This is a genomic window from Ferrovibrio sp. (genome assembly GCF_025869515.1).
Lineage (GTDB): Bacteria > Pseudomonadota > Alphaproteobacteria > Ferrovibrionales > Ferrovibrionaceae > Ferrovibrio.
In genome coordinates this window covers 1-55,726 of record NZ_JAOZVR010000012.1, presented here as the reverse complement: position 1 = coordinate 55,726, position 55,726 = coordinate 1, and the positions used below count along the sequence as shown (strand labels likewise).

The 55,726-nt window shown below is 63.6% G+C and carries 55 protein-coding genes; 30 read left to right on the top strand and 25 right to left on the bottom strand.

Translation table 11 applies throughout. From position 1 onward, the window contains the following. Positions 1 to 137 precede the first annotated feature (137 nt). From OJJ21_RS02280 to OJJ21_RS02270, 3 genes are read left to right on the top strand one after another with little or no spacing between them, the layout of a single operon-like run. The gene (locus OJJ21_RS02280; protein WP_297682760.1) at positions 138 to 719 is read left to right on the top strand and encodes a YqaA family protein; all 582 of its coding nucleotides are present in this window, start codon (positions 138 to 140) and stop codon (positions 717 to 719) included. Positions 720 to 728: 9 nt separating this feature from the next. Further along, entirely contained in the window at positions 729 to 1,220 is a 492-nt protein-coding gene (locus OJJ21_RS02275) for a disulfide bond formation protein B (RefSeq protein ID WP_297682759.1), read from the top strand. Further along, a complete protein-coding gene (locus tag OJJ21_RS02270; protein WP_366092227.1) occupies positions 1,217 to 1,777 on the top strand; it encodes a demethoxyubiquinone hydroxylase family protein in 561 nt (186 codons plus the stop codon). Before OJJ21_RS02275 ends, OJJ21_RS02270 begins: the two co-directional genes overlap by 4 nt. Before the next feature lie 14 nt (positions 1,778 to 1,791). On the opposite strand, the gene OJJ21_RS02265 is transcribed toward OJJ21_RS02270, so the two are convergent. From OJJ21_RS02265 to OJJ21_RS02255, 3 genes are all read right to left on the bottom strand, one after another. Next, positions 1,792 to 2,337, bottom strand: a complete 546-nt coding sequence (locus OJJ21_RS02265; protein WP_297682758.1) for an HNH endonuclease — start codon at positions 2,335 to 2,337, stop codon at positions 1,792 to 1,794. 115 nt (positions 2,338 to 2,452) lie between these two features. Next, positions 2,453 to 3,160 (bottom strand): dienelactone hydrolase family protein, encoded by a 708-nt coding sequence (locus tag OJJ21_RS02260; protein WP_297682757.1) that lies wholly within the window; start codon positions 3,158 to 3,160, stop codon positions 2,453 to 2,455. Continuing rightward, positions 3,157 to 3,867: a DNA-3-methyladenine glycosylase gene (locus OJJ21_RS02255; protein WP_297682756.1), complete on the bottom strand. Its 711-nt coding sequence runs from the start codon at positions 3,865 to 3,867 to the stop codon at positions 3,157 to 3,159. The genes OJJ21_RS02260 and OJJ21_RS02255 overlap by 4 nt, the downstream gene beginning before the upstream one ends. A gap of 23 nt (positions 3,868 to 3,890) precedes the next feature. Here OJJ21_RS02255 and gluQRS point away from each other — a divergent pair, with 23 nt between their 5' ends. After that, positions 3,891 to 4,772, top strand: coding sequence for a tRNA glutamyl-Q(34) synthetase GluQRS (gluQRS, locus tag OJJ21_RS02250; RefSeq protein WP_297682755.1), 882 nt, complete (start codon positions 3,891 to 3,893; stop codon positions 4,770 to 4,772). A 218-nt stretch (positions 4,773 to 4,990) separates the two neighbouring features. Here gluQRS and OJJ21_RS02245 read toward each other — a convergent pair whose 3' ends face one another. Beyond that, the gene (locus OJJ21_RS02245; RefSeq protein WP_297682754.1) at positions 4,991 to 5,461 is read right to left on the bottom strand and encodes an acyloxyacyl hydrolase; all 471 of its coding nucleotides are present in this window, start codon (positions 5,459 to 5,461) and stop codon (positions 4,991 to 4,993) included. A 229-nt stretch (positions 5,462 to 5,690) separates the two neighbouring features. On the opposite strand from OJJ21_RS02245, the gene OJJ21_RS02240 reads away from it, so the two are divergent. From OJJ21_RS02240 to OJJ21_RS02225, 4 genes are all read left to right on the top strand, one after another. After that, the gene (locus OJJ21_RS02240; protein WP_297682753.1) at positions 5,691 to 6,389 is read left to right on the top strand and encodes a TIGR02117 family protein; all 699 of its coding nucleotides are present in this window, start codon (positions 5,691 to 5,693) and stop codon (positions 6,387 to 6,389) included. A gap of 139 nt (positions 6,390 to 6,528) precedes the next feature. Then, positions 6,529 to 7,533 (top strand): type I glyceraldehyde-3-phosphate dehydrogenase, encoded by a 1,005-nt coding sequence (gene gap, locus OJJ21_RS02235; RefSeq protein ID WP_297682752.1) that lies wholly within the window; start codon positions 6,529 to 6,531, stop codon positions 7,531 to 7,533. A gap of 22 nt (positions 7,534 to 7,555) precedes the next feature. Beyond that, on the top strand, positions 7,556 to 8,770 hold the full coding sequence (locus OJJ21_RS02230; RefSeq protein ID WP_297682751.1) for a phosphoglycerate kinase: 1,215 nt from the start codon (positions 7,556 to 7,558) through the stop codon (positions 8,768 to 8,770). Positions 8,771 to 8,861: 91 nt separating this feature from the next. Then, entirely contained in the window at positions 8,862 to 9,893 is a 1,032-nt protein-coding gene (locus OJJ21_RS02225; RefSeq protein WP_297682750.1) for a class I fructose-bisphosphate aldolase, read from the top strand. Between the two features lie 72 nt (positions 9,894 to 9,965). On the opposite strand, the gene OJJ21_RS02220 is transcribed toward OJJ21_RS02225, so the two are convergent. From OJJ21_RS02220 to OJJ21_RS02205, 4 genes are all read right to left on the bottom strand, one after another. Further along, complete coding sequence (locus OJJ21_RS02220; RefSeq protein WP_297682749.1) at positions 9,966 to 10,445, bottom strand: Hsp20 family protein; 480 nt, start codon at positions 10,443 to 10,445, stop codon at positions 9,966 to 9,968. 201 nt (positions 10,446 to 10,646) lie between these two features. Next, the gene (locus OJJ21_RS02215) at positions 10,647 to 10,913 is read right to left on the bottom strand and encodes a hypothetical protein (RefSeq protein WP_297682748.1); all 267 of its coding nucleotides are present in this window, start codon (positions 10,911 to 10,913) and stop codon (positions 10,647 to 10,649) included. 206 nt (positions 10,914 to 11,119) lie between these two features. Then, complete coding sequence (gene rpmE, locus OJJ21_RS02210) at positions 11,120 to 11,347, bottom strand: 50S ribosomal protein L31 (protein WP_297682747.1); 228 nt, start codon at positions 11,345 to 11,347, stop codon at positions 11,120 to 11,122. A gap of 129 nt (positions 11,348 to 11,476) precedes the next feature. Continuing rightward, a complete protein-coding gene (locus OJJ21_RS02205; RefSeq protein WP_297682746.1) occupies positions 11,477 to 12,886 on the bottom strand; it encodes a serine protease in 1,410 nt (469 codons plus the stop codon). Between the two features lie 210 nt (positions 12,887 to 13,096). On the opposite strand from OJJ21_RS02205, the gene OJJ21_RS02200 reads away from it, so the two are divergent. Both OJJ21_RS02200 and OJJ21_RS02195 read left to right on the top strand, forming a co-directional pair. Next, positions 13,097 to 14,908, top strand: coding sequence for an ABC transporter transmembrane domain-containing protein (locus OJJ21_RS02200; RefSeq protein ID WP_297682745.1), 1,812 nt, complete (start codon positions 13,097 to 13,099; stop codon positions 14,906 to 14,908). Then, complete coding sequence (locus OJJ21_RS02195) at positions 14,895 to 16,043, top strand: hypothetical protein (RefSeq protein WP_297682744.1); 1,149 nt, start codon at positions 14,895 to 14,897, stop codon at positions 16,041 to 16,043. The genes OJJ21_RS02200 and OJJ21_RS02195 overlap by 14 nt, the downstream gene beginning before the upstream one ends. Positions 16,044 to 16,045: 2 nt before the next feature. On the opposite strand, the gene OJJ21_RS02190 is transcribed toward OJJ21_RS02195, so the two are convergent. From OJJ21_RS02190 to OJJ21_RS02155, 8 genes are all read right to left on the bottom strand, one after another. Then, positions 16,046 to 16,522, bottom strand: a complete 477-nt coding sequence (locus OJJ21_RS02190) for a DUF3574 domain-containing protein (protein WP_297682743.1) — start codon at positions 16,520 to 16,522, stop codon at positions 16,046 to 16,048. Between the two features lie 30 nt (positions 16,523 to 16,552). Next, complete coding sequence (locus OJJ21_RS02185) at positions 16,553 to 17,623, bottom strand: peptidoglycan -binding protein (RefSeq protein WP_297682742.1); 1,071 nt, start codon at positions 17,621 to 17,623, stop codon at positions 16,553 to 16,555. A 6-nt stretch (positions 17,624 to 17,629) separates the two neighbouring features. Beyond that, positions 17,630 to 18,775 (bottom strand): flagellar motor protein MotA, encoded by a 1,146-nt coding sequence (locus OJJ21_RS02180; RefSeq protein WP_297682741.1) that lies wholly within the window; start codon positions 18,773 to 18,775, stop codon positions 17,630 to 17,632. A 240-nt stretch (positions 18,776 to 19,015) separates the two neighbouring features. After that, entirely contained in the window at positions 19,016 to 20,059 is a 1,044-nt protein-coding gene (locus OJJ21_RS02175; protein ID WP_297682740.1) for an OmpA family protein, read from the bottom strand. A 136-nt stretch (positions 20,060 to 20,195) separates the two neighbouring features. Next, on the bottom strand, positions 20,196 to 20,984 hold the full coding sequence (locus OJJ21_RS02170) for an inositol monophosphatase family protein (RefSeq protein ID WP_297682739.1): 789 nt from the start codon (positions 20,982 to 20,984) through the stop codon (positions 20,196 to 20,198). Between the two features lie 54 nt (positions 20,985 to 21,038). Next, positions 21,039 to 21,704 (bottom strand): thiamine phosphate synthase, encoded by a 666-nt coding sequence (thiE, locus tag OJJ21_RS02165; RefSeq protein ID WP_297682738.1) that lies wholly within the window; start codon positions 21,702 to 21,704, stop codon positions 21,039 to 21,041. Between the two features lie 3 nt (positions 21,705 to 21,707). After that, the gene (locus OJJ21_RS02160) at positions 21,708 to 22,502 is read right to left on the bottom strand and encodes an alpha/beta hydrolase (protein WP_297682737.1); all 795 of its coding nucleotides are present in this window, start codon (positions 22,500 to 22,502) and stop codon (positions 21,708 to 21,710) included. 19 nt (positions 22,503 to 22,521) lie between these two features. Then, positions 22,522 to 23,835 carry an O-acetylhomoserine aminocarboxypropyltransferase gene (locus OJJ21_RS02155; RefSeq protein ID WP_297682736.1) on the bottom strand — a complete coding sequence of 438 codons (1,314 nt, stop codon included), beginning with the start codon at positions 23,833 to 23,835 and terminating at the stop codon, positions 22,522 to 22,524. Positions 23,836 to 24,159: 324 nt separating this feature from the next. On the opposite strand from OJJ21_RS02155, the gene OJJ21_RS02150 reads away from it, so the two are divergent. Beyond that, complete coding sequence (locus OJJ21_RS02150) at positions 24,160 to 24,792, top strand: TetR/AcrR family transcriptional regulator (protein WP_297682735.1); 633 nt, start codon at positions 24,160 to 24,162, stop codon at positions 24,790 to 24,792. Positions 24,793 to 24,832: 40 nt separating this feature from the next. Next, entirely contained in the window at positions 24,833 to 25,318 is a 486-nt protein-coding gene (locus OJJ21_RS02145; RefSeq protein ID WP_297682734.1) for a hypothetical protein, read from the top strand. Here OJJ21_RS02145 and OJJ21_RS02140 read toward each other — a convergent pair. Continuing rightward, positions 25,308 to 25,484 carry a DUF1192 domain-containing protein gene (locus tag OJJ21_RS02140; protein WP_297682733.1) on the bottom strand — a complete coding sequence of 59 codons (177 nt, stop codon included), beginning with the start codon at positions 25,482 to 25,484 and terminating at the stop codon, positions 25,308 to 25,310. The two genes, OJJ21_RS02145 and OJJ21_RS02140, sit on opposite strands and share 11 nt — an antisense overlap. 128 nt (positions 25,485 to 25,612) lie before the next feature. Here OJJ21_RS02140 and OJJ21_RS02135 point away from each other — a divergent pair, with 128 nt between their 5' ends. The 7 genes from OJJ21_RS02135 (at position 25,613) to OJJ21_RS02105 (ending at position 32,079) form a co-directional block, all read left to right on the top strand. Continuing rightward, the gene (locus OJJ21_RS02135; protein WP_297682732.1) at positions 25,613 to 26,608 is read left to right on the top strand and encodes an NAD(P)H-quinone oxidoreductase; all 996 of its coding nucleotides are present in this window, start codon (positions 25,613 to 25,615) and stop codon (positions 26,606 to 26,608) included. 127 nt (positions 26,609 to 26,735) lie between these two features. Further along, positions 26,736 to 27,362 carry a cell cycle transcriptional regulator TrcR gene (locus tag OJJ21_RS02130; protein ID WP_297682731.1) on the top strand — a complete coding sequence of 209 codons (627 nt, stop codon included), beginning with the start codon at positions 26,736 to 26,738 and terminating at the stop codon, positions 27,360 to 27,362. A 317-nt stretch (positions 27,363 to 27,679) separates the two neighbouring features. Next, positions 27,680 to 28,654 (top strand): ABC transporter permease, encoded by a 975-nt coding sequence (locus OJJ21_RS02125; protein WP_297682730.1) that lies wholly within the window; start codon positions 27,680 to 27,682, stop codon positions 28,652 to 28,654. After that, positions 28,651 to 29,571, top strand: a complete 921-nt coding sequence (locus tag OJJ21_RS02120) for an ABC transporter permease (protein WP_297682729.1) — start codon at positions 28,651 to 28,653, stop codon at positions 29,569 to 29,571. Before OJJ21_RS02125 ends, OJJ21_RS02120 begins: the two co-directional genes overlap by 4 nt. Before the next feature lie 7 nt (positions 29,572 to 29,578). Beyond that, the gene (locus OJJ21_RS02115) at positions 29,579 to 30,574 is read left to right on the top strand and encodes an ABC transporter ATP-binding protein (RefSeq protein WP_297682728.1); all 996 of its coding nucleotides are present in this window, start codon (positions 29,579 to 29,581) and stop codon (positions 30,572 to 30,574) included. After that, the gene (locus OJJ21_RS02110) at positions 30,571 to 31,584 is read left to right on the top strand and encodes an oligopeptide/dipeptide ABC transporter ATP-binding protein (RefSeq protein WP_297682727.1); all 1,014 of its coding nucleotides are present in this window, start codon (positions 30,571 to 30,573) and stop codon (positions 31,582 to 31,584) included. The genes OJJ21_RS02115 and OJJ21_RS02110 overlap by 4 nt, the downstream gene beginning before the upstream one ends. Positions 31,585 to 31,725: 141 nt before the next feature. Further along, positions 31,726 to 32,079, top strand: a complete 354-nt coding sequence (locus OJJ21_RS02105; protein WP_297682726.1) for a hypothetical protein — start codon at positions 31,726 to 31,728, stop codon at positions 32,077 to 32,079. Positions 32,080 to 32,094: 15 nt separating this feature from the next. Here OJJ21_RS02105 and OJJ21_RS02100 read toward each other — a convergent pair whose 3' ends face one another. The 4 genes from OJJ21_RS02100 to OJJ21_RS02085 all read right to left on the bottom strand — a co-directional run bounded on the left by OJJ21_RS02100 (position 32,095) and on the right by OJJ21_RS02085 (position 37,982). Then, positions 32,095 to 35,193, bottom strand: coding sequence for an efflux RND transporter permease subunit (locus tag OJJ21_RS02100; protein ID WP_297682725.1), 3,099 nt, complete (start codon positions 35,191 to 35,193; stop codon positions 32,095 to 32,097). After that, positions 35,190 to 36,311: an efflux RND transporter periplasmic adaptor subunit gene (locus OJJ21_RS02095; RefSeq protein ID WP_297682724.1), complete on the bottom strand. Its 1,122-nt coding sequence runs from the start codon at positions 36,309 to 36,311 to the stop codon at positions 35,190 to 35,192. The genes OJJ21_RS02100 and OJJ21_RS02095 overlap by 4 nt, the downstream gene beginning before the upstream one ends. 80 nt (positions 36,312 to 36,391) lie before the next feature. Next, entirely contained in the window at positions 36,392 to 36,664 is a 273-nt protein-coding gene (locus tag OJJ21_RS02090; RefSeq protein ID WP_297682723.1) for a ribbon-helix-helix domain-containing protein, read from the bottom strand. A gap of 115 nt (positions 36,665 to 36,779) precedes the next feature. Beyond that, positions 36,780 to 37,982, bottom strand: a complete 1,203-nt coding sequence (locus OJJ21_RS02085) for a pyridoxal phosphate-dependent aminotransferase (protein WP_297682722.1) — start codon at positions 37,980 to 37,982, stop codon at positions 36,780 to 36,782. 350 nt (positions 37,983 to 38,332) lie between these two features. Between OJJ21_RS02085 and OJJ21_RS02080 the strand changes: the two genes are divergently transcribed. The 3 genes from OJJ21_RS02080 (at position 38,333) to OJJ21_RS02070 (ending at position 41,572) form a co-directional block, all read left to right on the top strand. Further along, entirely contained in the window at positions 38,333 to 39,361 is a 1,029-nt protein-coding gene (locus tag OJJ21_RS02080; RefSeq protein ID WP_297682721.1) for an ABC transporter substrate-binding protein, read from the top strand. A 121-nt stretch (positions 39,362 to 39,482) separates the two neighbouring features. Then, positions 39,483 to 40,682 (top strand): MFS transporter, encoded by a 1,200-nt coding sequence (locus OJJ21_RS02075; protein WP_297682720.1) that lies wholly within the window; start codon positions 39,483 to 39,485, stop codon positions 40,680 to 40,682. Beyond that, positions 40,679 to 41,572 (top strand): DMT family transporter, encoded by an 894-nt coding sequence (locus tag OJJ21_RS02070; RefSeq protein WP_297682719.1) that lies wholly within the window; start codon positions 40,679 to 40,681, stop codon positions 41,570 to 41,572. The genes OJJ21_RS02075 and OJJ21_RS02070 overlap by 4 nt, the downstream gene beginning before the upstream one ends. Here the strand turns inward: OJJ21_RS02070 and OJJ21_RS02065 are convergent. The 3 genes from OJJ21_RS02065 to OJJ21_RS02055 form a co-directional block, all read right to left on the bottom strand. After that, positions 41,569 to 43,068 (bottom strand): methyltransferase, encoded by a 1,500-nt coding sequence (locus OJJ21_RS02065; RefSeq protein ID WP_297682718.1) that lies wholly within the window; start codon positions 43,066 to 43,068, stop codon positions 41,569 to 41,571. The genes OJJ21_RS02070 and OJJ21_RS02065 overlap by 4 nt on opposite strands. A gap of 104 nt (positions 43,069 to 43,172) precedes the next feature. After that, positions 43,173 to 44,855: an energy-dependent translational throttle protein EttA gene (ettA, locus tag OJJ21_RS02060; RefSeq protein WP_297682717.1), complete on the bottom strand. Its 1,683-nt coding sequence runs from the start codon at positions 44,853 to 44,855 to the stop codon at positions 43,173 to 43,175. Positions 44,856 to 44,995: 140 nt separating this feature from the next. Continuing rightward, positions 44,996 to 45,925 (bottom strand): histone deacetylase family protein, encoded by a 930-nt coding sequence (locus tag OJJ21_RS02055; RefSeq protein WP_297682716.1) that lies wholly within the window; start codon positions 45,923 to 45,925, stop codon positions 44,996 to 44,998. A 232-nt stretch (positions 45,926 to 46,157) separates the two neighbouring features. Between OJJ21_RS02055 and OJJ21_RS02050 the strand changes: the two genes are divergently transcribed. The 3 genes from OJJ21_RS02050 to OJJ21_RS02040 all read left to right on the top strand — a co-directional run bounded on the left by OJJ21_RS02050 (position 46,158) and on the right by OJJ21_RS02040 (position 51,001). Further along, positions 46,158 to 47,282, top strand: coding sequence for an efflux RND transporter periplasmic adaptor subunit (locus OJJ21_RS02050; protein ID WP_297682715.1), 1,125 nt, complete (start codon positions 46,158 to 46,160; stop codon positions 47,280 to 47,282). A gap of 23 nt (positions 47,283 to 47,305) precedes the next feature. Next, positions 47,306 to 50,443, top strand: coding sequence for an efflux RND transporter permease subunit (locus OJJ21_RS02045; protein WP_297682714.1), 3,138 nt, complete (start codon positions 47,306 to 47,308; stop codon positions 50,441 to 50,443). A gap of 111 nt (positions 50,444 to 50,554) precedes the next feature. Beyond that, entirely contained in the window at positions 50,555 to 51,001 is a 447-nt protein-coding gene (locus tag OJJ21_RS02040) for a hypothetical protein (RefSeq protein WP_297682713.1), read from the top strand. An 11-nt stretch (positions 51,002 to 51,012) separates the two neighbouring features. On the opposite strand, the gene OJJ21_RS02035 is transcribed toward OJJ21_RS02040, so the two are convergent. Beyond that, a complete protein-coding gene (locus OJJ21_RS02035) occupies positions 51,013 to 51,537 on the bottom strand; it encodes a response regulator (protein ID WP_297682712.1) in 525 nt (174 codons plus the stop codon). Positions 51,538 to 51,589: 52 nt separating this feature from the next. On the opposite strand from OJJ21_RS02035, the gene OJJ21_RS02030 reads away from it, so the two are divergent. The 5 genes from OJJ21_RS02030 (at position 51,590) to OJJ21_RS02010 (ending at position 55,688) form a co-directional block, all read left to right on the top strand. Continuing rightward, positions 51,590 to 52,324 (top strand): flavin reductase family protein, encoded by a 735-nt coding sequence (locus tag OJJ21_RS02030; RefSeq protein ID WP_297682711.1) that lies wholly within the window; start codon positions 51,590 to 51,592, stop codon positions 52,322 to 52,324. A gap of 150 nt (positions 52,325 to 52,474) precedes the next feature. Beyond that, entirely contained in the window at positions 52,475 to 53,689 is a 1,215-nt protein-coding gene (gene hemA / locus OJJ21_RS02025; protein WP_297682710.1) for a 5-aminolevulinate synthase, read from the top strand. 146 nt (positions 53,690 to 53,835) lie between these two features. After that, the gene (locus OJJ21_RS02020) at positions 53,836 to 54,324 is read left to right on the top strand and encodes a hypothetical protein (protein ID WP_297682709.1); all 489 of its coding nucleotides are present in this window, start codon (positions 53,836 to 53,838) and stop codon (positions 54,322 to 54,324) included. 175 nt (positions 54,325 to 54,499) lie between these two features. Continuing rightward, on the top strand, positions 54,500 to 55,153 hold the full coding sequence (locus OJJ21_RS02015; protein ID WP_297682708.1) for an OmpW family outer membrane protein: 654 nt from the start codon (positions 54,500 to 54,502) through the stop codon (positions 55,151 to 55,153). Positions 55,154 to 55,325: 172 nt separating this feature from the next. Beyond that, the gene (locus OJJ21_RS02010) at positions 55,326 to 55,688 is read left to right on the top strand and encodes a chorismate mutase (RefSeq protein ID WP_297682707.1); all 363 of its coding nucleotides are present in this window, start codon (positions 55,326 to 55,328) and stop codon (positions 55,686 to 55,688) included. Positions 55,689 to 55,726 lie beyond the last annotated feature (38 nt).

Below are 55,726 nucleotides of genomic sequence, written 5' to 3'. Positions count from 1 at the left end.
GCGCGAACTCGCGGGCGGGAAACGGCGGAGAAACACGCCTTTGTCATACCCGCGGCCATGGGGCGCATGGACAAGCCGGGCCGGCTCCGGCATACACGAGGCCTGCCTCGCCAGACGCCTGCTGGAGCCTTCCGCCCGTGTTTCGTGCCCTTTACGACTGGACCATGCGCCAGGCCGCGCGCCCCCATGCCGATCGCGCACTGGCCGTCGTGTCCTTCCTGGAAAGCTCGGTCTTTCCGATTCCGCCGGATGTGATGCTGATTCCGATGTGCCTGGCCGATCGCAGCCGGGCCTTCCGCTATGCGGCGATCTGCACCATCGCCTCGGTGATCGGCGGCCTGTTCGGCTATGCCATCGGCTATTTCCTGCTGGAAACGCTCGGCCGCTGGGTGATCGATCTCTATGGCTATGGCGAGAAATGGCAGGCCTTCGAAGACGCCTATGCCGAATGGGGCGTGTGGATCATCCTGATCAAGGGCCTGACGCCGATCCCCTACAAAATCGTCACCATCGCCAGCGGGGCCGCGCATTTCAGCCTGGCGGTTTTCATTATCGCCTCGATCACCACACGCGGCCTGCGCTTTTTCCTGCTGGCCGGTCTGCTGCGCGCCTATGGCGCGCCGATCCAGGACTTCATCGAAAAGCGACTCACTATTTTGGGCTGGATCTTCCTGATTGCGCTGATTGGCGGTTTTGTCGTCGTGCGCTATGCTTTCTGACTGAACGCCATGATCCTTGACCCGCTGCTCGATCCCCGCCGCTCCGGCCTCAGCATTGCCGCACTGGCGGTTTTTACGCTCGGCCTGGTTTTTGTGTCGCAATACGGCTTCGGCCTGGCGCCCTGCGAACTCTGCCTGTGGCAACGCTGGCCCTATGGTGCCGCCATCCTGTTCGGCCTTGCTGCCCTGGCGCTGCCACGCTTGCGTGCCCCCTTGCTGGTGCTCGCTGCATTAAGCTTCGTTGTCACCGGCGGCATCGGCGTATTCCATGCCGGCGTTGAGTGGAAATGGTGGCCGGGACTGACCAGTTGCGGCGGCGGCCCGACCGCCACTACGCTGGAAGACCTGCGGGCGCAGCTGATGGCCGCGCCGGTGGTGCGCTGCGACGAAGCCGCCATTCGCGTGCTCGGCCTTTCCATGGCCGGCTGGAATGCGCTGTGGTCGGCTGTGCTGGCCGGCTTTGCCCTGATGGCGGCCCACCGGGCAAAAGGAGGCCAATGATGCACAAGCCGGGGATGGAAAAGCGACGCCTGGCGGGCGATCCCGATCCGCGCGCCCTGCTGGAACGCATCCTGCGCGTCGACCATGCCGGCGAATACGGCGCCAAGCGCATCTATGAGGGCCAGCTCGCGGTGCTGAAAAAGGCGCCGTCGACGCCGACCATCCGCCATATGCTGGAGCAGGAGCAGGCGCATCTGGATGCCTTCGACCGCCTGCTGCCGCAGCGCCGCGTGCGTCCCACCCTGCTTTCGCCGCTGTGGCATGTCGGTGGCTTCGCGCTCGGTGCCGCCAGCGCGCTACTGGGCGAGAAGGCGGCGATGGCCTGCACCGAAGCGGTCGAGGAAGTGATCGACCAGCATTATGGACGACAGGTGGAGAAGCTGGGCGATGCCGAGCCTGAGCTGCGCGCCACCATCGAGCAGTTCCGCGCCGATGAAGTGAACCACCGCGACACGGCACGTGCCGAGGGTGCCGCCGAAGCCCCGGGCTACGCTCTGCTGTCGAAAGGCATCAAGGCGATTACGCGCAGCGCCATCTGGCTGTCCGAACGCGTTTAGCAGGCTGCCGCGCCTTACGGCTCCAGCTCGCTGTCCCAGTAAAGAAAGTCGCGCCAGCTCTCGTGCAAAAAATTGGGCGGGAAGGCCCGCCCGTTCAGCTGCAACTCCTGCACGGTCGGCATATGCGGGCGAATGCGCGGATGCATGTGGCAGTCGTTGGGCATGCGCCCGCCCTTGGTCAGATTGCAGGGCGCACAGGCGGCCACCACATTGTCCCAGCGCGTCAGCCCGCCGCGCGAGCGCGGGATCACATGGTCGAAAGTCAGTTCATGCCGGCTGCCACAATACTGGCAGGAGAAACGGTCGCGCAGAAACAGGTTGAACCGGGTGAAGGCCGGCCGCCGGGCCGGAGCGATATAGCGCTTGAGTGCCACCACGCTGGGCAGGCGCATGCGCATGCTGGGCGAGTGAATTTCCTGATCGTATTCGGAGAGGATCGTGACACGATCCATGCAGACCGCTTTGACCACTTCCTGCCACGGCCAGACCGAAAGCGGGAAATAAGACAGCGGCTGGTAATCCGCATTCAAAACCAACGCCGGGCAACTCTCAGGGTTCATTGCTTCCCCAGTTCCGAAACGCCGTATTGCCCTTACCATATGCGGGGTTACCGCATCATGACAACTACCTTATTTTGTAAGCCGGACGGGTTGTCCACAAGGCATCACCCCACTCTCATCTAGGGCGGGCAAAGGATTCGGCGAGGAAGGCACCGCCGAGGCTGAGGCCCTGGCCGTCGATGCCATGGCCGAGCCCACGGCTGACATGGAACCGGGCCGGACATCCGGCAGCGTTCAGTGCATTCAGCGCCGCATGCATGGCCTCGATCGGCACAATCTCGTCAGCATCGCCATGGATCAGCAGGATCGGCGGTCGGCTGCGAATCTGCTTTTCCAGCCCCGCACCGCCCAGCAGCGCCCCGGAATATCCCAGGATGGCGGCCGGTGCCGGATCACGGCGCAGGCCGATATGCAGTGCCATCATGGTGCCCTGGCTGAATCCCACCAGCGCCAGATCACCGGGGTCAAGATTGTACCGTTTCAACTCGGCATCCAGAAACTGCTCAAGCGCCGGCGCCACCTGTTCGGCCGCGCGCTGCATGGTGGCGTAGATCGCCGCAGTCTGATGCGGGTCGCGGCGCAGCAGGTTCGGATCGTAGGCATCGAGCGCAAACCACTGCCGGCCGCCTGCCATGCCAGGCGGAAATCCCGGAATCATCGCCGGTGCATGCGGTGCCGCGAAGGCGGCGTCGGGCAATACGTTGCGCCACTGCGCCCCCAACTCGATCAGGTCATCGCCATCGGCACCATAGCCATGGACCAGCACGACCAGCTTACGGGCGGGGCCTTTGAGAGGCGCCAGACGAGGACCGTCGATGCTCATGCGGATGCTTTCTTGGCAGACGCAGCCTTGTCGATGTGATCGGTGGTGAGGCGCTTGGCCGTCACGGCATAATAGCGCCACAGCAGCCTGGCCGCGACGCCGCGATGCGGCCGCCAGTTTTCCGCCATGCGGTCCATCTTCTTCACATCGGGCCGCGCTTTCAGCCCGAACAGCCGTTTCACGGCTTCCTGCAGCGCCACATCATGCGCCGGCCAGATATCCTCGCGGTCGAGCGCGAACATCAGGAAGATTTCCGCCGTCCAGCGGCCGATGCCCTTCACCTCGGTCAGCATGGCCATGGCTGCATGGTCTTCGAGCTGTGGCAGCAGGGCGAAGTCGATGGCTCCGCTTTTCGCCGCTTGTGCCATGTTGCGCACATAGCGCACCTTCGGGCCGCTGAGGCCGCAGGCGCGCAGGCGCGCCTCGCTCAGTTTCAGCACCCGCTCCGGGCTGAAGACGCCGTTGGCACGGCCCTGCACGGCGGCTTCCAGCCGGCCCCAGATGGTGGCGGCGGCGGCCACGGAAATCTGCTGCTCGATCACGATGCGGCACAGATTGGCGAAATCGGCCGGCCGGCGGCGATCGGCAATGAAGCCAACGGCGGCAAAAGCCTCGGCGAAGCGCGGCTCGTGGGCGCAGAGCTGCTCCAGCGCCACCTTGGTGCGCTTGCGGGAGTCGGGCTTTGCGACGGGTAGGAGATTTGCCATAAGCTGCAGAATGAGAATCGCCCATGCAGTCTGACATCGTTACGCGCTGCGCGCCAAGCCCGACGGGCTACCTGCATGCCGGCCATGCCTATGCCGCCGGCATCGCCTTCCTGCGCGCCCGGCAGGCCGGCGGGCGCTTCCTGCTGCGCATCGAGGATATCGACATCACCCGTTGCCGGCCGGAATTCGCGGCAGCGATCCTTGAGGATTTTGCCTGGCTGGGCCTCAGCTGGGAGCAGCCGGTGCGCCGGCAGTCGCAGCATTTCGCTGAATACGCTGCAGCACTCGACTCCTTACGCCAGCGCGGCCTGCTCTATCCCTGCTTCTGCACCCGCAAGCAAATCCAGGCCGAGATCGCTGCCGCCGGTCATGCGCCCCATGGTTTCGAGGGCGCGGTCTATCCCGGCACCTGCCGGCATCTTGGCGCGACCGAACGTGCGGAGCGTATCGCGGCGGGCGAGGCCTATGCGCTGCGCCTCGATATCGCTGCCGCGTGCCGGCATACCGGAAACTGGCCGCTACGCTGGCATGACGAGGAGGCCGGCGCACAATCGGTAATGCCCGAGCTGCTGGCGCAGGGCTTCGGTGACGTGGTGCTGGCGCGCAAGGAGATTCCGGCCAGTTATCATCTCTGCGTATGCCACGACGATGCGCTGCAGGGCATTACGCTGGTCACCCGCGGCAATGACCTGTTTGGCGCCACGCATCTGCATCGCCTGCTCCAGGCACTGTTCGACTGGCCGGCACCGGCCTATGCGCATCACCGGCTGCTGCTGACTGACAGCGGCGAGCGGCTGGCCAAACGCAGGAATGCGCCGGCGCTGCGCGATCTGCGTGCTGCCGGCATCACGCCTGCCGGAATCTGGCAGCAAGTCGGCCTGGATCCGGGCGGTTTCGGATTCTGAATATCGGCGCTACGCACCACCAGGCTCAGCGTCGGCATGCACATGATGTCACGACTGCCAGATACTGGGCTTCGCATGCAGGCGACCTACGCGAGCATGGCCGCCGGGGCGAGAGCGCGAAACTGGGCACGCCGACGTGTCACGCCGATCAGAAAAGCCGCGGCACAACGGACTCGCGGCGAACGCCTGTCCGCCGGCACCCCGTCATGCCGCAGCGGTTACCGTCCGCCGAGCGGCAGGGTGTAGGTCAGGAAGACCGTCTCGGTACCGGGATTGCTGTCATAGATGCTGGCATTGGAGATATGGCTGATGCCGACTCCCAGGCGCGACCGGTTGTCGAAGCGGTAGCTGAGTTCGATCTGCGATTTGAATTCGATCGTGCCGCCCAGGTCCTTGCCATCGCCCTTGCGATACAGGCCCGGCGTGAAGGCCGGGGTCAGCACCCAGCGGCGACCGAAATAGATGTCGACCAGCACGCCGGCGTAGCCCATGACCGCTTCGTCACTCGTTGCGAGCACACCGACCACCGGCTTGAATATCCAGAACTTCTCGCCGTGGCGATATTCGACACGACCTTCGAAGGCGTCGTGATCGTCGGCGATGTCATGATAGCCCGCACTAATGGCCAGGAAAGACGGATCGACGCCGCCTTTATCCTGTGCCTGCGCAGCCGGCGCGACAGCGGTCATCAGGCAAGCGGCAACTGCAGCTGCCGCAAGACGAGGCAAAAAACGGAACATTACTACCCCCCAACCTGTAAGGCCGGTCCTGCCGGTCCCTTGTTCTGCACCACAGATCGTATGCAAAGGATACTAAACAAGGAGATGCTGTACCGCCAAGGGCTTATCGACCGATTCGGCCATTCTTGGTGCTGCCGCGCTTCATTCTCGCCACATTTTTCCGTCAAGAAAGGGCTCCATGCGCAGCGTCCGTCGCCTGCTGGCGATCCTTCTTCTCGGCCTTCTTGCGATACCCGCCCTGTATGGCGTGGCGGCACTGGGACTTGGCCTGCTACCCGCCCCGCACCGCCAGCCGCTGCCCGGGCAGCCGGTGGTGCCCGTTTACCTGATCTCGAACGGCTGGCATGTCTGGGCCGCGCTGCCGGCTCGCCCGGAACAGACAGGACAGGACCAGACCGACTGGACTGCCTGGCTGGGTGACAGCGCGCTGGCCGGGCGAATCGCCGAGGGCGATTATGTCGCCTTCGGCTGGGGGGACCGAGATTTTTACCTGGCAACCCGCCGCCCGGTGGATTTCCGGCCCGATCTGGCCATGGCCGCCCTGTTGGGCCGTGGCCCGGCGGCCATGCATGTGATGCGGGTGCCTGAAGGAGCCCTGGCCGACCCCCAGCTCACGGTCCGGCGCCTGGAGGTTGATGCCCTGCAATATCACGCCCTGGCGGCGTATATTCAGGCCGGCTTCGCCGCCGGGCGCGATGGCCGCCCGCAACCCCTGCCAGAACCGGGATTCAGCCTGGACGACGTCTTCTATGAGGCAACAGGGCGTTACAGCCCGTTTCGCACCTGCAACGAATGGATCGGGGCCGGCCTGCGCGCCGCCGGCCTGAAAGCCGGCTGGTGGACCCCCTTCCCCTACGGGCTGATGCAGGGGGCCTGAGCGGAGGCCGTGATATCCCCGTGCTCGTCTTGCGACTCACCCACAAAGGGGCTAAACCCAGCCCCGAAAAAGGACGGTTATGGGCAGTTTACGCCGCCCGGTTTCCGCCCGTCACGCCATCCCATCGGAGAATGAAAAAATGACGGTTCGGGTTGCGATTAACGGTTTCGGCCGCATCGGCCGCAATGTGCTGCGCGCCATCATCGAAAGCGGCCGCACGGATATCGAAGTCGTCGGCATCAACGATCTCGGCCCGGTCGAGACCAACGCCCATCTGTTCCGCTATGACAGCGTGCATGGCCGCTTCAACGGCAAGGTCGAAACCAAGGGCGATGCGATCGATGTGGGTCGCGGCTTCATGAAGGTGACGGCCGAGCGCGATCCCGCCAAGCTGCCCTGGAAGGAGCTGAAGGTCGACATCGCGCTGGAATGCACCGGCATCTTCACCGACAAGGAAAAGGCCGCCCTGCACCTGACCGCCGGCGCCCGCAAGGTGCTGGTCTCTGCGCCCGCCACCAATGCCGACCTCACCGTCGTCTACGGCGTGAACCACGACCAGCTGAAGCCCGAGCACACCATCGTCTCGAACGCGTCGTGCACCACCAACTGCCTGGCCCCTGTCGCCTATGTGCTTGATGCCGCCGTCGGCATCGAGAAGGGCTACATGACCACGATCCATGCCTATACCGGCGACCAGCCGACGCTGGATACCATGCACAAGGATCTCTACCGCGCCCGCGCCGCGGCGCTGTCGATGATCCCGACCACCACCGGTGCCGCCAAGGCCGTCGGCCTGGTGCTGCCGTCGTTGAAGGGCAAGCTGGACGGCTCGTCGATCCGCGTGCCGACCCCGAATGTGTCGCTGATCGACTTCAAGTTCATTGCCAAGAAGAACACCACGGTCGAAGAGATCAACGATGCCGTCAAGAAGGCTGCCGCCGGCAAGCTGAAGGGCATCCTCGACGTCAACGACCAGCCGCTGGTCTCCAGCGACTTCAACCACAATCCGGCCAGCTCGACCTTCGACCTGAAGCAGACCACGGTGATGGACGGCAATCTGGTGCGCGTGGTGTCATGGTACGACAACGAATGGGGCTTCTCCAACCGCATGTCCGATACTGCGGTGGCGATGGCCAAGCTCTAACGGCCAGGCAGGAGCAGCCCACATGGCCGGTTTCCGCACTCTCGATGATGTCAACGTCACCGGCAAGACCGTGCTGGTGCGCGTCGATCTGAACGTCCCGATGAAGGACGGCCGGATCACCGATGATCTGCGCATCAGCCGCATCCTGCCCACCCTGCACGAACTGTCGCGCAAGGGTGCCAAGGTTGTCGTGCTGTCGCATTTCGGCCGTCCGGACGGCAAGCCGGTATCGGAAATGTCGCTCAAGCCGGTGGCGGCCGCGCTCGCCACCGCGCTGGGCTCTTCCATCCCCTTCGCCGAGGATTGCGTCGGCGAGCCGGCCAGGGCGGCGATTGCCAGGCTGAAGCCCGGTGGCGTCGTGCTGCTGGAAAACACCCGCTTCCATGCCGAGGAAGAGAAGAACGACCTGGCATTTGCCAAGCAGATGGCAGCGCTGGGCGATATCTACGTCAACGATGCCTTCTCCTGCGCCCATCGCGCCCATGTCTCCACGGAGGCCGTGGCGCATCTGCTGCCGGCCTATGCCGGCCGCAACATGGAGGTGGAGCTGAAGCATCTTGAGGCCGCGCTGGACAAGCCGGAGAAGCCGGTTGCCGCCGTGATCGGCGGTGCCAAGGTCTCCACCAAACTGGAGCTGCTCGGCAACCTGCTCGGCAAGGTCGACAAGATCATCATCGGCGGCGGCATGGCGAACACCTTCCTGTTCGCCCAAGGCCGCGAAGTCGGCAAAAGCCTGTGCGAGAAGAATCTGGCCGATACCGCGCGCGACATCCTGCGCGATGCCGTCACCCGCGGCTGCGCCATCATTCTTCCGGATGACGTCGTCGTGGCGCGCGAATTCAGGCAGGGCGCCCCCAGCAAGGTGGTGCCGGCGGAACGCGTGCCGGCCGATACGATGATCCTGGATATCGGCCCGGTAGCCGCTGCCCGCCTGGGCACCATCCTGGCCGACTGCAAAACCCTGGTCTGGAATGGCCCCCTGGGTGCCTTCGAGACTCCGCCCTTCGATGCCGGCACCGTCACCGTGGCACGGACTGCGGCGGCGCTGACCGCCTCGGGTCGCCTGCTCAGCGTGGCCGGCGGTGGCGACACGGTGGCGGCCCTGCGCCATGCCGGTGTGGCGGAAGAGTTTTCCTATGTTTCGACGGCCGGCGGCGCCTTCCTGGAATGGCTGGAAGGCAAGGAACTGCCCGGTGTGGCCGCCCTGGCTGCACCGGCCGCAGTGGCTGCCAAGTGAATGCGTGATAAAATCCGGCCCCAGGGGAAAACAGGGCCGGATTTTTTTGTTTTAACGGACCTGACTGAAGACGTATCGGGAGCTGAATGACATGAACCTCAAGGAACTGAACAAGATTGCGCAGGGCATGGTCGCGCCGGGCAAGGGCATCCTCGCCGCCGACGAAAGCACCAGCACCATCGAAAAGCGTCTGTCGAGCATCAACGTCCCCTCGACAGAAGAGAACCGCCGCGACTATCGCGAGATGCTGTTCACCGCCGAGGGTGCCGAGAAGTATATCTCCGGCGTCATCCTCTATGACGAGACGCTGCGCCAGAAGGCCAAGGATGGCACCCAGCTGGTCGACATCCTGAACAAGCGCGGCATCATCCCGGGCATCAAGGTCGACAAGGGCGTGCAGACCCTGCCGGGCTCGGATGGCGAGAAGATCACCGAAGGCCTCGATGGCCTGGGCAAGCGCATGGCCGAATACCACCAGCTCGGCGCCCGTTTCGCCAAGTGGCGCGCGGTACTGAACATCGCCAATGGCAAGCCGAGTCGCCAGGCGCTGGTCGCCAATGCCGAGGCGCTCGCGCGCTATGCCGGCATCTGCCAGGCCAACAATATCGTGCCGATCGTCGAGCCGGAAATCCTGATGGATGGCGACCATGACCTGGCCACCAGCTTCGCCGTGACCGAGCGCACCCTCCATACCGTGTTCGAGATGCTGGCGCTGCATAACGTTCAGCTGGAAGGTATCATCCTGAAACCGGGCATGGTGATCCAGGGTGAAAGCTGCAAGACTGTTGCCAGCGTCCATGAAGTCGCCGATGCCACGGTGCAGGTACTGAAGCGTTGCGTGCCCTCGGCCGTGCCGGGCATTGCCTTCCTGTCAGGCGGCCAGTCCGACGAACTGGCCTCGGCCCATCTCGGCGCCATGAATGCCCGTCATCCGAACCTGCCCTGGGCGCTGACCTTCTCTTATGGCCGCGCCCTGCAGGCCCTGCCGCTGAAGCTGTGGGGCGGCAAGGCCGCCAACGTGGCGAATGCGCAGAAGGGCTATCTGCACCGTGCCCGCCTGAACGGCCTGGCCGCGCTCGGCAAATACGAGGCCAAACTGGAAGGCGAGTTCAAGGCCGCGTAAGCGCCACCTTCCGGTCTACAAATACGAACGGCCCCGGCAGCAATGCCGGGGCCGTTTTTCATTGCAGCCTGATTAGGCCGCCTTCGGCTGCGCCTCGATCACCGTGCCGCCATTGGCGGCCGTGTTGATTTGAATCTGGCGCGGCTTCTTGGCTTCGGGCACTTCGCGCTTCAGTGCGATATGCAACAGGCCGTCCTTCAGTTCGGCACCGACCACCTTCACGGTATCAGCCAGCTCGAAGCGGCGCTCAAAGGCGCGGCGCGCGATGCCACGGTGCAGATAGGATACCGGCTCGCCCTGCTCGACCGCCTGTTCGGCAGCCTTGCCCGTGACGACCAGGCTGTTTTCCTTGACCGTGATGTCGAGTTCGCTCTCGCTGAAGCCGGCCACCGCCATGGTGATCCGGTACGCGTCTTCGCCGCGCTTCTCGATGTTATAGGGGGGATAGCTGGCGGTCGTCTCATCGACGCGGTTGGCCAGTTCGAACAGCCGGTTCACATGGTCGAAGCCGACGCTGGAACGCAGCAGGGGGGAAAGGTCGAAAGCACGCATGGGGTCATCCTCCTTCAAGCGATGAGTCCGTTGCGCGGCCCGCAGAACGCGGGAGGCATTCCCGCGAATGCGCCGGGCCGCCGTTCATAGCCGAACCTCGATTGAGCGTCCGGCACGCCTGTCAATTAGGAAGCGGAAAAGTCGCCTTCAAGAGGGTCGTGCATTTTTTTCGCAAGTGACGAAAACCGCGGCGGCCGAAGATCAGCCGACCGAGATCGGATACCACTTGAAATCATGCAGGGCCCGGCCGCGCAGGAAATCCACCACATGTCTGGGGCCGACGAATTCCGGCGCGAGATTGACGCCCTGGGCAGCCAGAACCAGCGTGGAATTCTTGAACAGCGGTTTCATCGCCGCCAGCGAGCGCGCCGCCATCTCGTCGGTGGCAATGGCGGCATAGGAAACATAGATCACCGTAATGATCTCGTCGGCCAATTTGATGGACGCGGATTGATAAACCTGGGCCATGGCTGCGCTGTTCTCGTGATCCGGGTCGCTGGATCAGCCCCACAGGCGTAATACCATCGTAGTTAATGAAACGTGGCCGGGTGAAGCTGAAAATGGCAGGGCAGGCTGAAATCAAAAGGGCGGCAGGCATGAAAAAGGCGGCCCGGGTGACCGGCCGCCTTTTTGACTGAAGCCGCAGCCTCAGGAGATCGTCCGACTACGGCCTATTATTTCTTCAGGCCGAAGCTGCCGAAGCGCTTCTTGAACTTGGCCACCTGGCCGCCCGCTTCGTTCAGACGGGCCGGACCGCCGGTCCAGGCCGGATGCGAGATCGAGTCGATGTCGAGCATCATGGTGTCGCCGGGCTTACCCCAGGTCGAACGGGTGGTGTAGACGGTGCCGTCCGTCATCTGCACCTTGATCTCGTGATAATCGGGATGGATATCGGCCTTCATGACAGTTCTCCTGGGCCTTCGCCGGAAAGCCCGCAAATTCCTCAATCGGCGGGCGTTATAGCCCGAAGCGGCCCCCCCTGCAAGCCCGAAGCGGGTGCCTCCAATAGTTTTGTCAAATCAATCTGTTAACTACTGGCCGGCGGTCAGGTTGCGGCGGCGCTGGTATTCGGCAGGGTCGACCAGTTCCAGCCCGAGCTTTTCCAGCCCGTCCAGAATCGGGATGAAACCGTTCAGACTGGTATTGGCTGACGGGTTGTTGGGATCGGGAGCCCAGCCCATCACGGCAATGGCCACCAGATTACCCTGCCGGTCGAGCATCGGGCCGCCGCTGTTGCCGCCATGAATGGCGACATCCGACTGGATCAGGTCAAATGGCCGACTGGGGGGGTGTGCCGGCCGCCAGGCACTGACCACGCCACGCGTCACCGTCCAGGCCAGTTGCTTCATCTGCGGCGCGCCGATTACGTAGACTTCCTCGGTCACGGCCACCGGCGTTTCACGGATCGCCATCACCGGATAGCCACTGCCTTCCAGCTTGACCAGCGCGACATCGCGCAGGTCATGTGCGCGCAGCACTTCGCCTACGACCGCACGGCCGGAGACCAGTCGCACGCGCACAAACCGCTGACCGCCCACGACATGCTTGTTCGTCACCATCAGTCCTTCCTCTGTGATGAGGAAGCCTGAACCGTGGCTACCGGTCCCAGTTTCGATCAATACGGTCGCACTGCGCAGGCGGTCGATATGATTGCTGATCGGCTGTTGCGACAGCGCCACGCGACGCAGCGAAATCCGCGACCGGTCTTGCACAACCGCAGGCGCGCCCGGCTGCGGCAGAGGCGCACGTTCCGTCATCGTCTGGCGCAGTTCAGGCGAGGTCGCCAGCTGGTTTGCGGCATCGGCGAAAGCGAGCTGCATCATCACCTTTTGATCCGGCGCGATCGCCTCGGCGGTTTCGAATCTGCCCTCGTTGCGCTGGCGCAGGATGACCTGCCGCCGTACCGGGTCGAAAACCTGCCATTCGACTGTGATGCGGGACTTGCCACGGATGCCAACCATGTACCGGCCGGTGAAATCGCAGAGCGCGCGGATGTCCATGTCCATCTCGGTGATGGAGAGCCCGAACTGCAGTTCGCCTCCGTCGTCGCGCTGCGCATCAAAAAGCTGGCTGGGATCACCGGTCACCCTGAAACCATGGCCACTCATCACGCGATAAAACGTATCGCTCCATTCACTGCTGCGGCCCTGGCTGCGCGGCTGCTGCTGATGGATCGGACCCATCACCCCCATTCCGGTGCACATCGTGCCGATCTCGCCGGAGACCCGGCCGATTTCCTTGCCGCGCGGAACATCTATCTGCACGAGGGCCAGTTCGATCGAACGACCATCCAGTCCAGCCTGCTCACCCGGCACGATGGTGCGCCCATCTGCCAGCTGTACTGGCTTGGCGGCAATGGGTGGAGGCGACTTGGGCGTTACGCAGGCAGAGATCGTGGCGAGCAGGGTGAGCGCGGCGAGGCGGGACTGCAGGGCGAGCATGGAAACTCTCTTGAGAGGAGAGGTGGAGAATTTATCGATATCTATAATAGCAATATAAGAACATAAAGTGAAATATAGACGTTCATAACATGATCATACAGTCGTATGCAGGTCGCGCCCCGCGACCGGCGTGCACAGGGGATCGGTCGTCGCGTTGTCCCTCCGGGCTGCGGTCGGTATAACCACCTGAGTTTTCAGCAAGACAAGCCAATGCCGTCAGCCGATATCTCCGATCCCAAGCGCCCGCCGATCTCGGCGCTGAAGCACATTTTCCGCTTTGTCCTGCCCTATCGATGGATGGCGGCGGGCGCCACGATTGCTTTGATCGTCACCTCCGGCGCCATGCTTGCAATCGGGCAGGCGATCCGCCGTGTCATCGATGTCGGCTTCGGCCATGGCAATGGTGATTATCTCGACCTCTATTTCGGAGCGCTGTTCGGCGTTGTCGTCATTCTGGCGGCAGGAACCTTTGCCCGGTTCTACTGCGTCACCTGGGTGGGCGAGCGGGTGGTCGCCGATATCCGGCGTGCCGTCTACAGCCATGTCATGAAATTGAGCCCGGTCTTTTTCGAGACGACGCGCAGCGGCGAGGTGCTATCGCGCCTGACCACGGATACCGAGCTGATCCAGACCCTGGTCGGCTCCTCGATCTCGGTGGCGCTGCGTAACGTCCTGCTCTTCGTGGGCAGCGCCGTCCTGCTGGTCATCACCTCACCGCACCTGACTCTGCTGGTCGCCCTGGTGATTCCGCTCGTGGTGCTGCCGATCATTATTCTCGGCCGCCGCCTGCGCAAACTCTCGCGCGAGAGCCAGGATCGCATCGCCGACCTCGCAGCCCAGGCCGGCGAAACACTGAACGCCATCACCACCGTGCAGGCCTATACCTACGAATCCCGCGAAGCCGACCGCTTCGGCAATCATGCCGAGGCCGCCTTCGGCACCGCTGTGCGGCGCATCCGCGCCCGCGCCTGGCTCACCGCACTGGTGATGCTGCTGGTCTTCGGCGCGGTGAATGCCGTGATGTGGATCGGCGGCAAGGCGGTGTTTGCCGGTGAGATGTCGGCCGGCGAACTCAGTGCCTTTGTATTCTATGCCGTGGTCGGTGCGTCTGCCGTCGGAGCGCTGTCGGAAACCTGGGGCGATGTGCAGCGTGCCGCCGGCGCCGCCGAACGACTGATGCAGTTGCTGGCCACTGAGCCCGCCATTCGCGCGCCGGTCACCCCGCTGCAATTGCCGGCGCCGCCGACCGGCCGCCTGCAATTCGATGCCGTGCGCTTCCATTACCCGGCCCGGCCGCAGATGCGCGCGGTCGATGGCCTCAGCCTGGATATCGCCGCCGGCGAAACCGTTGCCATCGTCGGACCATCGGGTGCCGGCAAGACCACGCTGTTCCAGTTGCTGCTGCGCTTCTACGATCCGGAATCCGGACATATCCGCTTCGATGGCTGTGACATCGCCCAGCTCGATCCGGTCGCGCTGCGCCGCCATATCGGCCTGGTGGCGCAGGAACCGGTGATCTTCGGCGCCACGGTGGCCGAGAATATCCGCTACGGCCGGCCCGAGGCGAGCGATGCCGAAGTGCAGGCTGCGGCCGGGGCAGCCGCAGCGCACGGTTTCATCCAGGCCCTGCCGCAGGGCTACGATACGTATCTTGGCGAGCGTGGCGTGCGCCTCTCCGGCGGCCAGCGCCAGCGCATAGCCATCGCCCGCGCCCTGCTGCGCGACCCTCCTGTTCTGCTGCTGGATGAAGCGACCTCGTCCCTGGATGCGGAATCCGAACGCAAGCTGCAGACGGCGCTGGAGCATCTGATGCAGGGACGCACCACACTGGTGATCGCGCACCGGCTGGCCACGGTGCAGAAGGCCGACCGGATCGTGGTCATGGATCAGGGCCGCATCGTCGCCTCCGGTCGCCACGACAGCCTGATGGCGGAAGACGGGCTTTATGCACGCCTGGCCCGCCTGCAGTTCATGGCCGGGCCGGGGCCAGATACGGAGGCCGGTGCCGATGCCGCCGCGTAGGCGCCGCGACGAGAAGCCGCTGCAGCGGCGGCTGATGCGCTTCTGGTGGCGCTTCCTGCTTGTCGCCCTGGTGCTGTATATCGGCTACACGATCTGGCTTTCTGGCGCCTATCGCAGCACCGAAGCCTTTGTGGCGGGACAATGCGAGGCAGTGGCCGCGCCACCGGGCCCGGAAGACATGGCCCTGCTGCCCGAGGGTACCGGTCTGCTGCCCGGCGCCATCGTATCGAGCCAGGACCGCCGCGACCGCGCGGCGCCCGGAGCACTGTATTTCTACGACATGAGCAGTCGGCCCGGCCGCTTTACCCGTCTGGAACTGCCCGCCAGCCTGGTGCTGCATCCCCATGGCCTCAGCCTGTTTACCGCAACCGATGGTCAGGTCTATCTGCATGTGATCAATCACCGCAGCAGCGATCGTCATACCGTCGAGATCTTTGCCGTACAGTTGACCGTCGGCGCCGTGCCGGCGCTGCGCCATCGCGGCAGTGTGGCAAGCGACCTGTTCATACATCCCAACGGCATTGCCGCCGCCGGGCCGGAATCCTTCTACCTCACCAATGATCGTGGTGGCGGTATAGGTTTCATTGGCCCGCGCTGGATGCATATGATGGAAAATCTGCTGCAGTTGTCGCGTTCTACCGTGGTCTATCACGACGGTCGCGGCGCCCGCGTGGTGGCCGACAATATCGCTTTTGCCAATGGTATCGAAATCACCGGCGACGGCAGCACCGTGCTGGTTGGCTCGACACAATGGCGCATGCTGCTGGCCTATACGCGCGAACCCAACAGCGGCATGCTGCTGCGCAGCGGCAGCCTGCCGCTGCCCGGCGGCGCCGACAATGTGCGCCGCGATGCCAATGGCGATCTCTGGGTCGCCGCACATCCCAATGCCTTTGCCTTCATCGGCCATGCCATGAATGCCGAGAAGGAAAGCCCGAGCATAATCCTGAGGCTCAGCCGCGATGCGCGCGGCGCCGTGCATACGGCCGAAGCCTTCGGCGACCCGGGCAGTCTGCTGTCGGGGGCCAGCGTCGGCATACAGCGGCAGGGCCGGCTGCTGATCGGAGCGGTGTTCCAGCCGACCGTGCTGGACTGCCAGCTCGACACCGGCAAACTGCGTCCGATCGAAAATTAAAGCTAGAATTTATAGGCGCCGCACTGATCGAGGCGCAGCACGCTTTCCTGGTGGAAGCGTGTCTTATAATCCTCGACGATGGTGGCAAGCCGCCCGTTGATATCCGCATCATTGCGATGGGCAACCATCAGGATATAGGTGCTCTCGCGCGCCGCCGCACCGTCAATGGCCGAGCGATAGAAACCCTGCCCCTCCAGCACGGTGAAGCCATCGGGCAGACGCGGCACGATGGCGGATTCGACAAAACCCTTCCACTCATCGCCGCCGATATGGCCGGTATGGCTGCCCTGGCGAATAGCCGTGCCGAAGAACAGCAGTGCACTCTGTTGCCGGCAATGCAGCACCGGATGCATCCAGACATACACGCCCGCTGCCGCCATGATCGCCAGCATGATCGCGCCGCCAGAAAGAGCAACCACCACCTTGGCCTGCAGTGCGCCAAGGCGTTCACCGACCTTGAGAAAGGCTTCCTCAAACATGTCTGGCGCCCTGTGATTAACGTTCGCCGATCAGCGTTCGGTGAGCTTGAGCTCGATACGCCGATTGCGGCGGAAGGCAACCTGATCCTCACGCCCATCCAACGGCTGGAATTCACCAAAGCCGGTCGCCGCCAGCCGCTCGACCGGTACGCCCTGGCTGGCGAGGAACTTCACCACCGATATGGCGCGCGCCGAAGACAATTCCCAGTTCGACGGGAACTGCGCCGTACTGATCGGTAGTTTGTCGGTATGACCGTCCACGCGCAGAACCCATGGCAGCTCCGGTGGAATCTTGCTGCTGATCTCGATCAGCGTCTTGGCCAGCTTGCCGATCTGCTCGCGGCCTTCAGGCTTCAATTCGGCAGAGGCAGAGTCGAACAGCACCTCCGACTGGAATACGAAGCGATCGCCGACGACCTGGATGTCGCGGCGGTTGCCCAGGGCCTGACGCAAGCGGCCGAAGAATTCGGAGCGGTAATTGGTCAGTTCATCGACCTTGCGCGCCAGTGCTGCATTCAGCCGCTTACCCAAATCGCTGACCTGCGCCTGGTTGTTTTTGTCCTTCTCTTCGCTCTCCTTGAGGATTCGCTCGATCTGGCCGAGCTGCTCGCGCAGGGCCAGGATCTGCCGGTTCAGTAGGTCGACCTGGCTGCGCGCCTCGGCGCTCAGGCGTTTTTCCTGATCCAGCTGGCCGGTGCTGGACACCAGTTTGCCCTGCAGGTCGATCACGATCTGCTGCTGCTCGCCCAGCTTCTTCTCGGCCTCGTCCGCCCGCACCTGGCTGTCCGCCAGCACGGCAGCCAGCTGATCGCGCTCCGCATTGGCACTGCTCAGCGTCGCCTGCAGGCTGGTCAGGTCAAGTTTGAGCTGGGCATTGTTACGCTTTTCCAGCGACAGCTGCTCGACCAGCCCGGCCAGTTCGCTACGCAGGCCCTCGATGGCCTTGTCACGGCCGGAAATCGCATTGGCGAGAAAGAACTGCACCAGCATGAACACGGCCAGCACGAAAACGATGACCATGAGCAGCGTCGACAGCACATCGACGTAACCGGGCCATGGACCAGCGCTCTGATGGTCGATACGCCTGCGGCTGAGAGCCATCGGCGCTTACCGGCGCTGGTTGTCGGCAGCGGCCGCAATGGTGCGCGACAGCAGCTTGATTTCGGAGCGCATGTCATCGACCAGCTTGGCGCGGCCCTGCGCCGCATCGTCGAGCAGGCGGGTCAGCAGGATGTCGATATTGCGCAGATGGCCGCGGCTGGCGGAGTCGAAATTACCGCTCTCGGTGCCCTGCGCCAGCTTGGCCATGATCGGCTTCATCTCGATCTGATGCTCGGTCAGCTTCAGCAGCAGGCCCTGTTCGGCACGCATCTGCTCGGTCAGCAGGCTGAGCTTCTCGTTCAACTGCAGCAGGGCGGCGCCGGTCTGGCCGCGGCTGTCCTCGCCGCGCGCCATGGTGCGCTGCAGATTGTCGAGACTGTCGGCAGTCTGTTCCAGCAGCGCCTGCACATAGGCCGGCACCGACTGGTCGCCCTCAGCCACTGCGCCGCCACCGACCCGGGTGAAGCCGGCGAGCCATTCTTCCAGGTCGTTGTAGAAACGGTTCTGCGCCTGGCCAGCCTGCAGATCGAGAAAGCCGAGGATCAACGAACCGGCAAGGCCCATCATCGAGGCGGAGAAGGCCAGCCCCATGCCGGTCAGCGGCGTTTCCAGGCCGCCTTTCAGCTTGCTGAACAGCGCGTTGATATCCTCGCTGGCATTGAGCGACAGGCCGTTGATGGTATCGCTGACACCGTTGATGGTCTCCAGCAGGCCCCAGAAGGTGCCGAGCAGGCCGAGGAACACCATCAGGCCAATGAAATAGCGCGAGATTTCGCGGCCTTCATCCAGGCGCGACCCAACCGAATCGAGCAGGGCACGCGTGGCCGTGGCATGCAGCGAGCCGCGCGGCCCGCGATTGGCCAGCATGCGGGCCAGGGGGGCCAGCAGATTCGACGGCTCGCCGATATTGCCGGCACCACCGCTGCGCTGGGCGCGCTGCCAGGCCTCGACCCAGCTCGCTTCCCGGCCGATCTCCCAGACCTGGCGGAACGTGTACAGGATGCCGATCAGCAGGATGGCACCAATCAGACTGTTGAGCGCGACATTCGCCATATAGGCGCGCAGCAACGTGTTGTGCAGCACTGCAATCACGACGCCGACGGCGGCGAGGAACAGCACCATGCGCAACAGAAAACGGCCAGGCTTGGTCATGCAATCCATCCTTCCGCTTCTGCGTTACGGAGCGAATACGGCATTTTCACGGCACCGGGCGCCAGCCCGCTTGCTACGGGCCAGGATCGGCAACCGCCTCTTGGAATTCGCATTTACGAATCAAGGAGCGAACCGGCCAATGATCGCCCATCGCCGCGAGCCGGATCAACCCCAGATGTGCGACAATACAGATACGGAAAGCCCCGGGCACCGGTTAACGCCGGCCGGCAGTCACCCGGTTTACCGCCCGACAGGCGCAATCTCGACACGGTCGGCCGCACTGCCATCCGTCGGTGCGCCCAGCGCGCGAACGTCGATCCGCGTCGAGCGGATACCCTTGTCGATCAGATACTGCCGTACCGCCAAAGCGCGGGTCAGCGACAGGCGCCGCGCACCGCTGCCGCCATCGCTGACGCTGTTGGTGGCATAGGCACGAATCTGCAGGCGGTCTTCACCCGTCGCATATTGTTTGGCGAGTGCATCGAGGGCAGTGAGATCGCCAGCCGGCAATTCGCCCTGGCCACCAGGGAAAGCAATGGTGACAACACCGCCCTGTACGCTCGGCGCCGGGATCGGACGCGGCGCGACGGGTGCCGCCGCCACCTGCGGCGGAGCCGGCACAGGAGCCGGCACAGGAGCCGGCGTTGCAGCAGCCGGCGCGGCCGCCTGCGGAGCAGGCGCCGGTGCAGGAGTGGGCACAGGCGTCGGCGTCGGTGCAGGAGCTTGGGCCGTGGCGGGCGCAGGCGTCTGAACGGGAGCCGGGGCCGGTGAAGTGGCCGGGGCAGCGGTCGGTGCCGCGGCCTGAGGCGCAGGCGTCACCGGCACCGGCGTGCCCGCTGGCGGGGCAGGCGCCGGGCCGGGCGGTGCGGCAGCCGGCGTCGAAGGTGCAGCGGCAACAGCAGGGGCCGGAGCCTTCGGGGCCGCGGCTTTACGAGTCGCGGTAGACGACCGCGGCGGGCGCAGTTTGATGGTGGCGGTAGTGGCCGGCTTGCCGGTTTCGCCGAGCAGCGGCTGCGGACCGGCCGGCTGGCTGGCCATGGGGACAAGCGACGGCGGCTTGACCGCCTTGCCGCCCCGACCGGTAGCGCCGAGCAATGGCGCCTGAGATGCAGCCGGCGCCGAGAGTCTTCCGCCGCTCAGCTGATCGAGCGCCTGCGGATTGATCTGGATGTTGCCGCTGCCGATGTAATTCTGGGCCAGCGCCGGCGCAGGCATGATCCCGGCAGCGACGCCGAATGCCAGCGAAAGGGCGGCAAGCGAATGCGAAACCGGCCTGGCAGCCATCGGAAAAGTCCCCCTAACCCCGAATACGTGGCGAACGATAGCGGAGGCCGTGAAAGCCGACAACCCGGCAAGCCGCCGTCAAGGACAGGAAATCAACACCTTGTGCGGTGCGGCTGAAACTGATCCAGGCCCGAAATCAGGGTTTGAGCAGCTTGGTAAGCGGCGCATGCAGAACATCATTGGCCGCGATGATCCCGCCGGTTTCCATCATCTTTTCGCCGCCGGCCAGATCGGTGACCGTGCCGCCGGCCTCGCGCACCAGCACGATACCGGCCGAGATATCCCAGGGCTGCAGCCCGGTTTCCCAGAAACCGTCGAAACGCCCGGCGGCGACATAGGCCAGATCGAGCGCCGCCGCACCCAGGCGGCGGATACCGGCCACTTCGGCCATCACCGTGGTCATTTCTTTCAGGAAAGGCTCATGACCCGGCTTGCCAAGGAACGGGATGCCGGTGCCGAACACCGCTTCCGGCAGCTTGCGGCGGGCGGAAACGCGGATGCGACGCTCGTTAACATAAGCGCCAACGCCCTTCTCAGCCCAGAACAGCTCGTCGCGCACCACATCCAGCACGATGCCGGCGATCAGTTCATCTTCGCGCTGCACGCCGATCGAAATGGCGAAATGCGGAATGCCGTGCAGGAAGTTGGTAGTGCCATCGAGCGGATCGATGATCCAGTAGCTCTTGCCGTCCCTGGCTTCGATGCGGCCGCCCTCTTCCATCACGAAGCCGAAATCGGGGCGCAGCTTGGACAGCTCCTGCTGCAGAACCTTCTCGGCCTTGCGGTCCGCGGCAGAGACGAAGTCGGCCGGGCCCTTCTTCGAGACCTGCAGGTGCTCGACTTCGTTGAAGTCGCGGATCAGGCTGCGCTGCGCTTTACGCGCCGCGTTTGCCATCGCATTGATCAAAGCGGATCGCAGGGCCATTGGGGACCAAAAATTGGGGGACGGGTGCTCGTTCTGGAAAGGCGGCGGAACCTATCAGCGCCGCCCGTGCTTGGCAATTGCCCGGTTAAAGGCTTTCACCGCCTCGGCCGGGCCCTCGGGATGGCGCCAGACACCGGCGGAAACCGCCAGAAAGTCTGCCCCGGCTTCGATCAGGACCGGACAATTCTCCACCGTTATGCCGCCAATGGCCACACAGGGCACTTCCATCAGGTCGGCCCACCAGGCGATCAGATCGGGCTCGGCCCTCGTCTTGGGTTGCTTGGTATCGGTGGCGAAAAAGGCACCGAAGGCCACGTAATCGGCCCCGGCCTCGGCCGCCTCCATCGCCAGATGACGGGAGTCATGGCAGGTGACGCCAACGATGCGATCCGGTCCCAGGATGCGGCGCGCCTCCTCATAGGACGCGTCTTCCTGGCCGACATGCACGCCATCGGCGCCGAACTTGATCGCCAGATCGGGCCGGTCGTTGATCAGCAATGCGACGTCATACTCGTGGCAGATCGGCAGCAGGGCTTCGGTCGCACGCCGGAGGGCATTGTCGGATGCAGTCTGCTCACCGTCCTTCAGCCGCAGCTGCAGGCAGGCAACATCACCGGCGCCAAGCGCCTTTTTCAGGTCTTCGGCAAACACGGCCGGCTCAAGGACCGGCGGCGTGATCAGATACAGACGCTGTTCGACTTTGACAGATTCTTTGGCCATCTCTTATCCAGCAATGAAACTTTTGAGCGCATCCAGCGTCTCGTCCGGGCGTTCGCCCATCATCATATGGCCGCAACCCGGCAGTACATCGATACGGCCATTCCTGAATTCCTTGGCCCAGCCGCGCGCGGCACGCAACGGCGTCATCTGGTCACGCTCGCCAGCCAGTATCTGCACGGGTGCCGTGATTGCCGCCACCGCCTGCTTGCCGTTCTGATAGGCGTTGCACAGGCGGAAGCCAAGCGCCAGGCAGTGGCGCGGCGCCCGATCGATCAGACGGATGCTACCGTTCAGCAGATGCGATCCGGGCACGCGGTTGCTGCCGATCTGGTTGCGCTTGGCGATCATCCAGTCGTTCATCAGTTCGACGACCGTATAGGCGCCGCTGTCGGCCAACGCCTGCAGTTCGGGATTCACCGCCATGGGGAAAGCGAAGCCGAGCAGCGAAATCCTGCTGACGCGCGACGGATGGCGCAATGCGGTTTCCAGCGCAATCAGCGCGCCCATCGAATGGCCGACCAAGGTCGCCTGCTGCACGCCGGCAGCATCGAGCAGTTGCGGCATCCAGTCGGCGAAGGCCTCGACGCTTTCGAGCATCGGGCCCTCTGAGCGGCCATTGCCCGGCAGGTCGACCGCCAGCACCGAATAGCCGTGATAGGCGAACCAGCGCGTCTGCATCGCCCAGCTGGTGTGATCGCAGGCATTGCCGTGGATGAACACCACGGTCGGTTTCGCCGCATCGAAAGGCTTGCCGCCGGTGGCAGCGAAAATCTTCCTGCCCGTTACATCGAGCCACATCGTTTCGTTTCCTCTTGCCTTATTCCGCTGCTGCCTTGACGGCCTTTTGCGATGCGCGAAGCGCCTGATTGAGATCGTCGATCAGATCCTGCGCGTCTTCCAGGCCAACCGAAAGCCGCACCAGTTCCTCACCGATGCCGGCAGCCTTCAGTTCGGGCGCGCTCATCTGCTGATGCGTGGTGCTGGCCGGATGAATCACCAGCGACTTGGCATCGCCGACATTGGCCAGATGCGAGAAGACCTGCAGCGTTTCGATCAGCACCCGGCCGGCCTCGCGCCCACCCTTCACGCCGAAGGAGAACACCGCGCCACAGCCCTTTGGCAGCAGTGTTTTCGCCAGCGCGTGATCCGGGTGTTCCTCCAGTTCGGGATACGACACCCAGGCGACGGCCAGATGGCTTTTCAGGAAAGCTACCACTTTGCGGCTGTTCTCAACATGGCGTGCCATGCGCAGCGGCAGCGTCTCGACGCCCTGCAGCAGGTGGAAGGCATTGGTCGGCGACATGCAGGCGCCGAAATCGCGCAGGCCTTCCGCGCGCGCGCGCATGATGAAGGCGGCCGGGCCGAATTCCTCGGCAAAATCGAGGCCGTGATAGCCCGCATAAGGTTCGGTCAGGGTCGGGAACTTGCCGGAGGATTCCCAGTCGAAACGGCCGGAATCGATCAGGGCTCCACCGATGGCAACACCATGGCCGCCGAGGAATTTTGTCACCGAATGCATCACCAGATCGGCGCCATGCTCGAAACCGCGGAACAGATACGGCGTGGCAAAGGTGCAGTCGAGCATCAGGGGAATTTTGGCGTCATGCGCAATCTTGGCCACCGCCGGCACATCCAGCACTTCCAGGCCCGGATTGCCGAGAATCTCGCCGAACACCAGCCGCGTCTCGGGCTTGATCGCCGCCTTGATCGCCGCATGGTCGCGCGGATCGACGAAGGTGGTGGTGATGCCGAAGCGCGGCAGCGTATGCACGAGAATGTTGTAGCTGCCGCCGTATATATTGCGCGAGGCAACGATATGCCCGCCCTGCCCCATCAGCGTGACGATGGCCAAGTGCATCGCCGCCTGGCCCGATGCCGTGCAAACGGCGCCGACCCCGCCTTCGAGTGCCGCAAGACGTTCTTCCAGCACCGCAACAGTGGGATTAGAGATACGCGAATAGATATGGCCGCCGCGCTCAAGGTTGAACAGTGTGGCTGCATGATCTGCGTCGCGGAAAACATAGGAGGTGGTCTGGTAGATCGGCACGGCGCGCGCGCCGGTCGTCGGATCGGGCTGCTGGCCTGCATGCAGGCTGAGCGTATCGAAACGGAAGAATTTGGGTTCCAGCATGGCGCCCTCCCGGACAATTTTCTCAAGCTCATGGGTAGCAGACAAAAAAGCGGGCCGCCTCATCCTGGCGGACGGGGCGACCCGACAATCTTGCCTCAACCTCGAAACTGCGGCGATTAATCCACGCCGTGCCCGGATCAGTCAAGGAGATGTAACGGAATGTAACAGGCACGCAAAAAAAGGCCGCCGGTAAGCGGCCGGCGGCCTGAAGGTCAAAACCAACAGGGAGGAAACTATGACCGGACTAAAATCGGTAACTGAGGTGACTATGGCCGGCCGCACTTAAGATTTCGTGAAGCGGCGGCAATCCTGTATGGTCGAGGCATGACAAAATTGGCTGCCGTGTCACAAGCCGAGCCTGAATCGCCCGCCGAAGGCCTGGCGGGACCGGTTCAGGATCGGCTGCTGGATGCCGCCTTGGCCTGTTTTCGCCGGCTGGGCGGCAAACGCACCCGCATCGAGGACATTGCGGCCGAGGCCGGCATCGCCCGCACAGCGGTCTACCGGCATTACCAGAACAAACGCGCCATCGTGGCGGGGCTGGCAACCCGCTGGCTGGCCGAGGACGAGACCCGGCTGGCCGCGATCGCCCGCGACCATGGCCGCAGCCCGGCCGCACGGCTGCAGGCGTTCCTGCTGATGGATGCAGAAAATACAAGGCGTTACCTGTCTGATCCCTGTCTGGTGGAAGTGCTGGACGAGGTGATGCGCAATCTCGCCGGGCTGCTGCGCCAGCATCGCAGCCATATCCGCCGCCATCTGGCCGGCCTGCTGGCCGAGGGCAGCACGGCCGGCGCTTTCCGGGGCGAGCCGGCGGAAAAACTCGCCGTCAGCATCGACGACCTGATGAGCCGCTTTCATGACCCGCGCCTGGCCGCCGATCTGGACAAAACCGTCTGGCACGACCGCGCCACTGCTGCCGTCGACATGATCGTGAGAACTGTTCGGGCACGCTGAATCTTTTGACATATGACAATATTTGTCATATGTCTCAAATGTGACCCCGCTTCGCAAAGTCGCCATCCGCCAGTTCATGGCCAGCATGCTCGCCGTTTCGGCCCTGCTGGCCCGTTGGGCCGTTTTCCAGCCGGTGAGCTTCGGCTGGTCGCGTCTGCTGGCCCGCCTGGCCACCGGGCGCAAAAACATCCGCCCGGCGGCCGACCTGCCGGCGCTCGGCCGCGCCTGGCAGCAGGGCTTTCCCAGCGCCAGACAGGTGCCGATCGAAACCGTTACCGCCGACACCGTCTATGCCCGGATCGAAACGCCCTGCCCGCTGCGCGGCAGCGGGCGCATCTCAGCCTGCTGGCGCATGATGGAATACGACCGCGCCGTGGCCCGCGCCGCCGGCGGGCAATTCATCGTATTGCAGAGCCAGGCCGAGCCCGGTGTGACGGTTTGCCGTGTGGCCCTGCGGCAGGCAGGAACCACGACGGACGACCTGATGCCGGCGCATATCCGCGCGGCTGAGCGGCCTATTTCTTAAAGAAGTTGTCGGCGGAACCGCGCGCCGCCTGCTTGGCCTTGATGACAGCGCGGATGGTGCCGATCTCGGCTTCAAGTGCGACGATCCGCTCCTCGAGATCCTCGATCGACATCGTATCGAATTTCGGCAGCGCCGGCTTGCGCCGCTCGGCCTCGTCCCAGTCCATCCCGGCCTCCCCGGTTTCACTTCGCGATCATACTAATCTCGGCCCGGAGCTGCGATAAAGCGAAACCTGCCGACTTGCCGCGAACACCAGCTCCGATTAGATGACAGGCAGCCATTCAGGAGACCCAGATGCTGCCGCAGACCATGACCGTGATCGAGATCAGCCAGCCCGGCGGCCCCGAAGTGCTGAAACCGGCTGAACGCCCGCTGGTGCAGCCGGCGGCCGGCGAAGTGCTGATCAGGGTGCATGCTGCCGGCGTGAACCGTCCCGATGTGCTGCAGCGCTCAGGGATGTATCCGCCGCCGCCCGGCGCACCGGATTATCCGGGCCTGGAAGTGGCCGGCGAGATCGTCGCGCTGGGAGACGGCGCACAGCGCTGGAAGGTCGGCGACAAGGTCTGCGCGCTGGTTGCCGGCGGCGGCTATGCCACCCACTGCGTGGCACCAGCCGAACAATGCCTGCCGGTGCCACAGGGCCTCGATATGGCCGAAGCCGCCGCGCTGCCGGAAAACTGGTTCACCGTGTGGAGCAATATCGCCGATCGCGGCCAGCTGAAGGCAGGTGAAAGCATCCTGATCCATGGCGGCGCTTCCGGTATCGGCGTCGCGGCGATCCAGCTGGCGAAACTGCTGGGCGCCCGACGAATTTTCGCCACCGCCGGCACCGACGAGAAATGCCGTTTCTGCGAAAGCCTCGGCGTCGAAAAAGCGATCAACTACAAGACCGAGGATTTCGCCGCGCGCATCGGCGAACTGACCGATGGCAAGGGCGTCGATGTCATCCTCGACATGGTGGGCGGCAAATATTTCGCCCCCAACATAAAAAGCCTGGCCGAGGAAGGCCGGCTGGTGATCATCGCCGTGCAGGGCGGGCCGAAGGGTGAAGGCGATCTCAGCCTGCTGATGCGCAAACGCCTGATGGTGACCGGTTCGACCCTGCGGCCGCGACCGATTGCCTTCAAGGGCGCGATTGCCCGGGCCCTGGAAGAGACCGTCTGGCCGGCTTTTGCTGATGGCCGCCTGAAAGCCATCATCGACAGCCGGTTTCCGCTGGCCGAGGCTGCCCAGGCGCATGCCCGGATCGACCATGGCGACCATGTGGGCAAAGTTTTGCTAACGATTTGACATAAAAACAACAACTTAGCACCCCCGGGGCGGTTGCACCCCGGGACCGATGCACTATATTGTCGCGCGATTTCGCCCCCCGCGGCGGCTGCTGACCGCGGCCGGCCGCCTGATGAGGATTTTACCCATGGCATTGCCGTTAATGCCGAAAGCCACTGCCGTGTGGCTGATCGACAATACCAAGCTGACCTTCGACCAGATTGCCCGCTTCTGTGGTCTGCATGTGCTGGAAGTGAAAGGCATCGCCGATGGCGAAGTGGCGGTCGGCATCGTCGGTCTGGACCCGGTTGCCAACGGCCAGCTCGGCCCGGGCGAGATCGAGCGCTGCGAGAAGGATCCGAGCGGCGACCTGAAGCTGCTGGCACCGACCGTGCCGCTGCAGCGTCAGAAGACCAAGGGCGCCAAGTATACGCCGGTCTCCAAGCGCCAGGATCGCCCGGACGCCATCGCCTGGCTGCTGAAGTATCATCCCGAGGTGCAAACCGCGCAGATTCAGAAGCTGCTCGGCACCACCAAGGCGACCATCGATCGCGTGAAGAATCACACGCATCCCAATCACGCCAATATCAAACCGCGCGATCCGGTCTATCTCGGCATCTGCAGCCAGACCGAACTGGATCGCGTGCTGATCCTCGCGGCCAAGCGCCGCGACAACAAGGAAAAGCGCGAGGCGCGTGAAGCCCGCGCCAAGGCACGGACCGACAGCTCGCCCGCCGCGGAAGCGCCGGCCGAAGCCGCAGGCAGCGACGAGTAACGACAGCCGGGGCGGCAACGTCCCGCTGCGACACCATCCCAGCGCCGCCGGTTGCATGATCGGCGGCGCTGATCGTTTGCGAACCAATCGCGTCGCTGGTCCGTGCGGCGACCGCAACCGCTTATCGCAACCTGACACTCGTTCTGACTGTTGCCGGCGCCTGTCGACAGAGAAAAGCCATGTCGCAGCGTTATTGAGCTATCCCCAAGAAAACCTAGGCACTGCAAAAGGATTCCGGTATAGGCTGGGGCAGCAAAGCCGGATCAACGACCACAGAAGTGGCACCGGTAAAACAGGTGTCGGGGCGTCTTTAGGTCATGCTCGTTTTTATTATCAGACGCCTGATGCAGGCGGCATTGGTCATGGCGGTTATGTCGGTGCTGGTTTTCGTCGGCATCTACATGATCGGCGACCCGCTGGCGATTCTGGTCAGCCCGGAAGCCACCGAACTTGATCGCGAAGCCATCGCCAGATCGCTCGGCCTCGACCGGCCGATGTGGGAACAGTATCTCACCTTCGTGCTCTCGGCACTGAAGGGCGAGTTCGGCAAATCCTTCGTCTTCGGCCAGCCGGCCATCAACCTGATCCTCGAACGCATGCCGGCAACACTGGAGTTGGCGCTGATCGCCACATTCTTCTCGGTCGTGATCGGCGTGCCGCTTGGCCTCTATGCCGGCCTGCGCCATGAGACCGTGACGGCGCGTGCCATCATGGCCGGTTCGGTACTCGGCTTCTCGCTGCCGAATTTCTGGGTCGGCCTGATGCTGATCATGGTGTTCGCCGTTCAGCTTGGCTGGCTGCCGGCTTCGGGGCGTGGCCCCACCATGGAAGTACTCGGCATCCACGTCAGCTTCCTGTCACTCGCAGGCTGGAAATACCTCGCGCTGCCGGCACTCACGCTCGGCCTGTCGAAATGCGCCCTCATCATCCGCCTGGCCCGCGCCACCGCGCGCGAGGTGATGCTGATGGATTACGTGAAATTCGCCCGCGCCAAAGGTCTGAATGAACGTCGCGTCATCGGCGTCCATATCCTGAAGAACATCATGGTGCCGATCACCACGGTCACCGGCCTGGAGCTCGGCAGCCTGATTGCCTTTGCCGTGATCACCGAGACGATCTTCTCCTGGCCCGGCATGGGCAAGCTGCTGATCGACTCGATCGTGCACCTCGACCGTCCGGTTGTGGTCGCTTACCTGATCGTCGTCGTCTTCCTGCTGGTGATTATCAGCCTGATCGTCGACATCCTGTATTCCGTGCTCGATCCGCGCGTGCGTCTGGGAGAGGCGAAATGAGCCAGACTGCCACGACACCGGCAGCCGTTGCGCCGCTGGCCAAGACCGAAGCGCCCTGGAAGCGAATCGTCGCCGACTTCGCCGAAAGCAAGCTGGCCATTCTTGGCCTCGTGCTGCTGGTGCTGATGATTGGCGCGTCCCTGGTGGCGCCGCTTATCTCGCCGCAGAACCCCTACGACCTAGCGATCCTCGATATCATGGATGCGCGCCAGCCGCCGGGCGAAGTGTCGGGCGAAGGCTTCACTTTCCTGCTGGGCAGCGACGGCCAGGGCCGCGATATGCTGAGCGCCATGCTGTATGGCCTGCGCATCAGCCTGATGGTTGGTGTGGTTTCGGTGGTGGCCGCGCTTGGCATCGGTGCCGTGGCCGGACTGCTGGCGGCCTATAGCGGCGGCAAGATCGATGCGCTGATCATGCGGGTAGTCGATATCCAGCTTTCCTTCCCTGCCATCCTGATCGCGCTAATTCTGCTCGCCGTGCTGGGCAATGGCGTCGACAAGGTTATTTTCGCGCTGGTCGCCGTGCAATGGGCCTATTTTGCCCGTGCCGCCCATGGCGCTGCGCTGGTGGAGCGCAACAAGGAATATATCGAGGCCGCCCGCTGCCTCGGACTCGGCCGCACCCGCATGCTGCTGAAGCATCTGCTGCCCAACTGTCTGCCGCCGCTGATCGTCATTGCCACGATCAATATCGCCCGCGCCATCACGCTGGAGGCCACGTTGAGTTTCCTCGGCCTCGGCGTGCCGGTGACCGAGCCCTCGCTGGGCATGTTGATCGCCAACGGCTTCGATTATCTGCTCAGCGGCGTCTACTGGATTTCGCTGTTCCCCGGCCTGGTCCTCACCATCGTCATCATCGCCATCAATCTGGTCGGCGACCAGTTGCGTGACGTCCTCAATCCCCGCCTCAAGCGCTAAAAGCTCCATGACCGCCACGCTCCAGGTCGACAATCTCGAGACCCAGTTCCCGACCCGCGACGGCATCGTGCGTGCCGTCGATGGTGTCAGCTTTTCCGTCGAGGCCGGCGAAATCCTCGGTCTGGTCGGTGAGTCCGGTTCCGGCAAATCGATCACCGGCTTCTCGATCCTCGGCCTGATCGATCCGCCTGGCCGCATCGCTGCCGGCAGCGTCAGGTTCAAGGGCGAGGAACTGACCACCGCCAGTCCGGACCGCCTGCGCAGTCTGCGCGGCGCGCGCATCGCGATGATCTTTCAGGATCCGATGATGACGCTGAACCCGGTGCTGCGCGTCGACACCCAGATGATCGAGACCGTGCAGGCGCATGAGAAGGTCAGCGAGGCCGCCGCCCGCGCCCGCTGCATCGAGACACTGCAGTCGGTCGGCATCGCGGCCCCCGAAGACCGGCTGAAATCCTATCCGCACCAGTTCTCCGGCGGCATGCGCCAGCGCATCGCCATTGCCACGGCCCTGCTGCACAAACCCGACCTGATCATCGCCGACGAGCCGACCACCGCGCTGGACGTCACCATCCAGGGCCAGATCCTGTATGAGATGCGCAAGCTCTGCCGCGATACCGGCACGGCGCTGATCTGGATCACGCATGACCTCTCGGTGGTGGCCGGCCTGGCCGACCGCATCATGGTCATGTATGCCGGCAAGATCGTCGAAACCGGCGCGATTGCCACAGTAATCGAACGGCCGCAGCATCCCTATACCCGCGGCCTGATCGGCTCGGTGCCCGGCGCAATGCCGCGCGGCAAACGCCTGTTCCAGATTCCCGGCATGGCGCCAGCGCCGCTGAACCTGCCGCCGGGTTGCCGCTTCAAGGCCCGCTGCGGTCGCGCCGATGCCGTTTGCGACACCATGCCGGAACTGACCGAGCTCAATCCGGGCCACAAGGCCCGCTGCCATCACCCCTTCGATGCCATGCCGCTGAGCCCGGCGGAGGTTGCCTCGTGACCGCCCCCATTCTCGAACGCCCCATCCTCGAACTCAGGGGCATTTCCAAACGTTTCGTCTGGCGTCTGGATATTGCCGCCAGGATCGCCAACCTGTTCGGCGCCGGTCTGAAGGAACGCGCCGTCCATGCCGTCAACGATGTCGACCTGACGATCCAGGAAGGCGAAGTGGTCGGCCTGGTGGGCGAAAGCGGCTGCGGCAAGTCCACGCTCGGGCGCATCGTCGCCGGCATCATGGAAGCCAGCGACGGCAGCATCCAGTATCGCGGCAAGACGGTTGCCGACCGCAGCAGCGCGGAGCAGCGCGCCTATAAGCTGGGCGTGCAGATGATTTTCCAGGATCCCTATGCCTCGCTTAACCCGCGCATGCGGGTGGAAGAGATCATCGGCGAGGCGCCGGTGGCGCATGGCCTGATCAAGCACGGCGAGATGGGTGCCTATGTCGAGAAGATCATGCTGCAGGTCGGACTCGACCCGCGCTATCGCAAACGCTATCCGCACCAGTTCTCCGGCGGCCAGCGCCAGCGTATCGGCATTGCCCGTGCGCTTGCCGTGCAGCCGAAATTCATCGTTTGCGACGAAGCCGTGGCGGCGCTTGACGTTTCGATCCAGGCTCAGGTGTTGAACCTGTTCATGGATCTGCGCGAACAGCTCGGCCTCACTTACCTGTTCATCAGCCACAACCTGTCGGTTGTCGAGCACATCTCCGACCGCGTGGTGATCATGTATCTCGGCCGCGTTGTGGAAAGCGCACCGACCGAGCAGCTGTTTGCCTCCCCCAATCATCCGTATACCCAGGCCCTGCTGGCGGAGGCGCCGAAACTGGTGGCCGAGCGGCGCGACTACCTGCCGATCAAGGGCGAAATCCCCTCGCCGCTGAACCCGCCGCCGGGCTGCCATTTCCATCCGCGCTGCCCGAAGGCTTTTGCCCGCTGCAGGACCGAAGTGCCTGCCCTGAAAGAGATCGTGCCCGGCCGCCTGTCGGCCTGCCATCTCAACGATGCAGCCTGACTCAATTTTAGGCATAATTCGATCACAGGCTTGTAACGGCTCTAAAGCACAGCAAACGGAACCTTAAGCATCGTCCGCTAGTTTGTCGGTGTGAAAGAAGCGTCTGCCCGACGCGGACGCGCACACCGAAGGAGGCCAGCCATGCGCAAGGCCGTCTCATCTCGTGCGTTTCTGTTCACTGCCGTCTCACTTATTTCCATTGCCGCCATTCTCTCATCTGCCCGCGCGCAGCAGCAACCACTGCTCTGCGGCCTGCGCGACGATATGGGCAAGATGCTGGATCAGCGTTTCGGCGAGCAGCCGCAGGCCGCCGGTGTGGTCGGCGACCGCATCGTCGAACTGCTGGTTTCCCAGACCGGATCCTGGACCATCCTGATCACCAGCACCGACGGCCGCGCCTGCGTGGTCACCGGTGGCGAGGACTGGACCGATCAGCCGGTGACCACGCCCAGCAAGGTCAAGGCCGACAAGGTCAGGCTCGAGTCGAGCCTGTAAGCGCTCCCCGCCGCCTCAGGCGGCAGCGGGTCGCTTCACTCTGAACCAGGCGGCATAGAGGGCCGGCAGGAACAGCACCGTCAGCAGCGTGGCCACCAAAAGGCCGCCGATGATGGTATAGGCCATCGGGCCCCAGAAATTGCTGGTCGACAGCGGGATCATGCCGAGGATGGCAGCCAGCGCGGTCAGGATGATCGGCCGGAAGCGTCGCAACGTCGCATTAATGATGGCATCCCAGGCCGCTTCGCCGCCGGCGATATCCTGTTCGATCTGGTCGACCAGGATCACCGAGTTGCGCATGATCATGCCGGCCAGCGCGATGGCGCCCAGCATGGCGACGAAGCCGAAGGGCACGTTAAAGATCAGCAGGCCGAGTGTGACGCCAATGAGGCCAAGCGGCGCGGTCAGCAGCACCAGCAACATGCGCGATACCGACTGCAGCTGGATCATTAGCAGCGTGACCATGATGCCGATCATCACCGGCACCACCGCGCCGATCGAGGCATTGGCCTTTCCGCTCTCCTCGATGGCGCCGCCCATGACGATGCGATAATTCGGCGGCAGGTGTTTGCGCAACTCATTGAGTTGCGGCTCGATCTGCATCGACACCACCGGCGCCTGGATACCATCGACGATATCGGCACGCACGGTGATCACCGGCTGGCGATCACGCCGCCAGATAATGCCTTCCTCCAGCTTATAGGCGATTTCCGCCACCTGGCTGAGCGGCACCGGCCGGGTGCTTTCCGCGCCCGCCACGTTCAGGTCTTTCAGACCGGTCAGGCTGAGCCGTTCGCTCGCCTCGGCACGGGCGACCACGTCGATCAGTTCACGGCCCTCGCGATACTGCGTCACCGTCAGGCCCGACACGATGGAATTGAGCGTGGTGGCAAGGTCCTGCGAGGATATGCCGAGCAGGCGCGCCTTGGCCTGATCGACATCCAGTTTCACCACCTTGCTCAGCTCGTTCCAGTCAAGGTTGACGTCCCGCGTATTCTGGTTGGCCCGCATCACATCGGTGACCTGGAAGGCGATGCGACGCACTTCCATCGGATTGGGGCCGCTGACGCGGAACTGCACCGGGAAACCGACCGGCGGACCGTTTTCCAGGCGGTTGACGCGGCCGCGCAGCAGAATGAAATCCTCCTGGAAGGCGGCAATTAGCCTGTCGCGCACGCGCTCGCGCTCGGCATCGCCCTTGGTCAGCACCACGACCTGGGCGAAATTGTCATTCGGCAGCTGGATATCCAGCGGCAGGTAGAAGCGCGGCGCACCAGCGCCGACATAGGTGGTGTAGCTGACGATATCGACATCGTCCTTCAGCAGGGCTTCCAGCTTCAGCGCCTCTGCCTCGGTGGCGGCAATCGAGGCGCCCTGCGGCAGGCGAAGATCGACCATCAACTCGGGTCGGTTGGAGGACGGGAAGAACTGCTGCTGAACGAGGCCGAAGCCGAAGACACTGAGCACGAAAATGCCGGCCGTGGCGCCGATCACGATCCAGCGCCGACGCACACACCATTCCACCATCGGGCGGACAAAGCGGTAGATGCCGCGGTGATAGACGTCCTCGCTGTGGCCATGGCCGGCTTTCGGCGCCGGCAGCAGGGTATAGCCGATGAACGGCGTGAAGATCACCGCCACCACCCAGGACACCAGCAGCGAGATGGTGACCACCGCGAAGATCGAAAAGGTGTATTCGCCGGCCGAGGATTTGGCGAAGCCGACCGGCACGAAACCGGCCGCCGTGATCAGCGTCCCGGTGAGCATCGGAAAGGCGGTCGAGGTATAGGCGAAGCTGGCAGCACGGAAGCGGTCGAAGCCCTGCTCCATTTTCACCTGCATCATCTCGACCGCGATAATGGCGTCATCCACCAGAAGGCCGAGAGAAATGATCAGCGCACCCAGTGAGATGCGGTGAAAATCGATGCTGAAAATCTGCATGCATACGAAGGTGATGGCCAGCACCAGCGGAATGCACAGCATCACCACCATGCCGCTGCGCAGCCCCAGACTCAGGAAGCTCACGCCCAGCACGATCACCACGGCCTCCAGCAGAACCTGCATGAATTCCGAAATCGAACGCTGCACCACGGTGGGCTGATCGGCCACCTGCAGCATCTCGATGCCGATCGGCATATCGGCCTTCAGCCGCTTCATGGTGGCGTCGAGCTGCTTGCCCAGCTCGATCATGTTGCCGCCCTTGGCCATCGAAATGGCAAGGCCGATCGATTCCTGGCCGTTGTAGCGCAGGCGCGGACTCGGCGGATCGGCATAGTCGCGCTTGATGTCGGCGATGTCGCCGAGCCGGATCAGTCGGCCGTTGGCCTGGATCGAAAGTTCCGACAGCGCCTTGCCGCTTTCGATATCGCCGCTGACCCGGGTGGCGATACGGTCAGACGAGGTCTGCACCACACCCGATGCGGTCTGGGCATTCTGCGCCTGGATCACATCGATGACCTGCTGCGGGCTGATGCCCAGATTGGCGAGTTTCTTGTTGGAAAATTCGATAAAAATACGCTCGGGTTGCACGCCAAGCAGGTCAGCCTTGCCGACATCGCGGATGCGCAGCAGTTCTTCGCGCACGTCTTCCACGTAATCCTTCAGCTCGCGATGGGTGAAGCCATCCGCCGTGAAGGCATAAATTGTGCCGAAGGTGTCGCCAAATTCGTCATTGAAATAGGGACCCTGCACGCCGGCCGGCAAGGTCTGGCGAATATCGCCCACCTTCTTGCGCACCTCGTACCACACGCCGGACACCGCCTTGGGCGGCGTGCTGTCGCGCAGCGTCACGAATATCGTCGACTCGGCCGCCTTGGAATAGCTGCGCACATTGTCGAGATAAGGCGTCTCCTGCAGCTTCTTCTCGATCTTGTCGGTGACCTGCTGCTCGACCTCGCGCGCCGTGGCGCCGGGCCAGTTGGTGCGCACGATCATCACCTTGAAGGTAAAGTCCGGATCCTCGGCGCGGCCAAGCTGGTTGTAGGACAGCGCACCGGCCACCAGCAGCAGCACCATCAGAAAACCGATCAGCGAGCGATGCCGCAGCGCCCAGGCAGACAGGTTGAAACGGCCGACACCCTCATCGTCGGCTGCAGGAGACGGATGCTGGCTCACGACTTCTTCCCCGCCGCGGCAGACTGCACTTCGGGCAACAGGCGTACGGTTTGGCCGGAGATCAGCTTGTGCACCCCGGCCGTGATCACCTTTTCGCCTTCCCTGAGGCCATCGGCGATCAGCACGGCTTTCTCGATATAGGCGGCCACCTTCACCGGCCGCAGCGCGACCGTGCCCTCACCTTCGGCCGGGCCGGTATAGATCCACACGGCCGGCTCGGCGCCCTGCTGATAGAGCGCGGCCAGCGGCAGCGCCACGACTGAGGCATCCGAGCGGCGCACGATCGATACGGTCGAGGTCATGCCCAGCCGCATGCCGGGCGGCGGACTCTGCACGCTCACCTTGACTGCATAGGTACGGGTGGCCGGGTCGGCGCCGGGCGCAATCTCGCGCACCACGCCGCTGTATTCCTTTTCCGGCTGCGCCCACAGGCTGATGGCAATGGCCGTGGCGTTGCGCAACTCGTCGAGGCGGTTTTCCGCGACGTTGAACACCACTTCCTTCTCTTCCGGCCGCGCCAGCTTCAGCACGGTCTGACCAGCCGCAACCACCTGACCGGTCTCGACGCCGATCGCTGTCACCACGCCATCGGCATCGGCATGCAGTTCGGTGTAGTCCATCTGGTTCTGCGCCACGCGCAGCTGCGAGCGGGCACTGTCGAGCTGCGCTTCGGCCGTGTTGTAGGTGTTCTGCCGGCGGTCCAGTTCGGCCTGGCTGATCACCTTGCTGTCGAACAGCGTCTTGTAGCGCCGCAGCTCGGTCTGGGCCTGGTTGAAGTTGGCTTGGGCGGCGCTGAGCTGGGCGCGGGCATTCTGCGTCGCCAGTCGGGTATCCTCGGGATCGAGGCGGGCCAGCAGCGCGCCTTTCTTGATCTCGGAACCGATCTCGACATAGCGGGCGACGATCTTGCCACCGACCCGGAAGGCTATGTTGGTTTCATAGCGGGCACGCACTTCGCCGGTATAGCTCGAGCGGCTCTCGAATACCTGCGGCGATGCCGTAGTGACGCGCACCGGCCGGATCGGCTCGGGCGGCGGCGCGGCGCGTTCGCACCCCGCCAGCAGCAGGAACGAGGCCAGGGCCGTGATGGCCATGACAGAGTGTGAGGATCGGGTCATACGCATAGCCGCCTGTTCTGCGGACGGCCGCGCGGGAGCGCATACGCTATTGAACCTGGCAATCCCCCGAACGCCGTACGCTACTGTTCTTGCTTCCCTGCCGGCGGGGCCGCTCTGGCGGCGGTTCCCGATGGCTGCAACAGCCCCTCGACTGCCCGATCCAGAATCCACACCCGGATCGCGCTCGACAGGTTGCCCGAACGTGCAGCGTCAATATCGCTGACCATCTGGTTGATGGTCTTGCCTTCCCTGGCGGCCAACTGCTGCAGCGCCTCCCAGAAAGCCTGTTCAAGGGAGATACTTGTGCGGTGGCCGCCAACCACGACGGAACGTTTCTTTACCGTGGTCGGCATGCGTGACCTGTCCGGCCGGGCGGCCGCGACACCGGCTGCTTAGCATCGGCGGATTTCCGCGCCAAGCGGGCCTGTTGTCGCGGCGTGACGGCCGTCACCAGTTACCTATGAGAAATCATGAAAGCTGCGAACAGAATTCCTGAATCCGCCCGCAGGCGTCCTTCAGGGCTTCGGTTGACGTTGCGTAAGAGATGCGGAAATGCGGCGCCAGGCCGAAGGCTTCGCCGAACACCACCGCCACGCCCTTCTCTTCCAGCAAGGCGTTGCAGAAGTCGAGGTCGGTATTGAGTTTCACGCCGCCCTTCGAGGTCTTGCCGATGGTGCCGGCACAGCTCGGATAGACGTAGAAAGCGCCTTCCGGCTTCGGGCAATGGATGCCCTTGGCCTGATTCAGCATGCTGACCACCAGATCGCGGCGCTGTTTGAACACCGCATTGTTCTTCGGGATGAAGTCCTGCGGGCCGTTCAGCGCCTCGACGGCGGCGGCCTGGCTGATCGAGGACGGATTCGAGGTCGACTGCGACTGCAGGTTCGACATCGCCTTGATCAGCATCTGCGGACCGGCGGCATAGCCAATCCGCCAGCCGGTCATGCAATAGGCCTTCGACACGCCGTTCATGGTCAGCGTGCGCTCGTACAGCGCGGGTTCGACCTGGGCCGGCGTGGTGAAAACGAAGTTGTCGTAGACCAGATGCTCGTACATGTCGTCGGTCAGGATCCACACATGCGGATGCCGGACCAGCACGTCGGTCAGCGCCTTTAATTCGTCGCGCGTATAGGCAGCGCCTGAAGGGTTGGACGGCGAATTCAGGATCACCCACTTGGTCTTCGGCGTGATCGCCTTCTCCAGCGCCTCGGCACGCAGCTTGAAGCCGTCTTCGGCGCTGCCGGTAATGAAAACCGGTGTGCCGCCGGCGAAGTTGACGATATCCGGGTAGCTGACCCAATACGGCGCCGGGATGATCACCTCGTCGCCGGGATTCACTGTGGCGAGCAATGCATTGAACAGCACCTGCTTGCCGCCGGTGCCCACCGAAATCTGTTCCGGCTTGTAGTCGAGGCCGTTCTCGCGCTTGAACTTGGCGACGATCGCCTGCTTCAGCGCCGCCGTGCCGTCCACATCGGTATAGCGGGTCTCACCGCGGTCGATCGCCGCCTTGGCGGCCTCACGGATATTGGCCGGGGTCTCGAAATCGGGCTCGCCGGCACCGAGGCCGATCACATCGCGGCCGGCAGCCTTGAGGGCGCGGGCCTTCTGGGTGGCAGCGATGGTCGCCGAGGGCTTGATGCGACCGAGAGCATCGGACAGGAACGGCATTGCTTTGGCGACTCCTAGGCGCGGACGGGAGGGAATAAGGCGGGCGAACCATACGTCCGGCCTCTGGGCGGTGCAACATATCAACTTGTCGCCCTGACAATGTTTTGCCGCAAAAGCAGGCATCACGGCGGTGCCTTGGGCAGACCGACGGGCGGCTCGGGCAGCCGTGCGGTTTTCGCGCGGCTGACGCCACCTTGGGACTGGTCCCGGAATTGCATACGATCTGCCTCGGACCTGTGTTCGATTCGCTCTTGGCGGGTGCTTTCGGGCCGGCATAGACTGCCGGGCCTGAGCCGAGGCCCGACTCGCAGATAATCGGCCGGGATTGACGTTCACCGGGGAGACTGACCATGACTTTCGCACGTAGATTTACCTTTGCCGCGGCTGGCGTCACGCTGGCGCTCGGCCTGGGCGCCGCCAGCGCTGCCGATGCGCAGACCAAGATGAAATTCACCCTCGACTGGGCCTTCCAGGGTCCGACCTCGGCGTTTCTGGTCGCTGAACAGAAGGGGTATTACAAGGCGGCCGGGCTCGACATCACCATCGATGCCGGTCAGGGTTCGGCCGGCGCGCTGCAGCGTGTGGCCACCGGCGCCTATGAGATGGGCTTCGCCGACATCAATGCGCTGATCGAATACAACGCCAAGAACCCCGAAGGCCAGGTGAAGGCCGTGATGATGGCCTATGACGCGCCGCCCTTCGGTGTCTATGCGCTAAAATCCTCGGGCATCAAGACGCCCAAGGATATGGAAGGCAAGAAGCTCGGCGCCCCGGTCTTCGACGCCTCCTTCAAGCTGTTCCCGGCCTATGCCGCCAAGGTCGGCATCGACAAGAGCAAGGTCACCTTCATCAACTTGCAGCCGCCGCTGCGTGAGCCGAGCCTGAAGAACGGCAGCGTCGACTTCATCAGCGGTCATTATTTCTCCTCGATCCTCGATCTCGAAAAGATCGGCGTGAAGCAGGAAGACGTCATCGCCTTCCCCTATGCCGATGCCGGCATGGATTTCTACGGCAATGCCGTGGTCGCTTCGCCGAAGTTCATCAAGGAGAACCCCGCTGCGGTGAAGGCTTTCGTGGCCGCCACCATCAAGGCCTGGAAGGAAGTGGCCGCCAACCCCGAGGTCGGCGTCAAGGCGACCAAGACCCGCGATGGCCTGACTGACGAAGCGCTGGAAATGAAGCGTCTGAAAATGTCGCTGGAGCGCAACGTACTGACCAAGTACGTCAAGGATAACGGCTTTGGCGGCGTCGACATGGCCCGCCTGCAGCGCTCCTCGGATTCGGTGGCCTCGGCTATCGGCCTGGAAAAGGCGCCGAAGGCCGCTGACCTGTTCCAGGAAGGCTTCCTGCCGGCGAAAGCCGAACGCATGATGCCGTGATCGGCATCTGAAAAACTGCTACAAGGAAGCGGCGGGGGCGAACCCGCCGCTTTTTTTCGTCTTCGCCTCTCCGCGCTTTGGTTTGTTTTTGCCCGCTGCATCCCAGCCGTCCGCCGCAACAATGACTGTACCTCGCCATCGGACCGACTGGCAGGCGGTTTCCGCCGTCATTGCCGCCGGCGTGATTGTGTCGATGCAGGTCGGCAAACTGCCGCCTCTGCTCGGTCAGTTGCGCGCCGAATTCGGCCTCGACCTGGTGCTGGGCGGCCTGGTCGCCTCCTCGGTCAGCCTGGTGGGCGGCGCCTGTGGCATCATGGCCGGCTTCGCCGGCGACCGCATTGGCGGCCGCCGCGCCCTTATGCTGGGCCTGCTGATCAGTGCACTCGGTTCCTTTGCCGGCGCCTTCAGCCACAGCACCGTACTGCTGCTGGCGGCACGGCTGGTGGAAGGACTGGGTTTCGTCATCACCGTGGTCAGCGGCCCCAGCCTGGTGACGGCCGCCACCCAGCCGGCGCAGCGCAGCCTCGCGCTCGGTTTCTGGAGCAGCTACATGCCGCTCGGCGTCACGCTCGGCATGCTGGGTGCCCTGGCAGTCAGCCACGACGTGCTCGACTGGCGCGGCCTGTGGCTGGCGATGGCCCTGCTGCCTCTCGCTGCTGCTCTGCTGCTGCCGCGCCTGACCGCAGACGTGGCGCAGGCCGCGCCGCGCCGCTTCAATGCCGCTGTGTTGCGCCGTCCCGGACCGTGGCTGCTGGCCGGCTGCTTCGCCTGCTACACCACGCAGTGGTTCTCCATCGTCACCTGGATTCCGACCTATCTGAAGGAAAGCGGCCAGAGCAGCGAAACCATTCTGGCGCTGGGCGTCGCCGCCGTCGTATTGGTCAATGCGGTCGGCACCACGGTTGCGGCCGCGGCCATGCATCGCGGCCTGCCACGCTGGCTGATCATCGCCACGGTCAGCCTCGGCATGGGTGTGCTTGGCACTGCGTCTTTCGCGCCTGACCTGCCGGTGCTGACCAAGATCGCCCTGGCCATGGCCGCCAGCGGCTTCGGCGGCATGCTGCCAGCCGCCGTGCTAGCCGGTGTGCCGATGCAGGCCCGCGATGCCTCTGAGATCGCCACCGTCAACGGCGTGGTGGTGCAGTTGCTGAATATCGGCTCGTTCATCGGGCCGCCGGCCCTGGCAGCGCTCGTGGCGCATTTCGGCGGCTGGGGTGAGGGTCGCTGGCTGCTACTGGCAGCCGGCAGCATCGGCCTGCTGCTGGCGCTCGGACTGCGCGCAACCGAACGTAATGACGGCAAGCAGGGGCCTGCGGCATGAAACCCAGGTTTGAACGCGGCGACCTCTACCTGCTGCTCACCGTCATCGTCTGGGGCAACACCTTTCCGACGGCAAAATATGTACTCGGCGTCATACCACCCGACATTTTCGCCTCCACGCGCTACCTGCTGGCCGCTTTCACGCTGATGGGGATTCTCATCTGGCGCGAGGGTCTGAAACTGCCGCAGCGGCGCGATCTGCTGCCGCTGCTCGGTTTCGGTTTCCTCGGCATCACCCTGATGCAGCTGGTCTGGTCCACTGCGCTGTCGCTCAGCACCGCTTCGAAAGGCTCGATCCTGATTGCCACCTCGCCGATCTGGGCCCTGATCCTGAACAGCCTGCGTGGCCAGCGTCTGTCGTTGCCGGCATGGGGCGGCGTGGTGCTGTCCTTCGGCGGTGTCTTCCTCGTGATCAACAACAGCCTGACGGCCATCACCGTGGGAGGCGGCCACATCCTGGGCGACCTGATGTTCCTGGCTGTTGCCTTCTGCTGGGCGCTCTATTCCGTACTGTCCCCGCCCTATCTGCAGCGGCTCGGCACGCTGTACGTTTCCGGCTGGTCGATGCTGTTCGGCGCCCTGCTGATGACGCCGGTGATCGCCTGGCGCTGGAACGACGCGCCGTGGGCGGCGATGCAGACCAGCCACTGGGCCAGCTTCGCCTACACCGTCGTACTCGCGGGCGCACTGGGCTACCTGTTCTGGTATGAAGGCATTCGCCGCCTCGGCATCGCGCGGTCGGTGATCTATTCCTACCTGATCCCCGTCTTCGCCATGATCAGCGCGGTGGCTTTCCTCGGCGAACACGTCTCGCTGGTGCAGCTGATGGGCGCGGGGGTGGTGATCGCCGGCCTGGTGCTGACGCGCTGGACAACACCGCCACCGCCCTAGCTTTCCGCGATCAGACAGAAGCCGCTGCCATCCAGCAGCGGTTCGACGGCGAGCACGAACAGCCCTTCGGCCTTGGCCGTTTCGCTTAAAACACCCGCATCGCCGTTAAAGACACCGACGAAGACGCCCGCCGCCGCCAGCGCAATCTTCACGGCCGAGAAGAAAATCGCCGCATCGGCCTGGGTAACGGCGGGATCGGCAGCCATGATCAGATCGTAGTGATCCGGCCGGTCTTCCAGGAAGTGGATCACGGCGCCGCTGTCGCAGTCGTCATACAAACCGGTTTCAAAGGCGCGGCGGCTGCGCGCCGAATCTTCCGCCACCATGTCGAGGTGCTGGCTCAGCTGGCGCAGGTCACCAGCGTGTCTTGCAAGACAGCCACCGAGATCAATGGCCCAGCCGACAGCGAAGCCGTTGCCGATCATGCGCTGCGCAGCCGCCACTACGACGCCGGCATGCGGCATATCCAGGCCTGCCAGCAAGTCATCAAGCGGCATGACCGACAGCGCGGCTGCCTGCGATTCAGGTGTTTCCTGCGCACGCAGGGCAAAGACATACCCGAGGACCGGCTTGTTTTCTTCCTTGCGCAGTTCGATCTCATCGAAGCTGAGCACTACAAAACCAGCCTCGGCTGCGCGCTTGCGCAAATACGCTTCGCCATGCTGGTAGCGGCCGGTCTTGCCGGCCTGGTAGCGGGCGCCACTGCCCTTCTCCACCGTGGCAACGAACAGGCCGCCATCCGGCAGACTGCCGCGCACGGCTTCGAATAGCGCGCGCAGGTCGCCGAAATAGGACAGCACATCGGCGGCCGCCACCAGCTCATAGACATGCGGGCGTTTCTGCAGCTCGGAAACGATCTCGCCGACGGTCAGTTCGTCATACAGCCGCCGGGCCCGCGCCTTGTCGACCATTTTCGGCGATAGGTCGATACCATCGAGCCGTTTGACGAGACCTCGCAGTTCGGGAGCCAGCAGGCCGGTGCCGCAACCCAGATCGATGCCGCGCGCCACGCCGGGACTTTTATCAAGTGCTGCGCGGGTGGCGGCGGCGACATGCTGCGGCGCGCGATAGTCGAGCCAGTCGACCAGCTTCTCATCGAAGCTGTCGGCAAAGGCATCGAACAGGGCCGCGACATAGGCCTCATTGGCTTTCTCGGGCACCTCTCCCGCCAATACGGCCACCATATGGCGGGCCTCGGCATGACCGGGATGCAGCGTGAGCATACGGCGATAGGTGATCAGCGCATCGGCGCGGCGGTCGAGCCGCAGCTGCAGGCGGGCCATCTGATGCAGCTGGAATTCAGATGCCGACGCGGCAGCCAGCGCACGCTGCAAGCGATTCAGATTGGCCGCCAGGGTCTCGGCCAGTCGCAGCTGCGCCAGCGCGCTGTGCACCGGATCGATCACGGTTTCGGCCGGTGTTGCCGCCGGCGCCACCGCCTTCACGCCGCCCATGCCCAGCAGCATGTTGCTGATGCCGGCAAAACCTGGACGCACACCAACCTGAGCCGGCGGTGGAACAGAAGGAAGGCGGAAAGGATCGCCCTTTCGACCAGGCTTGTTCTGTGCGCGACGCTCTTTACGATTCATCGTCCGAACGGCTAGCGCCGCTCCAGCGGTTTGTACTTGATGCGATGCGGCTGGTCGGCATCGGCACCAAGTCGGCGCTTCTTGTCGGCTTCGTAATCCTGGAAGTTGCCTTCGAACCATTCGACATGGCTGTCGCCCTCGAAAGCCATGATGTGCGTGGCAAGGCGATCGAGGAACCAGCGATCATGGCTGATTACGATGGCACAGCCGGCAAAGCTTAGCAGCGCTTCTTCCAGGGCGCGCAACGTGTCGACATCCAGATCATTGGTCGGTTCGTCGAGCAGCAGCACATTGGCGCCGGTCTTCAGCATCTTGGCCAGATGCAGGCGATTGCGCTCACCGCCCGACAGCATGCCAACCTTCTTCTGCTGATCGGCACCCTTGAAGTTGAACCACGAGCAGTAGGCGCGGCTCGGCACATCGCGCTTGCCCAGCGTAATCATGTCATTGCCGTCGGAGACTTCTTCCCACACGGTCTTCTTATCGTTCAGGCTGTCGCGGCTCTGATCGACATAACCCAGCTTGACGCTCTCGCCGACGCGCAGCTCGCCCTGATCAGGCTTCTCGGCGCCGGTGAGCATGCGGAACAGCGTGGTCTTGCCGGCGCCGTTCGGACCGATGATGCCAACGATACCGCCTGGCGGCAGCTTGAAGGACAGGTCATCGATCAGCAGGCGGTCGCCGAAGCCCTTGCTCAGGTGTTCGGCCTCGATCACCACATTGCCAAGCCGTGGGCCGGGCGGAATGGTGATAGTGACGCCCTCGGCGGCCTTTTCATTCTGCTCCTGCAGCATCTCTTCATAGGCCTTGAGGCGGGCCTTGGACTTGGCCTGGCGCGCCCGCGGGCTCTGCCGTACCCATTCCAGTTCCTGGGCCAGCGACTTGCGGCGCGAATCCTCTTCCTTGCCTTCCTGGGCCAGCCGCTTTTCCTTCTGCTCGAGCCAGGAGGAATAGTTGCCCTCCCACGGAATGCCTGAACCGCGATCGAGTTCGAGAATCCAGCCCGCGACATTGTCGAGGAAGTAGCGATCATGGGTGATCGCCACCACAGTACCTTCATATTCGTGCAGGAAGCGCTCGAGCCAGGCGACCGATTCCGCATCCAGATGGTTGGTCGGTTCGTCCAGCAACAGCATGTCGGGCTTGGACAGCAGCAGACGGCACAATGCCACGCGGCGCTTTTCGCCGCCCGACAGCTTGCTCACATCGGCATCGCCGGGCGGGCAGCGCAGAGCATCCATCGCAATCTCGACATTGCGCTGCAAATCCCAGGCATTGGCGGCGTCGATCTTTTCCTGCAACTCCGCCTGTTCGGCGATCAGTGCATTCATCTCGTCGTCGTCGGTCACCTCGCCGAACTTCATCGAGACTTCCTCGAAGCGATCGAGCAGAGCCTTGGTCTCGGCCACGCCTTCCATCACGTTGCCCAGCACATCCTTGTCGGGATTGAGCTGCGGCTCCTGCGGCAGGTAGCCGACCTTGACGCCATCGGCCGCCCAGGCCTCGCCGGTGAATTCCTTGTCCAGGCCGGCCATGATCTTGAGCAGGGTCGACTTACCGGCGCCGTTGGAACCGAGCACGCCGATCTTGGCGCCGGGCAGGAAACTGAGCCAGATGCCCTTCAGGACCTGCTTGCCGCCCGGATAGGTTTTGGCCAGGTCCTTCATCACGTAAATGTACTGATACGACGCCATGGTTCGCTCCGGCGTTGAAACGGCTGAAAAGTTGGCCGAGTTGTATAGAAATGGCGCGCCCAGTGCAATCAGAGGGGCCATCAGGCAACACCGCCGGCCCCACAAGTCCCATGGCCGATTCCAGCGGCGGGCCAGCCTGTTCAGGCCAGCATCAGCGCCCGTACATGGGCCGCCGACGCGCTGGCCAGGGCGCGCAGGTCGTAGCCGCCCTCCAGGGCCGAAACGACCCGACCCCGGGCGGTCTTGTCGGCCACCTGCACCAGCCGCTCGGTGATCCAGTAATAATCCTGGTCGCCAAGCTGCAGCTGCGCCAGCGGATCGCTGACATGGGCATCGAAGCCGGCCGAGATCAGCAACAGCTCCGGTGCGAACCCCTCCAGCTTGGGCAGCAGCACACGTTCGGCGGCGGCACGGAATTCAGCCGAACCAGCATAGGGCCGCAGCGGCACATTGACGATATTGCCGGCCACGCCGTGGTCATGCGCAGCCCCGGTGCCGGGATATAGCGGCATCTGATGCGTCGAGGCGTAGAAGAGATCGGCATCGGCGGCAAAGGCAGCCTGCGTGCCGTTGCCGTGATGGACATCGAAATCGACCACGGCAACCCGTTTCACACCCCATTTGGCCCGGGCATGGGCGGCACCGATGGCCACATTGTTGAACAGGCAGAACCCCATTGCCTGATCCGGCTCGGCATGATGGCCGGGCGGCCGCACGGCGCAGAAGGCATTGCGCAACTCGCCCTGCATCACCGCATCGACCGCAGCGCAGACCGCGCCGGCCGCCCGCAGGGCGGCTTCGCCCGAGCCCGCGGAAACCACGGTGTCGCCATCGATATAGTTCAGCCCGCGCGGCGGAATGGCGCGCAGCACATGATCGACATAATCGCCGGGATGAATACGGGCGATCTGCTCCGGCGTGGCCCGCGGTGCCTCCCGGCGGTCGAGATACAGGAAGTCTTCCCCCTCCAGACGTGCCAGAACGGCCTGCAGCCTTTCCGCGCATTCCGGGTGACCATCTCCCGTATCGTGAGCAAGACAGGCGGAATGGCTGAACAGGCCGGTTACCATCCGTGCTCCATGAGCTTTCCGTTCCTCCCGGGCCTTCACAAAGCCGTTGACTATCGCCGGCCGGCCCGCTTTCCAGAGAAAATGCAGGACCTTGTGTAATAGGACGTATACAATAGATCATGCAGGCGCCGAAATCAGCAAGCCCGCTGCAACGGGTAAACTGGCGCCGCTTCCGGGGGAATACGGGCGAGGCGGGTCGGCTCGGGATACTTCACCAGGGTGGTAGAGGACAATGAAAGTCTGGGGTCAGGTTCTGGTTGTCGGCGTGATCGCCGTCGGCGGCGTTTTCGCATATATCTATCGTGACAGCCTGCCGTTCATCGGCACCAAGACCGATGTCGTTAAGTCCGTGGCCCGTAATGTTCCGGCCCTGCCGATCGAGGCGGTGCCCGTCAAGCGGATGGAAATCACCCGCACCATTGAAGCCGTCGGTACCGCCCAGGCTAACGAAGCCGTCACCATCACGGCCAAGGCGACCGGGATCGTCGAACGGCTGAATTTCCTGGAAGGCCAGGTGGTGAAAACCGGCGTTATTCTGGTGGAACTGGAAGCCGCTGAAAGCACCGCCAATATCGGCGCCCTGAGGGCTGCCCGCGATGCGGCCAGAATGTCCTACGACCGCGCCAAGCAGCTGATCGAAAGCAAGGCCGTCGCCCAGGCCCGGCTGGACGAATTGTCCAAGGCCTATGAAGGCGCCGAGGCCCGGCTGCGTGCCGAGCAGGCGAAATTCTCCGACAGCGTGATCCGGGCCCCCTTCACCGGCAAGCTCGGTTTGCGCAAGGTCAGCCTCGGCGCCCTCGTGCGTCCCGGCGACGTGATCACCACGCTGGACGACACCACGGTGATCAAGCTGGAATTCGAGATTCCCGAAACGGTGCTCGGCGGCGTTACGATCGGCAATATGGTGAACGCTCGCGCCACCTCGATGCCGGACCGTAAATTCAACGGCGTCGTCACCACCATCGACAGCCGCATCGATCCCACCAGCCGCGCCGTCCGCGTGCGGGCCCAGATTCCGAATGGCGACGATGCGCTGAAGCCCGGCATGTTCATGACCGTTTCGCTCAGTGTCGGCAAAGTACCGGATGCCCTGATGGTACCGGAAGAAGCACTGCTGGCGCAGGGCGGCGAGCAGTTCGTTTTCGTGATCCGTGACGAAAAGGCCACCCGCACCCGCGTCACCATCGGCCAGCGCCTGCCCGGCCTGGCGCAGGTCGTCAACGGACTGCGCGCCGACGATCAGGTGGCGGTCACCGGACTGCAGCAATTGCGTGACGGATCGCGCGTGCGCCAGACCAACGCCCAATCCGGCTCGCCGCCGGTATCGGGAGCCCCGCTCCAGAAATCCGCCAGCTGATCCGGCAGGCACGAGGCAGCGCCATGGTTCTCTCGGATATTTCGATCAAGCGCCCGGTTTTCGCGACCGTAATGTCGCTGATCCTGATCATTTTCGGCCTGTTCGCGCTACGCGGCATGGCGGTGCGCGAGTATCCCGATATCGATCCGCCGGCGGTCAGCGTCACTACCATCTACCGCGGCGCCTCGGCTGAAATCATCGAAAGCAAGATCACCCAGATCATCGAGGATTCGGTCGCTGGCATCGAAGGCATCCGCTCGATCACATCGGCCAGTCGCGAGGAATCCAGCTCGATCAGTATCGAGTTCAATCTCAGCCGCGATGTCGATTCTGCCGCTAACGACGTGCGCGACAAGGTATCGCGCGTACTCACCAAACTGCCGGCCGAAGCCGACCAGCCGGTGATTGCCAAGACCGAAGCCGACGCCCGCCCGATCATCTACATTTCGATGTTCAGCGACCGGCTGAACCTGCTGGAACTGACCGATTACGCCGACCGGTATCTGCTCGATCAGCTCTCCATCATCGATGGCGTGGCTTCGGTAAATATTTACGGTGCGCGGCGCTATTCCATGCGCGTCTATCTCGACCGCATGGCCATGGCCGCACGCAACGTCACCGTCCAGGATGTAGAGGATGCGATCCGGCGGCAGAATGTCGAGCTGCCATCCGGTCGCGTCGAGAGCAGCATGCGCGAGTTCACCGTGCGGGCCGAATCCGGCCTGCGCACCGCACAACAATTCCGCAGCATCGTGCTGCGCGAACAGGATGGCTATCTTCTGCGGCTCGGCGAGGTCGCCAAGGTTGAACTCGGCGCCGAAGACGACCGCACCGAGCAACGCGTCAACGGCACTACGGCCATCGGCCTGGGTATCATCCGACAATCCAAGGCCAATGCCATGGAGATTTCCACCGGTGTGACCAAGGCCGTCGAGCGCCTGCAGGGCAGCCTGCCGCTCGGCGTGCGCATGGAAGTCAGCTACGATCAGTCGAAATTCATCAGCCAGTCGATCTACGAGGTGTTTCACGCGCTGATGGTCGCGCTCGGCCTGGTGATCGGCGTCATTTTCCTGTTCCTGCGCTCATGGCGCGCCACCCTGATCCCTGCCATCGCCATTCCGGTCTCGGTGATCGGATCATTCATTATCATTGGCGCGTTGGGTTACTCGATCAACGTGCTGACTCTGCTAGCCTTGGTACTCGCCATCGGCTTGGTGGTGGATGATGCCATCGTGGTGCTGGAAAACATCCACCGCCGTATCGAACTGGGCGAACCGCCGCTGCTGGCGAGCTTGCGCGGTGCCCGCCAGATCGGTTTTGCCGTCATTGCCACCACCGTGGTGTTGATCGCCGTCTTCGTGCCGATCTCGCTGATGGAAGGCAACACCGGCCGCCTGTTTCGCGAATTCGGCATCTCGGTGGCGGCTTCCGTGCTCTTCTCCGGCTTCGTGGCCCTGACGCTGACGCCGATGATGTGTTCGAAACTGCTGCATGACGCCAAGGATGAAGGCCGGTTCTATCATGTGACCGAGAAATTCTTCGTCGGCATGTCGAACAGCTATGGCTGGTTGTTGCGCCGCGCGCTCGGTGCACCCGTGCTGGTTCTTGCCATCGGCGGCGTCGTTTCGGTCGCGGCCTATCTGATGTTCCAGGCCCTGCCGCGTGAATTCGCGCCGACCGAGGACCGCGGCGTTTTCTTCGTCTCGGTCACCGGACCCGAAGGCTCCAGCTACGAATACACCCGCAACAACATCCTCAAGGTCGAGGAAGCGCTGCGGCCTTATGTCGAACGCGGCGATGCCACCGTGGTGCAGTCATTCATCGCACCTGCCTGGGGCGGACGCCCGTCCCCGGTCAATGCCGCCTTCATGGTAGTGCGACTGAAAGACTGGTCCGATCGTGAGACCAAGCAGCAGGATCTGGTGAAGGAGGTCTTTCCCAAACTGCTGGCGATCACCGGTGTCCGCGCTTTCGCCATCAACCCGCCCAGCCTGGGACTGCCCGGTGGGCAGGCGCCGGTGCAGTTCGTGATCGGCGGGCCAACCTATCCGGTCCTCGATGAATGGGCCGAGCGCATGCTCGAGCGCGCCCTGCAGAATCCAGGCCTGCTCAATGTCGACAAGAGCTACAAGCCGAGCCGGCCCGAAATTCAGGTCGAGATCGACCGCGACCGCGCCGCCGATCTCGGCGTGCCGGTCGAGACCATCGGCCGCACGCTGGAGACCATGCTGGGCTCGCGTGAAGTCACCAACTTCCAGCGCGAAGGCAAGCAGTACAAGGTTCTGGTTCAGGCGCCGGCCGAACAGCGCATCACGCCCAGCGACCTGAACAACATTTACGTCCGCGCCGGCGGCGCCAATGGAAAGCTTGTGCCGCTCGCCAGCCTGGTGACGCTCAAGGAAGGCGCCAATGCGCGCGAGCTGAATCGCGCCGATCGCCTGCGTTCGGTAACGATTACCGCTTCACTGGCCCCAGGCTACACGATAGGGCAGGCGCTCGACTATCTCGACACAATAGCGGCCGAAGTCCTGCCACCGGAGGCTCGCATCACTTATGCCGGCCAGAGCCGCGAGTTCAAGGACTCCTCGTCGGCGATTTTCCTGACTTTTGCCCTGGCGCTGATCGTCGTGTTTCTGGTTCTGGCCGCCCAGTTCGAGAGCTGGATCCATCCAACCATCATCATCTTCTCGGTGCCGCTGGCCGTCACCGGCGCCCTGGGCGCGCTGTTGCTGGCGGGACAAAGCCTCAATGTCTACAGCCAGATCGGCATCATCATGCTGATCGGACTGATCGCCAAGAACGCGATTCTGATCGTCGAGTTCGCCAACCAGCTGCGGGATGAGGGTCAGAGCATTGCCGAGGCCGTGACCAACTCCTCGATCGTCCGCCTTCGCCCCATCCTGATGACGACCATCGCCACCATCTTCGGTGCGGTGCCCCTGGCCGTGGCCCATGGTGCCGGTGCCGAATCGCGCTCGGCGCTGGGCTGGGTGATCGTCGGCGGCATGACCTTCGCCACCCTGCTCAGCCTCTTCGTGGTGCCCGTGCTGTACCTGCTGCTCGCTCGCTTCACCAAACCGGCCGGCTTTATTGCCCGCAAGCTCAGCGAACTGGAAAAACGGCCGGACGTCGAAGCCGCCAAGGCCGAGTCGGCCGAGTAACCCGTTCGAAGGGACAGGTTACCAGTTGATAACCTAGACTTTGGCCGCCGGGCGCCCCCCTTATATCGGGCAAACAAGAATCGTTCTTAAACTTGGTGCCCCGGCGAACCCATGACGAGTGACAGCGGCAAGCCTTCCCCCTCGCGCCCCGACCAGGAATTCGGTGCGGCGGTTGCCAGTGCCCAGGCCGCGGTCGCGGGCCTGTCGGACAAGTATATCGGCTGGGTCAACGATGATCTGAAGCGCCTGGATGCCGCCATTGCTGGCGTCACCGACGGCAGCAATGGCGCAGCCCTGCGTGAGGTCTATGGCGTTGCCCATGACATCAAGGGCCAGGGCAGCACCTTTGGCTATCACCTGATCACCGATATCGGCCTACTGCTCTGCCGGTATACCGAACGCGCCATCGAGCGCCAGAAGGTGGACCGCGCCGTGATCGATGCCCATGTCGAGGCGCTGCGCACCGTGGTCGACAACCGCATCCAGGGCCCCGCCGGAGAACTGGGGCGGGAGATTCTCGACGCCCTGAAGGCCGTGGCCGAAAAAAGCTTCGCCTAGGACCGGATTCTCTATCTGGCGCGATCCTCGGCGCGCCGGAACGGGCCGGCATAATCGGCCCGCACCTGTCGCCGTCGGTCGGGGCCGAAATAGCCGCCGCCCCGGATGAATTTCCGCGGTCGTTCAACCACTTCGCGCAACCGGCTTTCGACGGCCTTCGGCACCAGCGGCAGCATCAGGATTTCATGCACGCCGGCATCCAGCGCCCGCCGCACACGCTCGCGCGTGACGGTCGCAGTAACCACAATCGCCGGCAGGAAAGGGGCCGGTGACTCCGGATCGCGACGCAGCCGCTCGATCAGCATGAGCCCGTCATCGTCCGGTAATTCCCAGCGGCAGATCATCACATCCACCTTTGCTCCAACTACGCCTGCCCCCTGCGGGGCGCCTTTCAGCAGCGTCCAGGCCTGGGCCGCACCGGGCAAGATGCTGGGCGGCTTGATGCGCAATGTCGCCAGCAGCCGCCGCCAGGTGGAAGCAACATCCGAATCGGGCTCGACGATCAGCAGATCCAGTCGGGTCAGGTCAAACGACATATGGTTCGGGCATTATGGTTGGGGCGGTTGAGCAAGGCTTAGCCGGCAAGGCTTGGATTTCGACATCCAGCGGTGGACGATGGCGGCTATTTCACCCACTTTATCATCGATCATTCGCGCCCGCGATGGCCAACAACAGCATGAGACGAGCATGTCCACCGACAGTACCAGCGATGCCATTCATTTTTATGACCCTGCCATGGGTCATGGCCTGGCGCATGATCCTTTCAAGGCCATCGTCGGTCCGCGCCCGATCGGCTGGATTTCATCGCGCGATGCGAAGGGTCGGGTCAATCTTGCACCCTACAGCTACTTCAATGCCTTTCACGACAAGCCGCCGATTGTCGCTTTCGGCAGCACTGGCTGGAAGGATAGTATCCGCAACGTCCAGGAAACCGGTGAATTCGTCGCCAACCTGGCGACGCGTCCGCTAGCCGAGGCGATGAACAAGACTTCAGCCACAGTGGAAACCGATGTGGATGAGTTTGTTCTGGCCGGCCTGACGCCGGCCGCCTGCCGCAACGTGTCCGTACCCCGCGTGGCGGAAAGCCCGACCGCACTGGAATGCAGGCTATTGCAAGTGATCCAGCAGCACGATCTGGAAGGCCGCCCGCTGCAGGCCTGGATGGCACTGGGCCAGGTGGTCGGCGTGCATATCAATAAGGCCTATATCAAGGACGGCCTGTTCGTCGCAGACGCCGCGCGCCCAATCATGCGCTCGGGCTATCTGGCGGATTACTTCGAGGCCACGCCGGAAACCATGTTCCGGATGCTCCGGCCGAAATAACGAATGATCTGGGTCAATGCCATCATCGGTATTGCACCGCAATAGTGCCTGCGACCCCTCGCCGCGCCCGGCCCCGGCAGGCGGGTCTAGCCATCCGGTCCGCCGGGGCGCTAATATCCGGGCACCAGCAAGGACGTCCAGTCAGGCCCCATGGATTACGAAGCCATCTTTAGCCAGGCAGTCGAGAAACTGCACAGCGAGAAGCGCTACCGGGTGTTCACCGAACTCGCCCGGAATTGCGGCAGCTTTCCTGTGGCCGATAACCACAGCGGCATCGGCCCAGCCAAGATCACTATGTGGTGCTCGAACGATTATCTTGCCATGGGCCAGAATCCCGTAGTGGTCGAGGCGCTGCAACAGGCTGCGCAGCAATACGGTACTGGCGCCGGCGGCACCCGCAACATCTCCGGCAACAGCCACGCCATCGTCGAACTCGAACGTGAACTGGCCGACCTGCATGGCAAACAGGCCGCGCTGGTCTTCATGTCGGGCTATATCGCCAATCAGACCTCACTCGCCACACTGGCGAAGCTGATGCCCGGCTGCATCATTCTTTCGGACGCCGACAACCACAACTCGATGATCGAAGGTATCCGCCAGTCCGGTTGCGAGCGCCGCATCTTCCGCCATAACGATGTCGCGCATCTGGAAGAGCTGCTGCAGGGCATCCCGGCCGACCGGCCGAAGCTGATCGCCTTTGAAAGTGTCTATTCGATGGATGGCGATATCGCGCCGATTCACGCCATCTGCGACCTGGCCAATAAATATGGCGCCATGACCTATCTCGACGAGGTCCATGCCGTCGGTCTCTATGGCGACCATGGCGCCGGCATTGCCGAACGCGACCAGGCCATGCATCGCATCCACATCATCCAGGGCACCCTGGGCAAGGCTTTCGGCGTGGTCGGCGGCTATATCGCCGGCAGCGCCATCATGATCGATGCGGTGCGTTCCTATGCACCGGCCTTCATCTTCTCCACCGCCATGCCACCGGCGATTGCGGCGGCCGCCACCGCCAGCGTGCGTTATCTCAAGCGCAGCCAGGTCGAGCGCGCCCGCCACCAGGAGCGCGCCGCCACCCTGCGCCGCATGCTGCTGAATGCCGGCCTGCCGGTCCTAGTCAACCAAAGCCATATCGTGCCGGTGATGGTCGGCGATGCAGCTCTGTGCAAAGCCGCCTCCGACATGCTGCTGAGCGATCACGGCATCTACATTCAGCCGATCAATTATCCCACGGTGCCGCGCGGCACTGAACGGCTGCGCATCACGCCGACCCCCGTGCACACCGATGCGATGATGCAGGCGCTGACCGCCGCCCTGCTTGACGTCTGGCAGCGGCTTGACCTGCGGCGCCAGGCCGCCTGACCCCTGTTTCAACCGCCTATAGCTGGCGGGGCATCGCCGCAGCACTGCCTTAACGTGCAAAAACTGGGTTACCGGATTTAAACCCTTGTAAACACTACTTTTGTTAGTGTGACAGCCGTATGAAGGGCCCAGTTTGGGATTTACGGATGTCGCAGCGCACCTTTCATTCATTGTCGGATTTCGGTTTCACGCCCCTGCAGGTTCAGACCCTGCAGCATCGCCTCGGCGCGCCGCAATTCCTGTATGTCTCGGGCCCGGCCGGTAGCGGCAAGACCAAGGCCGCCCTGCTGCTGGCCTGGACCTTCTTCCAAGCTTATCACCGGCCCTTCCGCATCGACGGCCAGGACATGACCACGGCGCAGATTCGTCAGGCTGCCACCGAACAGAATGCGGGCATCCTGTTTCACGACCTGGCCTCGACACATGACTATATGAAGGCCGGCTATTGCCTCGATTGCCACATGACGGCCATCGGCATCGCTTTTGACGGCCCCTCCGGTGCCAGCCATGCCAATGCCTATCTGATGGCGCAGTTGCCGGCATTGACCACGCGCGACGATGTCACGGTGATCGGCGTTGAGCGCGACGACGACAGCCAGATCGAGCGCTACAGGATCGACCTGCATATACCCTGAGTGATGCCAACCCTGCGCCATGGTGTCGCAGCCGCGCCGATCTGCCGGGCATTGTTTGATTTCAGTCAATGCCACCCGTTCCAGCCACGAGCATGATAATCGCACCGCTGCCTCCCCCCGGCAGGCGACCGCGGCGTCACGGTCTGACGCTCGCAATACAAGAAATGGAGCGAGTATGCGTATCGGGAAAATTCTAGCGGCCGCCACGGGCGCCGCGCTGCTTCTGGCCGGCTTGGCGATGGATGCCGTGGCCGAGGATGGCAAAAAGGCCGGCGACTTCATGGTACGTGGCCGCATGATCGGACTGCTGCCGGACGAAAGCTCGGACGTGACCGTGATCGGCGGCAAGGTCAGTGCCAGCAACGAATGGACCGGTGAAGTCGATTTTTCATACTTCATCACGCCGAATATCGCTGCCGAGCTGATTGCCGCCACCACCAAGCATCAGATGGCTGTGAACGGCAGCAGTTCCGGCAATGTCGATCTGGGCGATGTGTGGCTGCTGCCGCCGACCTTGACGCTGCAATACCACTTCATGCCGAAGGGCGTGTTCAGTCCCTATGTCGGCGCGGGTGTCACCTACGCCGTATTCTATAATGAAAACAAGGCTGCCGGCCTGCGCAGCGTGAAATACGACGATGCCTGGGGCTATGCCTTCCAGGCCGGCTTCGACTACAGCCTCGGCAGCAACTGGTACTTCAACGCCGATGTGAAGAAGATTTTCCTCAACACCGACGTCACGGTGACCACCAATGCCGGCACTGTCGTTCATGCCGACACCGATCTCGATCCCTGGGTAGTCGGCATCGGCTTGGGTTACAAATTCTGATCCCGATCCGTCATCGGCCGGGCTCCACCCACCTGACCGATGACGGCCTCCTGCGCCCCCGCCAGTTACGGCGGGGGCGTTTTTCATTCCGGCACACCGCCGGCCGGGCTTGACCATCGGCGCGCCAGCAGCATCATGGGCGCCCCATAACCTCCCGCCGGCAGGATTTCCGATGACCTCCGCTGCAGTTCCGCCCCAGTCTTCGGGCACGCCGAATACGCCAGTTCAGACTGCGTCTGTGCATCCCGAATTGCTGCGCCTGCGCGACAGTATCGACAATATCGACGCGGCCTTGATTCATCTGCTGGCAGAACGCTTCAAATGCACGCAACAGGTCGGCCGGCTCAAGGCGACCGAGAAGCTCCCGCCGGCCGATCCGGCCCGCGAGGCGCGCCAGATCGCCCGCCTGCGTCAACTGGCCGAAGCGGCCAGGCTCGATCCCGATTTCGCCGAGAAATTCCTCGCCTTCATAGTCAAGGAAGTGATCCGCCACCACGAGGCGATCGCGAGCGAGAGCAAGGCACCCACAGCCTAGTCCATAAAAAAAAGCGGCGTCCGGCCACTGGCCGGACG

Coding starts and splice junctions, on each gene's coding strand:
- OJJ21_RS02275 (WP_297682759.1), top strand. CDS start 729: ATGATCCTTGACCCGCTGCTCGATCCCCGCCGCTCCGGCCTCAGCATT.
- OJJ21_RS02270 (WP_366092227.1), top strand. CDS start 1,217: ATGATGCACAAGCCGGGGATGGAAAAGCGACGCCTGGCGGGCGATCCC.
- OJJ21_RS02265 (WP_297682758.1), bottom strand. CDS start 2,337: ATGAACCCTGAGAGTTGCCCGGCGTTGGTTTTGAATGCGGATTACCAG.
- OJJ21_RS02260 (WP_297682757.1), bottom strand. CDS start 3,160: ATGAGCATCGACGGTCCTCGTCTGGCGCCTCTCAAAGGCCCCGCCCGT.
- OJJ21_RS02255 (WP_297682756.1), bottom strand. CDS start 3,867: ATGGCAAATCTCCTACCCGTCGCAAAGCCCGACTCCCGCAAGCGCACC.
- gluQRS (WP_297682755.1), top strand. CDS start 3,891: ATGCAGTCTGACATCGTTACGCGCTGCGCGCCAAGCCCGACGGGCTAC.
- OJJ21_RS02245 (WP_297682754.1), bottom strand. CDS start 5,461: ATGACCGCTGTCGCGCCGGCTGCGCAGGCACAGGATAAAGGCGGCGTC.
- OJJ21_RS02240 (WP_297682753.1), top strand. CDS start 5,691: ATGCGCAGCGTCCGTCGCCTGCTGGCGATCCTTCTTCTCGGCCTTCTT.
- gap (WP_297682752.1), top strand. CDS start 6,529: ATGACGGTTCGGGTTGCGATTAACGGTTTCGGCCGCATCGGCCGCAAT.
- OJJ21_RS02230 (WP_297682751.1), top strand. CDS start 7,556: ATGGCCGGTTTCCGCACTCTCGATGATGTCAACGTCACCGGCAAGACC.
- OJJ21_RS02225 (WP_297682750.1), top strand. CDS start 8,862: ATGAACCTCAAGGAACTGAACAAGATTGCGCAGGGCATGGTCGCGCCG.
- OJJ21_RS02220 (WP_297682749.1), bottom strand. CDS start 10,445: ATGCGTGCTTTCGACCTTTCCCCCCTGCTGCGTTCCAGCGTCGGCTTC.
- OJJ21_RS02215 (WP_297682748.1), bottom strand. CDS start 10,913: ATGGCCCAGGTTTATCAATCCGCGTCCATCAAATTGGCCGACGAGATC.
- rpmE (WP_297682747.1), bottom strand. CDS start 11,347: ATGAAGGCCGATATCCATCCCGATTATCACGAGATCAAGGTGCAGATG.
- OJJ21_RS02205 (WP_297682746.1), bottom strand. CDS start 12,886: ATGCTCGCCCTGCAGTCCCGCCTCGCCGCGCTCACCCTGCTCGCCACG.
- OJJ21_RS02200 (WP_297682745.1), top strand. CDS start 13,097: ATGCCGTCAGCCGATATCTCCGATCCCAAGCGCCCGCCGATCTCGGCG.
- OJJ21_RS02195 (WP_297682744.1), top strand. CDS start 14,895: ATGCCGCCGCGTAGGCGCCGCGACGAGAAGCCGCTGCAGCGGCGGCTG.
- OJJ21_RS02190 (WP_297682743.1), bottom strand. CDS start 16,522: ATGTTTGAGGAAGCCTTTCTCAAGGTCGGTGAACGCCTTGGCGCACTG.
- OJJ21_RS02185 (WP_297682742.1), bottom strand. CDS start 17,623: ATGGCTCTCAGCCGCAGGCGTATCGACCATCAGAGCGCTGGTCCATGG.
- OJJ21_RS02180 (WP_297682741.1), bottom strand. CDS start 18,775: ATGACCAAGCCTGGCCGTTTTCTGTTGCGCATGGTGCTGTTCCTCGCC.
- OJJ21_RS02175 (WP_297682740.1), bottom strand. CDS start 20,059: ATGGCTGCCAGGCCGGTTTCGCATTCGCTTGCCGCCCTTTCGCTGGCA.
- OJJ21_RS02170 (WP_297682739.1), bottom strand. CDS start 20,984: ATGGCCCTGCGATCCGCTTTGATCAATGCGATGGCAAACGCGGCGCGT.
- thiE (WP_297682738.1), bottom strand. CDS start 21,704: ATGGCCAAAGAATCTGTCAAAGTCGAACAGCGTCTGTATCTGATCACG.
- OJJ21_RS02160 (WP_297682737.1), bottom strand. CDS start 22,502: ATGTGGCTCGATGTAACGGGCAGGAAGATTTTCGCTGCCACCGGCGGC.
- OJJ21_RS02155 (WP_297682736.1), bottom strand. CDS start 23,835: ATGCTGGAACCCAAATTCTTCCGTTTCGATACGCTCAGCCTGCATGCA.
- OJJ21_RS02150 (WP_297682735.1), top strand. CDS start 24,160: ATGACAAAATTGGCTGCCGTGTCACAAGCCGAGCCTGAATCGCCCGCC.
- OJJ21_RS02140 (WP_297682733.1), bottom strand. CDS start 25,484: ATGGACTGGGACGAGGCCGAGCGGCGCAAGCCGGCGCTGCCGAAATTC.
- OJJ21_RS02135 (WP_297682732.1), top strand. CDS start 25,613: ATGCTGCCGCAGACCATGACCGTGATCGAGATCAGCCAGCCCGGCGGC.
- OJJ21_RS02130 (WP_297682731.1), top strand. CDS start 26,736: ATGGCATTGCCGTTAATGCCGAAAGCCACTGCCGTGTGGCTGATCGAC.
- OJJ21_RS02125 (WP_297682730.1), top strand. CDS start 27,680: ATGCTCGTTTTTATTATCAGACGCCTGATGCAGGCGGCATTGGTCATG.
- OJJ21_RS02120 (WP_297682729.1), top strand. CDS start 28,651: ATGAGCCAGACTGCCACGACACCGGCAGCCGTTGCGCCGCTGGCCAAG.
- OJJ21_RS02115 (WP_297682728.1), top strand. CDS start 29,579: ATGACCGCCACGCTCCAGGTCGACAATCTCGAGACCCAGTTCCCGACC.
- OJJ21_RS02105 (WP_297682726.1), top strand. CDS start 31,726: ATGCGCAAGGCCGTCTCATCTCGTGCGTTTCTGTTCACTGCCGTCTCA.
- OJJ21_RS02095 (WP_297682724.1), bottom strand. CDS start 36,311: ATGACCCGATCCTCACACTCTGTCATGGCCATCACGGCCCTGGCCTCG.
- OJJ21_RS02090 (WP_297682723.1), bottom strand. CDS start 36,664: ATGCCGACCACGGTAAAGAAACGTTCCGTCGTGGTTGGCGGCCACCGC.
- OJJ21_RS02085 (WP_297682722.1), bottom strand. CDS start 37,982: ATGCCGTTCCTGTCCGATGCTCTCGGTCGCATCAAGCCCTCGGCGACC.
- OJJ21_RS02080 (WP_297682721.1), top strand. CDS start 38,333: ATGACTTTCGCACGTAGATTTACCTTTGCCGCGGCTGGCGTCACGCTG.
- OJJ21_RS02075 (WP_297682720.1), top strand. CDS start 39,483: ATGACTGTACCTCGCCATCGGACCGACTGGCAGGCGGTTTCCGCCGTC.
- OJJ21_RS02070 (WP_297682719.1), top strand. CDS start 40,679: ATGAAACCCAGGTTTGAACGCGGCGACCTCTACCTGCTGCTCACCGTC.
- ettA (WP_297682717.1), bottom strand. CDS start 44,855: ATGGCGTCGTATCAGTACATTTACGTGATGAAGGACCTGGCCAAAACC.
- OJJ21_RS02055 (WP_297682716.1), bottom strand. CDS start 45,925: ATGGTAACCGGCCTGTTCAGCCATTCCGCCTGTCTTGCTCACGATACG.
- OJJ21_RS02050 (WP_297682715.1), top strand. CDS start 46,158: ATGAAAGTCTGGGGTCAGGTTCTGGTTGTCGGCGTGATCGCCGTCGGC.
- OJJ21_RS02045 (WP_297682714.1), top strand. CDS start 47,306: ATGGTTCTCTCGGATATTTCGATCAAGCGCCCGGTTTTCGCGACCGTA.
- OJJ21_RS02040 (WP_297682713.1), top strand. CDS start 50,555: ATGACGAGTGACAGCGGCAAGCCTTCCCCCTCGCGCCCCGACCAGGAA.
- OJJ21_RS02035 (WP_297682712.1), bottom strand. CDS start 51,537: ATGTCGTTTGACCTGACCCGACTGGATCTGCTGATCGTCGAGCCCGAT.
- hemA (WP_297682710.1), top strand. CDS start 52,475: ATGGATTACGAAGCCATCTTTAGCCAGGCAGTCGAGAAACTGCACAGC.
- OJJ21_RS02020 (WP_297682709.1), top strand. CDS start 53,836: ATGTCGCAGCGCACCTTTCATTCATTGTCGGATTTCGGTTTCACGCCC.
- OJJ21_RS02015 (WP_297682708.1), top strand. CDS start 54,500: ATGCGTATCGGGAAAATTCTAGCGGCCGCCACGGGCGCCGCGCTGCTT.
- OJJ21_RS02010 (WP_297682707.1), top strand. CDS start 55,326: ATGACCTCCGCTGCAGTTCCGCCCCAGTCTTCGGGCACGCCGAATACG.